At 69.1% G+C, this 54,961-nt stretch carries 56 protein-coding genes and 1 tRNA gene; 25 read left to right on the top strand and 32 right to left on the bottom strand.

Annotation, left to right across the window (positions count from 1 at the left end; genetic code table 11):
* Positions 1 to 72 precede the first annotated feature (72 nt).
* Positions 73 to 2,040 carry a potassium transporter Kup gene (locus J2851_RS21925; protein WP_246500840.1) on the top strand — a complete coding sequence of 656 codons (1,968 nt, stop codon included), beginning with the start codon at positions 73 to 75 and terminating at the stop codon, positions 2,038 to 2,040.
* Positions 2,041 to 2,168: 128 nt separating this feature from the next.
* Positions 2,169 to 3,074: an ATP-binding response regulator gene (locus J2851_RS21920; protein WP_209768891.1), complete on the top strand. Its 906-nt coding sequence runs from the start codon at positions 2,169 to 2,171 to the stop codon at positions 3,072 to 3,074.
* On the opposite strand, the gene J2851_RS21915 is transcribed toward J2851_RS21920, so the two are convergent.
* From J2851_RS21915 to J2851_RS21895, 5 genes are all read right to left on the bottom strand, one after another.
* Positions 3,066 to 4,313: a PP2C family protein-serine/threonine phosphatase gene (locus J2851_RS21915; RefSeq protein ID WP_209768889.1), complete on the bottom strand. Its 1,248-nt coding sequence runs from the start codon at positions 4,311 to 4,313 to the stop codon at positions 3,066 to 3,068. The two genes, J2851_RS21920 and J2851_RS21915, sit on opposite strands and share 9 nt — an antisense overlap.
* 22 nt (positions 4,314 to 4,335) lie before the next feature.
* Positions 4,336 to 4,641, bottom strand: coding sequence for an STAS domain-containing protein (locus J2851_RS21910; protein WP_209768887.1), 306 nt, complete (start codon positions 4,639 to 4,641; stop codon positions 4,336 to 4,338).
* 94 nt (positions 4,642 to 4,735) lie between these two features.
* Positions 4,736 to 6,418, bottom strand: a complete 1,683-nt coding sequence (locus J2851_RS21905; protein ID WP_209768885.1) for a methyl-accepting chemotaxis protein — start codon at positions 6,416 to 6,418, stop codon at positions 4,736 to 4,738.
* Between the two features lie 170 nt (positions 6,419 to 6,588).
* Positions 6,589 to 7,896 (bottom strand): methyl-accepting chemotaxis protein, encoded by a 1,308-nt coding sequence (locus tag J2851_RS21900; RefSeq protein ID WP_209768884.1) that lies wholly within the window; start codon positions 7,894 to 7,896, stop codon positions 6,589 to 6,591.
* Entirely contained in the window at positions 7,871 to 8,395 is a 525-nt protein-coding gene (locus J2851_RS21895; protein WP_209768882.1) for a PAS domain-containing protein, read from the bottom strand. Before J2851_RS21895 ends, J2851_RS21900 begins: the two co-directional genes overlap by 26 nt.
* Positions 8,396 to 8,677: 282 nt before the next feature.
* On the opposite strand from J2851_RS21895, the gene J2851_RS21890 reads away from it, so the two are divergent.
* The 8 genes from J2851_RS21890 (at position 8,678) to J2851_RS21855 (ending at position 17,174) form a co-directional block, all read left to right on the top strand.
* Positions 8,678 to 9,796 carry an NAD-dependent epimerase/dehydratase family protein gene (locus tag J2851_RS21890; protein ID WP_209768880.1) on the top strand — a complete coding sequence of 373 codons (1,119 nt, stop codon included), beginning with the start codon at positions 8,678 to 8,680 and terminating at the stop codon, positions 9,794 to 9,796.
* The gene (locus J2851_RS21885) at positions 9,793 to 10,881 is read left to right on the top strand and encodes an SDR family NAD(P)-dependent oxidoreductase (RefSeq protein ID WP_209768878.1); all 1,089 of its coding nucleotides are present in this window, start codon (positions 9,793 to 9,795) and stop codon (positions 10,879 to 10,881) included. Before J2851_RS21890 ends, J2851_RS21885 begins: the two co-directional genes overlap by 4 nt.
* 10 nt (positions 10,882 to 10,891) lie before the next feature.
* Positions 10,892 to 12,214 (top strand): TIGR04295 family B12-binding domain-containing radical SAM protein, encoded by a 1,323-nt coding sequence (locus J2851_RS21880; RefSeq protein ID WP_209768877.1) that lies wholly within the window; start codon positions 10,892 to 10,894, stop codon positions 12,212 to 12,214.
* Positions 12,215 to 12,218: 4 nt separating this feature from the next.
* Entirely contained in the window at positions 12,219 to 13,349 is a 1,131-nt protein-coding gene (locus J2851_RS21875; RefSeq protein WP_209768876.1) for a glycosyltransferase family 4 protein, read from the top strand.
* A 216-nt stretch (positions 13,350 to 13,565) separates the two neighbouring features.
* On the top strand, positions 13,566 to 14,711 hold the full coding sequence (locus tag J2851_RS21870) for a CgeB family protein (protein WP_209768875.1): 1,146 nt from the start codon (positions 13,566 to 13,568) through the stop codon (positions 14,709 to 14,711).
* Positions 14,711 to 15,808, top strand: coding sequence for a CgeB family protein (locus J2851_RS21865; protein ID WP_209768874.1), 1,098 nt, complete (start codon positions 14,711 to 14,713; stop codon positions 15,806 to 15,808). Before J2851_RS21870 ends, J2851_RS21865 begins: the two co-directional genes overlap by 1 nt.
* Complete coding sequence (locus tag J2851_RS21860; protein WP_209768873.1) at positions 15,808 to 16,905, top strand: CgeB family protein; 1,098 nt, start codon at positions 15,808 to 15,810, stop codon at positions 16,903 to 16,905. Before J2851_RS21865 ends, J2851_RS21860 begins: the two co-directional genes overlap by 1 nt.
* A 62-nt stretch (positions 16,906 to 16,967) precedes the next feature.
* Complete coding sequence (locus tag J2851_RS21855) at positions 16,968 to 17,174, top strand: DUF2795 domain-containing protein (protein WP_209768872.1); 207 nt, start codon at positions 16,968 to 16,970, stop codon at positions 17,172 to 17,174.
* A gap of 277 nt (positions 17,175 to 17,451) precedes the next feature.
* Here J2851_RS21855 and J2851_RS21850 read toward each other — a convergent pair whose 3' ends face one another.
* Both J2851_RS21850 and J2851_RS21845 read right to left on the bottom strand, forming a co-directional pair.
* Positions 17,452 to 20,826, bottom strand: a complete 3,375-nt coding sequence (locus J2851_RS21850) for a PAS domain S-box protein (protein WP_209768871.1) — start codon at positions 20,824 to 20,826, stop codon at positions 17,452 to 17,454.
* 79 nt (positions 20,827 to 20,905) lie between these two features.
* Entirely contained in the window at positions 20,906 to 21,193 is a 288-nt protein-coding gene (locus J2851_RS21845) for a hypothetical protein (RefSeq protein WP_209768870.1), read from the bottom strand.
* A 239-nt stretch (positions 21,194 to 21,432) separates the two neighbouring features.
* Here J2851_RS21845 and J2851_RS21840 point away from each other — a divergent pair, with 239 nt between their 5' ends.
* The 3 genes from J2851_RS21840 to J2851_RS21830 all read left to right on the top strand — a co-directional run bounded on the left by J2851_RS21840 (position 21,433) and on the right by J2851_RS21830 (position 24,610).
* Positions 21,433 to 22,917: an FAD/NAD(P)-binding protein gene (locus J2851_RS21840; RefSeq protein ID WP_209768869.1), complete on the top strand. Its 1,485-nt coding sequence runs from the start codon at positions 21,433 to 21,435 to the stop codon at positions 22,915 to 22,917.
* Between the two features lie 65 nt (positions 22,918 to 22,982).
* On the top strand, positions 22,983 to 23,453 hold the full coding sequence (locus tag J2851_RS21835) for a MerR family transcriptional regulator (RefSeq protein WP_209768868.1): 471 nt from the start codon (positions 22,983 to 22,985) through the stop codon (positions 23,451 to 23,453).
* Between the two features lie 161 nt (positions 23,454 to 23,614).
* The gene (locus tag J2851_RS21830) at positions 23,615 to 24,610 is read left to right on the top strand and encodes a cation diffusion facilitator family transporter (protein WP_209768867.1); all 996 of its coding nucleotides are present in this window, start codon (positions 23,615 to 23,617) and stop codon (positions 24,608 to 24,610) included.
* Positions 24,611 to 24,630: 20 nt separating this feature from the next.
* Here J2851_RS21830 and J2851_RS21825 read toward each other — a convergent pair whose 3' ends face one another.
* Entirely contained in the window at positions 24,631 to 26,349 is a 1,719-nt protein-coding gene (locus J2851_RS21825; RefSeq protein ID WP_209768866.1) for a methyl-accepting chemotaxis protein, read from the bottom strand.
* Positions 26,350 to 26,572: 223 nt separating this feature from the next.
* Between J2851_RS21825 and J2851_RS21820 the strand changes: the two genes are divergently transcribed.
* The 3 genes from J2851_RS21820 to rclC all read left to right on the top strand — a co-directional run bounded on the left by J2851_RS21820 (position 26,573) and on the right by rclC (position 28,915).
* Entirely contained in the window at positions 26,573 to 27,736 is a 1,164-nt protein-coding gene (locus J2851_RS21820; RefSeq protein ID WP_246500839.1) for a PQQ-dependent sugar dehydrogenase, read from the top strand.
* Between the two features lie 160 nt (positions 27,737 to 27,896).
* Entirely contained in the window at positions 27,897 to 28,247 is a 351-nt protein-coding gene (locus J2851_RS21815; RefSeq protein WP_425514317.1) for a carboxymuconolactone decarboxylase family protein, read from the top strand.
* Positions 28,248 to 28,279: 32 nt separating this feature from the next.
* Positions 28,280 to 28,915, top strand: coding sequence for a reactive chlorine resistance membrane protein RclC (rclC, locus tag J2851_RS21810; protein WP_209768865.1), 636 nt, complete (start codon positions 28,280 to 28,282; stop codon positions 28,913 to 28,915).
* 92 nt (positions 28,916 to 29,007) lie between these two features.
* On the opposite strand, the gene J2851_RS21805 is transcribed toward rclC, so the two are convergent.
* The 8 genes from J2851_RS21805 to J2851_RS21770 form a co-directional block, all read right to left on the bottom strand.
* Positions 29,008 to 29,084, bottom strand: a tRNA-Pro gene (locus J2851_RS21805).
* Positions 29,085 to 29,178: 94 nt separating this feature from the next.
* Positions 29,179 to 29,682, bottom strand: coding sequence for a MerR family transcriptional regulator (locus J2851_RS21800; RefSeq protein WP_209768864.1), 504 nt, complete (start codon positions 29,680 to 29,682; stop codon positions 29,179 to 29,181).
* 29 nt (positions 29,683 to 29,711) lie between these two features.
* On the bottom strand, positions 29,712 to 30,044 hold the full coding sequence (locus J2851_RS21795; protein WP_209768862.1) for an integration host factor subunit alpha: 333 nt from the start codon (positions 30,042 to 30,044) through the stop codon (positions 29,712 to 29,714).
* Between the two features lie 108 nt (positions 30,045 to 30,152).
* Positions 30,153 to 31,124 (bottom strand): beta-ketoacyl-ACP synthase III, encoded by a 972-nt coding sequence (locus J2851_RS21790; protein ID WP_209768860.1) that lies wholly within the window; start codon positions 31,122 to 31,124, stop codon positions 30,153 to 30,155.
* Positions 31,125 to 31,127: 3 nt separating this feature from the next.
* Positions 31,128 to 32,180 carry a phosphate acyltransferase PlsX gene (gene plsX, locus J2851_RS21785; protein ID WP_209768858.1) on the bottom strand — a complete coding sequence of 351 codons (1,053 nt, stop codon included), beginning with the start codon at positions 32,178 to 32,180 and terminating at the stop codon, positions 31,128 to 31,130.
* A gap of 49 nt (positions 32,181 to 32,229) precedes the next feature.
* Positions 32,230 to 32,415, bottom strand: coding sequence for a 50S ribosomal protein L32 (gene rpmF, locus J2851_RS21780; protein WP_209768857.1), 186 nt, complete (start codon positions 32,413 to 32,415; stop codon positions 32,230 to 32,232).
* Positions 32,416 to 32,520: 105 nt separating this feature from the next.
* On the bottom strand, positions 32,521 to 33,123 hold the full coding sequence (locus tag J2851_RS21775) for a YceD family protein (protein WP_209768855.1): 603 nt from the start codon (positions 33,121 to 33,123) through the stop codon (positions 32,521 to 32,523).
* Positions 33,124 to 33,274: 151 nt separating this feature from the next.
* The gene (locus J2851_RS21770; protein ID WP_307420122.1) at positions 33,275 to 33,844 is read right to left on the bottom strand and encodes a ubiquinol-cytochrome C chaperone family protein; all 570 of its coding nucleotides are present in this window, start codon (positions 33,842 to 33,844) and stop codon (positions 33,275 to 33,277) included.
* A gap of 128 nt (positions 33,845 to 33,972) precedes the next feature.
* On the opposite strand from J2851_RS21770, the gene J2851_RS21765 reads away from it, so the two are divergent.
* Positions 33,973 to 34,440 carry an outer membrane protein assembly factor BamE gene (locus tag J2851_RS21765; RefSeq protein ID WP_209768851.1) on the top strand — a complete coding sequence of 156 codons (468 nt, stop codon included), beginning with the start codon at positions 33,973 to 33,975 and terminating at the stop codon, positions 34,438 to 34,440.
* A gap of 208 nt (positions 34,441 to 34,648) precedes the next feature.
* On the opposite strand, the gene J2851_RS21760 is transcribed toward J2851_RS21765, so the two are convergent.
* The 11 genes from J2851_RS21760 to rpiB all read right to left on the bottom strand — a co-directional run bounded on the left by J2851_RS21760 (position 34,649) and on the right by rpiB (position 45,054).
* Positions 34,649 to 36,751, bottom strand: a complete 2,103-nt coding sequence (locus J2851_RS21760; RefSeq protein WP_209768849.1) for a sodium-translocating pyrophosphatase — start codon at positions 36,749 to 36,751, stop codon at positions 34,649 to 34,651.
* Between the two features lie 209 nt (positions 36,752 to 36,960).
* A complete protein-coding gene (locus J2851_RS21755) occupies positions 36,961 to 37,419 on the bottom strand; it encodes a hypothetical protein (RefSeq protein WP_209768847.1) in 459 nt (152 codons plus the stop codon).
* A 92-nt stretch (positions 37,420 to 37,511) separates the two neighbouring features.
* Positions 37,512 to 38,546 carry a thiamine-phosphate kinase gene (thiL, locus tag J2851_RS21750; RefSeq protein WP_307420125.1) on the bottom strand — a complete coding sequence of 345 codons (1,035 nt, stop codon included), beginning with the start codon at positions 38,544 to 38,546 and terminating at the stop codon, positions 37,512 to 37,514.
* The gene (nusB, locus tag J2851_RS21745; protein ID WP_209768844.1) at positions 38,524 to 39,096 is read right to left on the bottom strand and encodes a transcription antitermination factor NusB; all 573 of its coding nucleotides are present in this window, start codon (positions 39,094 to 39,096) and stop codon (positions 38,524 to 38,526) included. The genes thiL and nusB overlap by 23 nt, the downstream gene beginning before the upstream one ends.
* 44 nt (positions 39,097 to 39,140) lie before the next feature.
* Positions 39,141 to 39,605 carry a 6,7-dimethyl-8-ribityllumazine synthase gene (locus J2851_RS21740; RefSeq protein WP_209768842.1) on the bottom strand — a complete coding sequence of 155 codons (465 nt, stop codon included), beginning with the start codon at positions 39,603 to 39,605 and terminating at the stop codon, positions 39,141 to 39,143.
* 36 nt (positions 39,606 to 39,641) lie between these two features.
* A complete protein-coding gene (gene ribB / locus J2851_RS21735; RefSeq protein ID WP_209768840.1) occupies positions 39,642 to 40,766 on the bottom strand; it encodes a 3,4-dihydroxy-2-butanone-4-phosphate synthase in 1,125 nt (374 codons plus the stop codon).
* Positions 40,763 to 41,350 carry a riboflavin synthase gene (locus J2851_RS21730; RefSeq protein ID WP_209768838.1) on the bottom strand — a complete coding sequence of 196 codons (588 nt, stop codon included), beginning with the start codon at positions 41,348 to 41,350 and terminating at the stop codon, positions 40,763 to 40,765. The genes ribB and J2851_RS21730 overlap by 4 nt, the downstream gene beginning before the upstream one ends.
* Before the next feature lie 123 nt (positions 41,351 to 41,473).
* Positions 41,474 to 42,553: a bifunctional diaminohydroxyphosphoribosylaminopyrimidine deaminase/5-amino-6-(5-phosphoribosylamino)uracil reductase RibD gene (ribD, locus tag J2851_RS21725; protein ID WP_209769064.1), complete on the bottom strand. Its 1,080-nt coding sequence runs from the start codon at positions 42,551 to 42,553 to the stop codon at positions 41,474 to 41,476.
* Between the two features lie 158 nt (positions 42,554 to 42,711).
* Positions 42,712 to 43,176: a transcriptional regulator NrdR gene (gene nrdR, locus J2851_RS21720; protein ID WP_209768836.1), complete on the bottom strand. Its 465-nt coding sequence runs from the start codon at positions 43,174 to 43,176 to the stop codon at positions 42,712 to 42,714.
* Between the two features lie 30 nt (positions 43,177 to 43,206).
* Entirely contained in the window at positions 43,207 to 44,517 is a 1,311-nt protein-coding gene (gene glyA / locus J2851_RS21715; protein WP_209768834.1) for a serine hydroxymethyltransferase, read from the bottom strand.
* Between the two features lie 99 nt (positions 44,518 to 44,616).
* Positions 44,617 to 45,054: a ribose 5-phosphate isomerase B gene (gene rpiB, locus J2851_RS21710; RefSeq protein ID WP_209768833.1), complete on the bottom strand. Its 438-nt coding sequence runs from the start codon at positions 45,052 to 45,054 to the stop codon at positions 44,617 to 44,619.
* A 548-nt stretch (positions 45,055 to 45,602) separates the two neighbouring features.
* Here rpiB and J2851_RS21705 point away from each other — a divergent pair.
* Positions 45,603 to 46,046 (top strand): Ros/MucR family transcriptional regulator, encoded by a 444-nt coding sequence (locus J2851_RS21705; protein WP_209768832.1) that lies wholly within the window; start codon positions 45,603 to 45,605, stop codon positions 46,044 to 46,046.
* 109 nt (positions 46,047 to 46,155) lie between these two features.
* On the opposite strand, the gene J2851_RS21700 is transcribed toward J2851_RS21705, so the two are convergent.
* A complete protein-coding gene (locus J2851_RS21700) occupies positions 46,156 to 46,470 on the bottom strand; it encodes a hypothetical protein (RefSeq protein WP_209768831.1) in 315 nt (104 codons plus the stop codon).
* 318 nt (positions 46,471 to 46,788) lie between these two features.
* Complete coding sequence (locus J2851_RS21695) at positions 46,789 to 47,025, bottom strand: DUF6898 family protein (protein WP_209768830.1); 237 nt, start codon at positions 47,023 to 47,025, stop codon at positions 46,789 to 46,791.
* A gap of 84 nt (positions 47,026 to 47,109) precedes the next feature.
* On the opposite strand from J2851_RS21695, the gene J2851_RS21690 reads away from it, so the two are divergent.
* From J2851_RS21690 to J2851_RS21670, 5 genes are all read left to right on the top strand, one after another.
* Positions 47,110 to 47,622, top strand: a complete 513-nt coding sequence (locus J2851_RS21690) for a YciE/YciF ferroxidase family protein (protein ID WP_209768829.1) — start codon at positions 47,110 to 47,112, stop codon at positions 47,620 to 47,622.
* Between the two features lie 308 nt (positions 47,623 to 47,930).
* Positions 47,931 to 48,359 carry a hypothetical protein gene (locus J2851_RS21685; RefSeq protein ID WP_209768828.1) on the top strand — a complete coding sequence of 143 codons (429 nt, stop codon included), beginning with the start codon at positions 47,931 to 47,933 and terminating at the stop codon, positions 48,357 to 48,359.
* Positions 48,360 to 48,435: 76 nt separating this feature from the next.
* Entirely contained in the window at positions 48,436 to 48,876 is a 441-nt protein-coding gene (locus J2851_RS21680) for a hypothetical protein (RefSeq protein WP_209768826.1), read from the top strand.
* A complete protein-coding gene (locus J2851_RS21675) occupies positions 48,873 to 49,337 on the top strand; it encodes a DUF488 domain-containing protein (protein ID WP_209768825.1) in 465 nt (154 codons plus the stop codon). Before J2851_RS21680 ends, J2851_RS21675 begins: the two co-directional genes overlap by 4 nt.
* An 11-nt stretch (positions 49,338 to 49,348) precedes the next feature.
* Positions 49,349 to 49,801, top strand: a complete 453-nt coding sequence (locus tag J2851_RS21670; protein WP_209768824.1) for a GNAT family N-acetyltransferase — start codon at positions 49,349 to 49,351, stop codon at positions 49,799 to 49,801.
* Positions 49,802 to 49,884: 83 nt separating this feature from the next.
* Here the strand turns inward: J2851_RS21670 and J2851_RS21665 are convergent, their stop codons facing one another.
* The 3 genes from J2851_RS21665 to J2851_RS21655 all read right to left on the bottom strand — a co-directional run bounded on the left by J2851_RS21665 (position 49,885) and on the right by J2851_RS21655 (position 53,007).
* Positions 49,885 to 51,462, bottom strand: coding sequence for a cisplatin damage response ATP-dependent DNA ligase (locus J2851_RS21665; RefSeq protein ID WP_209768823.1), 1,578 nt, complete (start codon positions 51,460 to 51,462; stop codon positions 49,885 to 49,887).
* Between the two features lie 142 nt (positions 51,463 to 51,604).
* The gene (locus J2851_RS21660) at positions 51,605 to 52,591 is read right to left on the bottom strand and encodes a ligase-associated DNA damage response exonuclease (protein ID WP_246500838.1); all 987 of its coding nucleotides are present in this window, start codon (positions 52,589 to 52,591) and stop codon (positions 51,605 to 51,607) included.
* A gap of 200 nt (positions 52,592 to 52,791) precedes the next feature.
* On the bottom strand, positions 52,792 to 53,007 hold the full coding sequence (locus J2851_RS21655) for a hypothetical protein (RefSeq protein WP_209768821.1): 216 nt from the start codon (positions 53,005 to 53,007) through the stop codon (positions 52,792 to 52,794).
* 406 nt (positions 53,008 to 53,413) lie between these two features.
* On the opposite strand from J2851_RS21655, the gene J2851_RS21650 reads away from it, so the two are divergent.
* Positions 53,414 to 54,355 carry a pseudouridine-5'-phosphate glycosidase gene (locus J2851_RS21650; protein WP_209768820.1) on the top strand — a complete coding sequence of 314 codons (942 nt, stop codon included), beginning with the start codon at positions 53,414 to 53,416 and terminating at the stop codon, positions 54,353 to 54,355.
* A 100-nt stretch (positions 54,356 to 54,455) separates the two neighbouring features.
* Entirely contained in the window at positions 54,456 to 54,869 is a 414-nt protein-coding gene (locus J2851_RS21645) for a hypothetical protein (protein WP_209768818.1), read from the top strand.
* Positions 54,870 to 54,961: the final 92 nt, after the last annotated feature.

The following is a 54,961-nucleotide window of genomic DNA, read 5'->3' as shown; positions in this document are numbered from 1 at the left end:
AGCGTTCGCCGACAGGGGGGCGCCTTCCGCCGCGGCCGCTTCGATGAACGGTATCGCGGAACGTCCCAGGGAATGAACGGAAAGCAGATGGAAAGCGCCAACCAGCAGACCGGCACGGGAAGCACGGAGACGCCCGGCATGGGCCCCGGCAACGGACCGGCCTGCGACGTCGAGCCGCCGCATTCGTCGCACCGCATGCCGGCTCTGGTGCTCGGCGCGCTCGGCGTGGTGTACGGGGACATCGGCACCAGCCCGCTGTACACCATGCGCGAGGCCTTCACCCACACCGGCCTGCCGCTCGACGAGCCGACGATCCTCGGCATCCTGTCTCTGGCCTTCTGGGCGCTGGTGATCGTCGTGACGCTGAAATACGTCATGCTGGTGATGCGCGCGGACAACCGCGGCGAAGGCGGCGTGATGGCGCTGGGCACGCTGGCCCACCGTGGGCTCGGCTCCGTCCTCGGGGGTCGGGCGATCGTCGCCCTGGCCATCCTCGGCATGGCCCTGTTCTATGGCGACAGCCTGATCACGCCGGCCATTTCCGTGCTCAGCGCGGTCGAGGGGCTGAAGGTGGTGACCCCGGCTTTGGAAGCCTTCGTGGTGCCCATCACGCTGGCGGTCCTGATCGTGCTGTTCGTGTTCCAGCGGCAGGGGACCGGGCGGGTCGGCATCTTCTTCGGCCCGGTCATGGCCGTGTGGTTCGCGACGCTCGGGGTGCTCGGCGCCATCCAGCTGGTCCAGGCGCCGGACGTGCTGCGCGCGCTCAACCCGCTGTTCGGGTTCGAGCTGTTCTTCCTGCACGGCTGGGTGGCCTTCGTCACGCTGGGCGCGGTCGTGCTGGCGGTCACCGGGGCGGAGGCGCTGTACGCCGACATGGGGCATTTCGGGCGCGCGCCGATTCGGCTCGCCTGGCTCTATTTCGTGCTGCCGGCCCTGCTGCTGAATTACTTCGGGCAGGGCGCCATGCTGCTGCACCATCCGGAGACGCTGGAGAACCCCTTCTTCCACCTGGCTCCGGACTGGGCCCAGCTGCCGCTGGTCGTGCTGTCCACCGCCGCGACCGTGATCGCCAGCCAGGCGGTGATATCCGGCGCCTTCTCCCTGACGCGGCAGGCAGTGCAGCTGGGCTACCTGCCCCGCCGCGAGATCCGCCACACGTCGGAGCACGAGGTCGGGCAGGTCTACATCCCGCGCAACAACTGGCTGCTGCTGGTCGGCGTGGTGATCCTGGTGGTCGGCTTCGGGTCGAGCAGCAACCTCGCCGCAGCCTACGGCGTGTCGGTGACCGGGGCGATGGCGATCGACACGATCCTCGCCGCGGTGGTGGCGTGGCGCCTGTGGCGCTGGAACCCGGTGGTGGTGATCGTGGCCTTCGCCGCCTTCCTCGTCATCGACCTGGCGCTGTTCGGGGCGACCCTTCTGAAGGTGCCGGAGGGCGGCTGGTTCCCGCTGGTCATCGCCGCCGCCGTCTATCTGCTGATGACGACGTGGCGCCGCGGCCGCGCCATCCTCGCCGACCGGCTCTACGCCGACGCCCTTCCCATGGACCTGTTCCTGCAACGGGTCTCGCCGCAGTCGCCGCAGCGGGTCGCCGGCACCGCCGTCTTCATGACCGGCAACCCCGACGTCGTCCCCCACGCGCTGCTGCACAACATCAAGCACAACAAGGTGCTGCACGAGCGCGTGGTGGTCCTGACCGTGATCATCGAGGAACTGCCGCGCGTCAGCCCGCAGAAGGCCGTGTATGTGGAGAAGCTGGGCAAGGGCTTCTTCCGGGTCGTCCTGCGCTACGGCTACCTGGAGCAGCCGCACATCCCCCGCGCGCTGGAGCTGTGCCGGCGCTATGGGCTGCACCTGGACATGATGGAGACGTCCTTCTTCCTCGGCCGCGAGACCCTGATCCAGTCCAAGACCGCCGGCCTGCCCTCCTGGCGGGAGCCCTTCTTCATCCTGCTGTCGAAAACCGCGCTGTCGGCGACGGAGTTCTTCTGCATCCCGCCGGGCCGCGTGGTCGAGCTGGGCACTCAGGTGGAGATCTGAACCACGCCCTCCGCGGGAGCAGGTCGGCCATCCGTTAACCCCCGATTGACGAATGGCGGCATAGAACCCGTTCTGCGTTCGCGCTACACTGAAAGACACCTGCAAGCCTTGGGGGAGGGCGAGCGCCCATGTCCGATCCCATCACCGCCCTGGTCGTCGACGACGAGGAACTGAGCCGGGCCATCGTGGCCGGATACCTGTCGCGCATGGGCTACCGGACGCTGGGCGTCGGCACGGCGGAGGAGGCTTGGCGGCTCCTCGCCGACCTGCGGGAGGTGGTCCATGTCGTGCTCCTCGACCGGCAGCTGCCGGGCATGGGCGGGATGGACCTGTTCGCGCGAATGAAGGCCGATCCGGACCTGTCCGCGATCCCGGTCATCATGCAGACCATCTCCGACCGCAGCGCGGAGATCGCGGAGGCCATCCAGGCCGGCGTCTTCTACTACCTCGTGAAGCCCTACTCCGGGGAGCTGCTGCAATCGGTCGCCGCCGCCGCCGTGGACCAGCTGACCCGGCTGAAGCGGCTCCAGGGCGACGTGCGGTCCCGCACCGACGCCATGGCGCTGATGCGCGAGGGAACCTTCCGCTTCCGCACGCCGCAGGAGGCCCACAACCTTGCCATCGCCGTCGCCTCCATCGTGCCGAACGCGCGCGGCCTCGCCTTCGGGCTGGTCGAGCTTCTGCTGAACGCGGTCGAGCACGGCAATCTCGGGATCGGCTATGCCGCCAAGGGCGAGCTCAAGCTGGGCAACATGCTCGCCCGCGAGATCGAGGAGCGGCTGGCCCGCGCCGAGCACGCCGACAAGACCGCCACCCTGCGCGTGGAGCGGAACGAGCGAAAGGCCGTCTTCACCGTATCCGACGAGGGCCAGGGGTTCGACTGGTCCCGTTACCTCGCCATGGACGCCTTCCAGTCGACGGCGACGCACGGACGCGGAATCGCGCTCGCGCGCATGGTCGGCTTCCACGAGTTGTCCTACGTCGGCTGTGGGAACACCGTGGTCGCCACGGTCGACCTCGCGCGGCTACCCTGACCGCGGCACCGTTCGGGTCAGCCACAGGGCGGTGAGGTCATCGGCCAGCGGCCGCGGCATGACGGCGAAATAGCGGTCCAGCAGATCCGCGAGGCCACCCTCCCCCCCCACCGCCGGCGCACCGCCCTGCGGACCGCACAGCCGGACGAGGTCCAGGATTCCGGGATAGCCGAACGGGCGGCCCTCCCAGTCGCGCGCTTCGAACAGGGCGTCGCTGAACAGGAACAGGAAGGCGCCCGGCGGAAACTCGACGCTGCGGTTCCGGTAGCTGGCTTTCATGGAGACGCCGAGCGGAAGCCCGACGCTCTCCCCCACCCGCAGCGGGCAATCGGGCACGCCGATGATGGGCTTCGGCGCGCCCGCCGTGGCGTAGGTCAGCCGGTCGGCGGCCGTGTCCACCACGGCGTAGAGCATGGCCGCGAACTGCGATTCCGGCAGCAGGCCGACGAGCAGCCGGTTGATGGCGCCCAGCATCTCGGCCGGGTTGTCGCCGGGCAGGTCGATCTTCTCCAGAAGCGCGTGCAGGCGGAAGGTGTTCAGCGCCGCTGCGACCCCGTGCCCGGTGAAGTCGCAGAGGAACACCGCGAACCGGTCGTCGTCGAGCGGCCGCGCGCCCCAGATGTCGCCGCCCAGCTCCGAGCTGGATTCGAAATGGCTGTCGAGGCGCACGCCGTAGCGCCGCTCGATCCCCGTCCGCAGCGCCTCGTCGGGCAGCAGGTCGAGCTGCATGTCGCGGGCGAGCTGCATGCGCTGCACCGCCCCGGTGTGGAAGGTCTGGAGGCTGCGGATCACCTCCTGCAGGGAGCGGTTGAGCAGGCGGTTTTCCAAATGGCCGCGCAGCCGCGCTGCCAGTTCGGCGCCGGTCAGCGGACGGGCGATCAGGTCCGTGGCGCCGGCCGCCATCACCGCGCGCCGTTCCGCCAGCGACGCGAAGCGCCCCAGGATGAGGATCGGAAGCTCGCCCCGCCCGATCACCGCCCGCAAGGTCTCGATCAGCGATTCGTCCCCGCGCAGCAGGGCGCGGTCGATGATCACAAGGTCCGGCGGCTCCGCTTCCACGGCGGCCAGCAGGCCGCCCGCGTCCGCCGCGACGTCCACATAACGCACGCCCATCCCCGTCAGGACGCGGCGCACCGCCGCCGCGATCCCGCGGCGCGGATGCCCGACCAGAACGCGCTGCCCACCGCCCGGCCGCGACGCGGCCGGCGCGGCCGGCAGGGGGTGGACCGACGAGTCCATCGTGCCTTCCGCCACCGGGCGATCAGAAGTCGCAGGGGATGATCGTGTGGAACTCCGAAATCTCGATCATCTCCCGGACCTGGCCGCGCGGGTGCTTCAGCGTCAGCCGCACGTTGGCGCGGTTGGCCGTGTTGTTGGCGAGGACCAGGAGCCCCAGCCCCGCCGAGTCGATGAAGTCCAGACTGTCCAGGCCCAGCACGCAGGCGGTGATGCCGTCCTTCTCGATGCCGTCGATGATCTTGCGGAAATCGTCGTTGGCTTCGAAGGTCAGCTGCCCCCGCAGCTCGATCTCCCGGACGCCGCCCAGGTTGCGGACGGTGTAGTTCATGTCCCACCCATCGGTTTGGCTCTCGCCGTTGCAGATGATTCCGATTGCGCCGCCCCGGCGGGCGGTTCTCGTCCTTGGCGGTCAGGCGGACCGGTCAGGCGGACCGCACGCCGTTCAGCAGGGCGTCCACCTCGGCGCGCAGCGCCTGCGCCGGCTCCCGCAGGTCCTTGGCCGCCCACAGCACCTGGAAGGCGGAGCCGTAGGAGGCCGCGCTGGCCTGCGTCAGGGAGACGACGCTGCGCGCCGCGGTCGTCGTGTCCTCGCTGACCGAGCTGGCGTTGCGCGAGATCTCCTCCGTCGCGGCGCGCTGCTGCTCCACAGCGGTGGCGATGGTGCCGGACACGGCGCGCATGCGCTCGATGATGCCGCCGATCGATTCGATGACGCTGACGGCCGAACCGGTGGCGCCCTGGACGGCGCCGATCTGCTCGACGATGTCCTCCGTCGCCTTGGCGGTCTGGCTGGCCAGGTTCTTCACCTCGTTGGCCACCACCGCGAACCCCTTCCCCGCCTCGCCCGCCCGTGCCGCCTCGATGGTGGCGTTCAGCGCCAGCAGGTTGGTCTGGCTGGCGATGGCGGTGATCAGCTTCACCACCTCCCCGATCCGATCCGCGGCGCTGGCGAGCCCCTGCACCATGCCGTTGGCGCGCTGCGCCTCGCTCACCGCCTCCGCCGCGATGGAGGAGGAGCTGACCACCTGCTCCCCGATCTCGCGGATCGAGCTGGACAGCTGCTGCGCCGCCGTGGCGACCTGCTGGATGTTGTTGCGGGACCGCTCCGACGAATGGGCGACCTCCAGCGTCCGGCGGGATGTGCGGTTGACGCCCTTGCCCATGTCCTCCGCCGTGTTCTGGATCTTGTCGGCGCCGGCCATCACGGCGGCCAGCGTCTGCTCCGCCGTGCTCTCGAAGGACTGAAGCAGCGCCTCGATCCGCCGGGCGCGTTCGATCTGGGCGTGGGTGGCCGCTTCCTGCTCCGCCTTCAGGCGGGCGGACTGCTGGAGGCTGTCCTTGAAGGCGACGACGGCACGCGCGATGGAGCCGATCTCGTCGGCCCGGCCGGTGGCCGGCACCTCCACCGCGTAGTCGTTCTCCGCAAGCCGGCCGAGCACGCCGTTCAGACGGGCCAACGGCGACAGCAGCCGCCGCACGAGCAGGATGGAGGCCAGGCAGACCAGCAGGGCCACGCCGCCCGCGGTCACCGCGATGGCGCCGACCAGCGGGTTCACCATGGCGAAGAAATCGCTTTTCTTCAGCCCGACGACGAGGACGCCGATGATCTCTCCCTTGGCGTTGCGGATCGGGTCGTAGGCGGTGAAGTAGGGCTCCCCCAGCACCTCGTTCTCGCCGCGGTAGGGCTTGCCGTCGCGCAGGACCGAGTCGAAGACCGGCCCGGGCCCCAGCCGGCTGCCGACGGCGCGGCTGCCGTCCGCCTTCCGGACGTTCGTCGCGACGCGCGTGTCGCCCATCAGGATGGAGGCCACGCCCCCGCCGCCGATCCGCGCGATGGTGTCCACCGGCGCGAAATTGTCGTTCAGGACGGTGGAGCCGGCGTACAGCTTGCCGTCCTGGACGCGGAAGTCGGTCCCCAGATGGCCCAGCACCTCCCAGGCGACGGCCATGTTGGCCTCCTGCCGCCTGGACGCCTGATCGACCATCTCGGACTGGATGAGGTGGAGCGACACGACGACGGTGCAGCCGGCCAGCAGCAGAAGCCCGCCGAGGCTGAGCGCGACCACCTTGGCCGAAATCGACATGCGGGCAATCAGGCCGTTCATTCGTGTACTCCACTATACCGCTGGCCAGCAGTCTACCAGAGCGCACGAAATGTGATCAATTATACACGCATCCGGACATATAGCCGCAGGCCCCGAGTCATAATCGACCAAGTCACAAACGACCAAGTCATGGCCCGGTCCGCGTCAATGAAGACCGCGCTTGCTGCCCGTCACTGCTTTGTGCCGCACACGCGCGCCACGAAGTTGTCGATGTCGCCGTTGAGCGTCACGGCCCGCCGCGCCAGTTCCCCGGCCGAGGCCAGGACCTGGCTGGCCGCTGCGCTGGCGTCCTGCGCGCCGGTCGACACGTGGGTGACCGCGCCGGCCACGGTGCGCACGCCCGCCGACGCCTCGCGGATGGCGCGGCTGATCTCGCCGATGGCGGCGCTCTGCTCCTCGGCGGCGCCGGCGATTCCCACCGCGATCTCGTCGATGTCGTGGATCATGCCGCCGACATGCTGGATCACGTCGGCGGTGTCGCGCGTGACCGACTGCACCTGGGTGATCTGGGCGGTGATCTCCTCCGTCGCGCGCGCCGTCTGGCTGGCGAGGTTCTTCACCTCGGTGGCGACCACGGCGAAACCCTTGCCGGCCTCGCCGGCGCGGGCGGCCTCGATGGTGGCGTTCAGCGCCAGCAGGTTGGTCTGGCTGGCGATCTCCGTGATCAGCTTGACCACGGCGCCGATCTGGTCCGCCGCGGCGAGAAGGGAGCGGATCGTCGCGTCGGCCTCCTTCACCTTCTCCACGGAGTTGCGCGCCAGCTCCGCGGTGCGGGCGACGCCCTGGGCGACCTCGCCGATGGCTCCGGAGACCTCCCCGGTGGCGGCCGCCACGCCGTCGACGTTGGACGACACCTGCCCGGCGGCCGACGCAGCGGAGAAGGACTGCTCGCTGGTCGCCGCCGCGACGTCGGTCATGGAGGTGGACGCGGCCTCCAGCTCGGCGGCGCTGGCGGACAGGCTCTGCGCCACCTCCTTGATGTTGGCGCCGATGCGCGTCGCGCTTTCCATGAACTCCCGGCTCTTCCGGTCCATGGCCTCCAGGCCGTCGTTGATCTGGCGGGAGTAGGCGCCGAATTCCCCGACCATCCCGGTCATGACGATGCGCCGGTAGTACTGCCCCTCCGCCGCGTGCTGCATCGCGGCGTTCGCCTCCTTGCCGAAGGATTCCACCCGGTCGAGCAGGCGGTTGATCGTCCGCAGCATGTCGGCGACCGGGCTCTGCCCGTAGATGTGGAGGATGCGCGGCTGCAGGTCGCCGCGCTCCGCCGCGGCCAGCACGGCGCAGGCCTTGGCGATCGACCGGTTCGTCAGGGTGAGCCAGCGGAACGCCGCCGCGCAGAGGACCAGCCCCAGCAGGCCCATGACGGCCGGGGCCGCACCGCCCGAGACGATGCCTGCGAGAGCCTGCCCCGCGGACAGCAGCGCGACCAGGGCGACGGCGATCCGCGCCTTAGAGACTGAGGACAAATTCGTCATAGGTCGTGCCTTTGTCGCGCAGGATGGAGCCCAGCAGGGAGGACGCGGCCGCCATGCCCGCGTTGCGGTCGGCGTGCTTGGCCTCCTCCGTCCGCAGCAGGCCGTACAGGCCTTCGGCCGCCTGCACCGCCGACCGCGGGGGAAGGCGCCGGCTGGAATGGAAACCCGCGATGTTGCGGCTGGCGTCGAACACCGGCGTCACATGCGCGAAGACCCAGTAATGGTCGCCGTTCTTCGCCCGGTTGACGACGTAGGCGAAGATTTCCCCGCCGCCCTGGATGCGGTCCCACAGCAGCTTGTAGACGCAGCGCGGCATGTCCGGGTGGCGCACGATGTTGTGCGGCCGGCCCAGCAGTTCGGCCTCCGCATAGCCGCTGACCCGGAGAAACACGTCGTTGGCGTAGGTAATGATGCCCTTCAGGTCGGTCTTGGAGACGATAATCTCGTCCTGGTGGAACATCCGTTCCTGACCGCTCAACGAAACCCCGGGATACGCCATCACCGCCTGCCTTTCCGGAACCGAGGATGTGGCATGGCGCGCCATGCGCTTGGTACTACCTCTCGCTCCGTACACACATAGCGTAGGTCGTAGACTAATTGTCTCGAATTCAGACGATTTGCCTCTGCGACAAAGTGTTCCACACGTTTCACGCGTGCGACGCACATGCGCTTCGGCCGCTGGGCTTACAACGTAAGATTCAAACGTTCACGATTTTTTAAGGAACTTGACGGGTTCCCCACCCGTTCTGCCGCTGAACAAAGAAGCGGTGGAGGTCGTCCGATGACACACAGAGTGCTGATTACCGGGGGTGCGGGCTTCATCGGGTCCCATCTGGCCGATGAGCTGCTGGCCCTGGGGCACCGTGTCCGTGTGTTGGATTCCCTTGAAGAACAGGTCCATGGCGAGCAGGGGCGCCGTCCAGACTACCTCTCCCCCGACGTCGAGCTGATGGTCGGCGATGTGCGCGACCCCGACGCGGTCGCCGGCGCCCTGAAGGGCGTGGACTCCGTGGTGCATCTGGCGGCGCGCGTCGGCGTCGGGCAGAGCATGTACCAGGTCGGCGACTATGTCGGCGTGAACGACCTGGGCACGGCCATCCTGCTCCAGGCACTGATCGAGAAGCCGGTCGAACGCCTCGTCGTCGCCTCCAGCATGAGCATCTACGGCGAAGGCCTGTACCTGGACGAGCAGGGACGCCCGGTGGACGTCAGCGCGCGTTCGGTGGAGCAGCTGAAGGCCGGTCGGTGGGAACCGGACGCCCCGAACGGCGGCGCCCTGACCCCGGTCGCGACGCCGGAGACGCACCGGCCCGGCCTCGCCTCCGTGTACGCGCTGAACAAGTACATGCAGGAACGCCTCTGCCTGATCATCGGCGAGGCGTACAACATCCCGTCCACCGCGCTGCGCTTCTGGAACGCCTACGGCACGCGGCAGGCGCTGTCCAACCCCTACACCGGGGTCCTGGCGATCTTCGCGTCGCGCCTGCTGAACGGCAAGGCGCCGATGATCTTCGAGGACGGCCTGCAACGCCGCGACTTCGTCCATGTGGACGACGTGGTGCAGTCCATCCGCCTCGGCCTCTCGCACGAGAAGGCGCCGGGCAAGGTCTTCAACGTCGGCAGCGGCATCAGCCGGTCGGTGCAGGACGTGGCGGCGGCGCTGGCCGTCGCGGTCGGCCGTCCGGACATCCAGCCGGAGATCACCGGCCGCTGCCGCGTCGGCGACATCCGCCACTGCTTCCCCGACATCTCCCTGATCCGCGAGACGCTGGGCTTCGAACCGCGCGTCGAGCTTGCCGACGGCCTCGCCGAACTGGCGGAGTGGCTGAGCCGACAGGTCGCCGAGGACCGCGTGGAGCAGGCGAGCCGCGAGCTGGCCTGCCGGGGGCTGTCGGCATGACGGCGGTACTCAGGTCGAAGCGGGGCGCGCCGAAGGGCGACAGCGTCCTGATCACCGGCGGCGCCGGCTTCATCGGCTGCAACCTCGCCCACCGGCTGGCGTCGGACGGGCACAAGGTGCTGATCCTCGACAACCTGTCGCGGGCGGGGGTGGAGCAGAACCTCGCTTGGCTTCAGGCCACGCACGGCGACCGGATCGAGGCGATCATCGCCGACATCTGCCACAAGGAGACGGTGGAGACGGCCGTGGCCCGCGCCCGGCAGGTCTACCACCTCGCCGCCCAGGTCGCGGTGACCACCAGCTTGGTCGAGCCGGTCCACGACTTCACGGTCAACGCCGCCGGCACCTTAAACCTGCTGGAGGCCGTCCGGGCGCAGGCGGAGCCGCCGTCGCTGGTCTTCACCTCCACCAACAAGGTCTACGGCAAGCTGGCCGGCGTGAACTTCGCCGCCCAGGGCGACCGCTACGGCCCGAAGGAGGCGCTGCTCGCCGGCCGCGGCGTCGGGGAGGAGCAGCCGCTGGACTTCGCCAGCCCTTACGGCTGCTCCAAGGGCGCGGCGGACCAGTATGTGCTGGACTACGCCCGCACCTTCGGCCTGCCCATGGCCGTGTTCCGGATGAGCTGCATCTACGGCCCGCACCAGTTCGGGACGGAGGACCAGGGCTGGGTCGCGCACTTCATCAAGCGCGCGCTGGCGGGCGAGACGATCACGCTCTACGGCGACGGGCGGCAGGTCCGCGACATCCTATTCGTGGACGACTTGGTGGACGCGCTGATGCTGGCGCAGGACCGCATCGGGTCCTTGCAGGGCGACGCCTTCAACATCGGCGGCGGCACGGAAAACACGGTCAGCCTGTTGGAGCTTCTGGACCGCTTCCCCTCGCTGGTCGGGGTGAAGGCGGACGTCCAGTTCGACGACTGGCGGCCGGGCGACCAGCCCTGGTACGTGTCCAACACCGGGCGCTATTTCGCGCGCACCGGCTGGCGGCCGCGGGTCGGCGTCGATGAAGGCCTGATGCGGTTGGCCCGTTGGCTCAGCAATGCCCGCGCGGTTCCGGCGGACCGCCAGCGCGTGGCGTCGTGAGGAGCCGCCGATGACCCCAGCTCGCAAGAAAGTCGCCCTGGTCAATCCGCCTTGGAGCTTCGACGGCAGCGTCTACTTCGGCTGCCGCGAACCCCACCTGCCGCTGGAACTTGGCTACGCCAAGGCCCTGCTGGAGCGCGCCGGGCACGAGGCGGAGATCATCGACGGGCAGCTGTTCGGGCTGACCCTGGAGGAGGTGCGGGAGCAGGTCGGGGCCTTCGCCCCCGACCTGACCGTCGTCACCACCGCGCCCAGCTACCTGTTCTGGCGCTGCGCCCCGCCGGAGCTGCGCGTGCCCATGCAGACCGTCGCGGCCCTGAAGGACGTCGGCGGGCGGATGGTCGGCGTCGGCCCGCACGGCTCCACCACGCCCAAGGCGGCTCTGCGCAAGCTGGGCACCGAGGCGGTCGTGATGGGCGAGTGCGAGGAGGTCCTGGTCCGCCTCGCCGACGCCGAGGACTGGAGCGGCGTCCAGCACGTCGCGCTCTGGGACGGTGGGGACATCCGAGTCAACGGCGGCCCCGCGGCGGCGACCTTCACCGACCTGCCGGCGCTGGAGTGGCCCGAGGAGTGGGTCAAGCGCCACCACCACCACCATCACCGCTTCGACGGCGCCCCGACCGGGCCGGGCGCGGAGATGGAGACCTCGCGCGGCTGCCCCTACTCCTGCACCTTCTGCGCGAAGGAGAATTTCCGCGACGGCTACCGCAAGCGCCCCGTCCCGGTGGTGATGGAGGAGCTGGACCGGCTGATCGCCCAGGGCGTCGAATACGTCTACTTCATCGACGAGATCTTCCTGCCGAACCAGCCGTTGCTGGAGTCGCTGGCCGAGCGGCCGATCACGTTCGGCATCCAGACCCGGCTCGACCTGTGGAAGCCGCCGATGATCGAGCTGCTGGGCCGCGCCGGCTGCGTGTCGATCGAGGCCGGCGTGGAGAGCCTGACGGTGGAAGGGCGCGCAGCCCTCGACAAGAAATGCCGCATGGGCACGGACGAGCTGTCGGAGCGCCTGATCCTCGCCAAGAAGGTCGTGCCCTTCGTGCAGGCGAACCTGATTCTGTCCGAAGGCGACGACCCGGCGATGATCGCGGAATGGCGCGACCACATGCGGGCCAACGGCGTGTGGGCCAACGACCCGGTGCCGCTGTTCCCCTACCCCGGCTCCCCCGACTACCGGCTGCGCTGGGGTCTGCCCGACGACCAGGCGTGGGAACGGGCGGTGGACTTCTACCTGACCCACCACGGCCGCTTCTGCGACATCCAGGACCAGACGCCGAAGCGCCTGCCGGAGCTGGAGCGCATCGAACCGCTTCCCCTGAAGGCGGCGGAGTAGCGCCATGGGCTACGGGTCCCTTCCGGTCCGGCCGTCCCGGGTGCTGATGACCGCCGACGCGGTTGGCGGGGTCTGGGACTATGCGCTGGAACTGGCGCGCGGCTTCGCCCGCCTGGGCATCGCCACCGACCTCGCCGTCATGGGGCCGGCCCCGGACGAGGGGCGGACGGCGGCGGCGGCGCGCATCCCGACCCTGACCCTGCACCACCAGCCCTTCAAGCTGGAGTGGATGGCGGAGCCGGAGGAGGATCTGCACAAGGCCGGCGACTGGCTGCTGGCGCTCGAAAAGCGGCTGTCGCCCGACGTCGTGCACGTCAACGGCTTTGCCGCGGCCAGCCTGCCCTTCCGCGCGCCGGTGCTGTGCGTCGGCCATTCCTGCGTGCTGTCCTGGTGGCGCGCGGTGCACCGCGAGGACGCGCCGCCGGACTGGCTCGGCTACGCCGGGCGGGTGGCCGACGGGCTGCGGCTGGCCGACATGGTGGCCGCCCCGACCCAGGCCATGCTGGACGCCCTGCGCTGGCACTACGGCCCGCTGCCCCGCGCCCGCGTTATTCCCAACGGGCGCGATCCGCAGCACTACCGCCCCCTGCCGAAGCGGCCGATCATCCTCGCCGCCGGGCGGGTCTGGGACAAGGCCAAGAACATCGCCATGCTCGACACCGTGGCCGGGCGCCTGCCCTGGTCGGTGTTCGTCGCCGGCAGCACCGACGGGCCGGACGGGCAGCCCAAGCCGTTGCAGCACGCGCGCGCGCTCGGCCAGCTGCCCGCCGACCAGCTGGCGCGCTGGTTCGGCCGCGCCGCCGTCTTCGCCCACCCCGCGCGCTACGAGCCCTTCGGCCTGGCCCCGCTGGAGGCCGGCCTGTCCGGCTGCGCGCTCGTGCTGGGCGACATCCCAACCCTGCGGGAGCTGTGGGACGGTGCCGCCCTGTTCGTGGATCCCGACAACCGCACCGCGCTGGCGCGCGCGCTGACGACGCTGGCCGACAACCCGGCGCGGGTGAAGGCGCTGGGCGCCGCGGCGCGGAAGCGGGCGCACGAGTTCACCGCCGTGCGCATGGTGCGCGGCACGCTGGACGCCTACGCGGAGCTGCTGAGCAAGGCGGCCTTGAAGGCGGCCGCGAGCGCCGTTCCGTGACCAAGATAACAAGCTGAGGGGAATAGGACGACGACAGCCGGACTAGGACATCCTACCCACAGTGCGTTCCCCATCGCCAAGGATGTAGGCGCGCAAGAGTACTGCTTTTCCGGGACTTCGCAGCCGCGTCAAAGGCGGGAAAAGTGTCCGGCCGCGGCGCACCCCGCCGCCAAGAAACACACGCCGACACCCAAGAACAGCCGATAGCGGGAGCCGATGCGCTTCGTCATCTTCTGCCATTCCCTCGTGTCCTGTTGGAACCATGGCAACGCGCATTTCCTGCGCGGCGTCGTGCGCGAGCTTCAGGCGCAACACCACGACGTCCGGGTGCTGGAGCCCGCCGACGGGTGGAGCCGCGCGAACCTGCTCGCCGAACCGACGGGGCCGGACACGCTCGCCGCCTTTCCCCGGACCTTCCCCGGCCTGACGTCGCAGCTCTACGACCCCGCGACGCTCGACCTGGACGAGGCGCTGGACGGGGCCGACGTGGTGCTGGTGCATGAATGGACCGACCCGTCGCTGGTTGCCGCCATCGGCGCGAAGCGCGCGGCCGGCGGGCGTTTCCGCCTGCTGTTCCACGACACCCACCACCGCGTCGTGTCCAAGCCGGAGGAGATGGGGGCGCTGGACCTCTCCGCCTACGACGGCGTGCTGGCCTTCGGCGAGGTGCTGCGGGAACGCTACCTGGAGTTGGGCTGGGCCGGCCGCGCCTGGACCTGGCACGAGGCGGCGGACACGGCGCTGTTCCACCCCATGCCGGGCCAGCCGACCGACGGCGACCTGGTGTGGGTCGGCAACTGGGGCGACGACGAGCGCACCGCCGAACTGCACGAATTCCTGCTGGAGCCGGTCCGCCGGCTCGGCCTGAAGGGGCTGATCCACGGCGTCCGCTACCCGGACACGGCTCTGTCCGCCCTGTCGGACGCCGGCATCGCCTATCGCGGCTGGCTGCCCAACCACAAGGCGCCGGCGCTGTTCGCCCGGCACCGCGTGACCGTCCACGTGCCGCGCCGGCCCTACGTGAAGGCCCTGCCCGGCATCCCGACCATCCGCGTGTTCGAGGCGCTGGCGAGCGGCATCCCGCTGATCTGCGCGCCCTGGCACGACGCGGAGGGGCTGTTCCGCCCCGGCGCCGACTATCTGGTCGCCCGCGACGGCGAGGCCATGGAGAAGCTGCTGCGCGTCGTGCTGAACGACCGCGACATCGCCGCCAGCCTCGTCCGCAGCGGCCTGGACACCATCCGCCGCCGGCACACCTGCGCCCACCGCGTGGACGAGCTTCTGGCCGTCTGTCAGGCGATCGGCGCGCCAGCGCTGGACGGCGTTCCAATGAGAGAGACCGCAAAGGAGGGCATCGCCTGATGGCCGGCCTCGACATCGCGTTCTATGGATCGAGTCTCGTTTCCGCCTACTGGAACGGGGCGGCCACCTACTACCGCGGCATCATCCGGGCCCTGGCCGCGCGGGGCCATCGCGTCACCTTCTATGAGCCCGACGCCTACGACCGGCAGAAGCACCGCGACATCGCCGACCCGCCCTGGGCCAAGGTCGTCGTCTACCCGGCCACGCCGGACGGGCTGCACCGCGCGCTGGAGTCCGGCCGCGGCGCCGACGTGGTGGTGAAGGCCAGCGGCGTCGGCGTCTTCGACGACGAGCTTGCCGAGGGCGTACTGTCGATCCGCCGCCCGGACGGGCTGGCGATCTACTGGGACGTCGACGCCCCCGCCACGCTGGCGGAGCTGAAGGCCAAGCCGGAGGCGGTGCTGAACCGGCTGGTGCCGGACTATGACATGGTGCTGACCTACGGCGGCGGCCCGCCGGTGATCGCGGCCTTCGCGGCGCTGGGCGCGCGGCGCTGCGTGCCGGTCTACAACGCGTTGGATCCGGACACGCACCACCCCGTGCCCTATGACGCGCGCTTCGACACCGACCTGACCTTCCTCGGCAATCGCCTGCCCGACCGCGAGGCGCGGGTGGAGCAGTTCTTCCTGGACGCCGCGGCGCGGCTGCCGGACCGCCGCTTCCTGCTGGCCGGCAACGGCTGGCACGACAAGCCGGTGCCGCCGAACGTTCGGGCGATCGGCCACGTCTACACCGCCGATCACAACGCCCTGAACTGCTCCGGCCTCGCCGTGCTGAACATCAGCCGGCAGAGCATGGCGGAGATGGGCTATTCCCCGGCCACCCGCGTGTTCGAGGCCGCCGGCGCCGCCGCCTGCCTGATCACCGACGCCTGGGTCGGCATCGAGGAGTTCCTGGAGCCGGGCACCGAGGTCCTGGTCGCCCGCGACGGGGCGGAGGTGGCGGAGCATGTGGCCGCGCTGACCAAGGACCGCGCGCGGGCCATAGGGCAGGCGGCGCTGCGCCGCGTGCTGGCGGACCACACCTACGACAACCGCGCGGTCCTCGTGGAGCAACTGCTGACCGGTGCGGAGACCGGCGTTCGGGAGGGTGTGTGATGGGCCGCAAGCTCAACGTCGTCGTTCTGGGCCTGACCATCACCTCCTCCTGGGGCAACGGCCACGCCACAACCTTCCGCGCCCTGCTGAAGGGCATGGCGGCGCGCGGGCACCGCGTGCTGTTCCTGGAGCGCGACAAGCCCTGGTACGCCAGCAACCGCGACATGCCGTCGCCGGACTTCTGCACGGTGGCGCTCTACGACAGCGTGGACGAGCTGTCGGAGCGGCACGCGGCGGCGGTGCGCGACGCCGACCTCGTGGTGGTCGGGTCCTACGTGCCGGAGGGCGTGGCCGTGTCCCGCTGGGTGCAGGAAACGGCCGAGGGCGTCACCGCCTTCTACGACATCGACACGCCGGTCACCGTGGCCCGGCTGGAGCGCGGCGATACGGAGTATGTGTCCGCCGAGGTCATTCCCGGCTTCGACCTCTACCTGTCCTTCACCGGCGGGCCGATGCTCGACCGGCTGGAGCGGGAGTTCGGGGCGCAGCGGGCGCGGGCGCTCTACTGCTCGGTCGACCCGGACCTCTATTATCCGGAGCTGGGGCCGGTGCGCTGGGACCTCGGCTATCTCGGCACCTACAGCGACGACCGGCAGCCGACGTTGAACCGCCTGCTGGTCGAACCGGCGCGGGCGTGGGAGCGCGGATCCTTCATCGTCGCCGGCCCGCAGTACCCGGACGACACGATCGGCTGGCCCGCCAACGTCGCCCGCATCGACCACCTGCCGCCGTCGGAGCATCGGCGCTTCTACAACGCCCAGCGCTTCACCCTGAACGTCACGCGCGCCGACATGGTCGCCGCGGGCTGGTCGCCGTCGGTGCGCCTGTTCGAGGCGGCGGCCTGCGGCACGCCGATCATCAGCGACCCCTGGCCCGGCCTGGACACCCTGTTCAAGCCGGACGAGGAAATCCTGATCGCCAACAACAGCGAGCAGGTCATGCGCTGGCTGCGCGACACGCCCAGCGACAAGGCCCGCCGCCTGGGACGCGCCGCCCGCCGCCGGGTGCTCGCCTCCCACACCGGCATCCGCCGCGCCGCGGAGCTGGAGAACTACGTCGCGGAGGTCAACGCGACCCCGATGGTCCGGGCGCTGTAGGGGAACCCAGCCACGCGCTCCCTGTTGGCCGGAGTCCATTCCGATCAACAGGGAGCGTTTCCATGACTCGCGGTATGGGCGGCCAATCCCCGACCAACGTCGCCCACTGTCTGAAGGGCATCGACTTCCCGGCCAACAAGCAGGACCTCGTCAAGCACGCCCAAAGCCACAAGGCCGACGATGAGGTCCTCGACACGCTGAAGAAGATGCCGGACCAGGAATACGGCAATATGGCCGACGTCATGAAGGGCTACGGCCAAGCGCACTGACGGACCGGCCGCCGCCCTTTGCTGGCCTTGGAAAGGGCAGCAAACACTGCTTTCACCAAGTTTCATGAGTTTGCGAAACACTGAAAGCCCTTCTCCCCTTGTGGGAGAAGGGTTGGGATGAGGGGTAGGCGGCGAAGCCGCACGGGCATCTCGGCTTCTGTTTCCGGGCTAGTGCCCGCAATCCGACCCCTCACCCCAACCCCTCTCCCACAAGGGGAGAGGGGCTTTCCCCAACTGCTCTTCCATCATCGAACGACTAGGCTGGCAGAGAAGTATTCTACACCGCCACCGGCCGCACGCTGCGGTCCACGGCGGCGCCGAGTTCGCGTGGGGTGACCGGTTTGTGGATCACCGTCAGGCCGTGCTCCGTGGCGTCGCGGATGCAGTCGGGGCCGGTTTCGCCGGTCAGGATCACGCCGGGCACGCCGGCCCCATACCGCTCGCGCACGCGCAGGATCACCTCGGTGCCGACCCGGCCCTCGCGCAGGCGGTAATCGGCGATCACGATGTCCGGAGTGCGGGTCTGCTGCCCCAGACGCTCCATCGCCTGGTCGGCGCTGCCCGCCGACAGGACCTCGTAGCCCCATTCGGTCAGGATCATCTGCAGGCCCATCAGCACGATGGCGTCGTCGTCCACCAGCACCGCCATACGGCCGCCCCCCTTGGACGTCGCGGCGCCGGCCAGCGCCGCCGGTTCCTCCGCCGCGGGCTCGGCGAGCGGCACCAGCACGCGGAAGGCGGAGCCCCGCCCCTCCACCGAGCGCACCTCCACCGGATGGTCGAGCAGCCGCGACAGGCGGCGCACGATGGCCAGCCCGAGGCCGAGGCCCTGGGTGCGGTCGCGCTCCGGGTTGCCGACTTGGTGGAACTCCTCGAAGATGCGCTCCAGATGGTCGGCGGGGATGCCGATGCCGGTGTCCTGCACGACGATGGCGACCTGCCGCCCCTCCACCCGGCACTGCACCCGGACCAGCCCGCTCTCCGTGTAGCGCAGCGCGTTCTCGACGAGGTTGCGCAGCATTCGGCTGAGCAGCGTGCGGTCGCTGCGGATCCGGGCCGGGACCACCTCCACCCGCCAGTCGAGCTTCTTCTGCGCGGCGAGCGGCGCGTAGGCGGTGCGCACGGACTCCAGCACCTCCGCGACGTCGAAGTCCTCCAGCTCCGGCGTCACCACGCCGGCGTCCAGGCGGGAGACGTCGAGCAGGCTGTCCAGCAACCCCTTCAGCGCGTCGAGCCCCTGCTCCAGGTGGCGCAGGACGTTGACGCCCGCGCTGTTCTCCACATAGCCGCCCAGCGCCGCGGTGAAGAAGAACAGTGATTGCAGCGGCTGGCGCAGGTCGTGGCTGGCCGCGGCCAGGAACTTCGACTTGGCGAGGTTGGCGCGCTCCGCCTCGTCGCGGGTGCGGCGAAGCTGCTCCTCGATGGCCTTGCGCTCGGTGATGTCCTCCACGATGCAGATGCGGTAGGCCATCTCCATCCCGGTGATGCGGGCCAGCGAGGAGGTCACGCGCACCCAGACCGTCCCGCCGTCCTTGCGCCGGTACCGCTTCTCGATGGCATAGCTGGGGATGTCTCCGCCCAGCAGCCGGTCGAGCAGGGCGTCCTCGGCCGGCAGGTCCTCCGGTTCGGTCACGTCGCGGAAGCTGCGGTCCAGCAGTTCCTCGCGCCGGTAGCCGAGGATGGAGCAGGTCTTGGCGTTCACGTCCAGGAAGCGCCCTTCCAGCGACACGCGCTCGATCCCCACCGCGGCCAGTTCGAAGACGGAGCGGAAGCGCTCCTCGCTCTGGTGGCGGGCGGCCTCGGCCCAGCGCAGGTCGGTCACCTCCATGACCACGATGCCGACGGCGGCCACGTCGGGCCCGTTGTGGACCGGGAAGTAGGCGGTCAGCCAGTGGCGGCGCACGCCGAACCGGGCCGGCGTTTCCCCGACGATCTCCTGGTAGGGGATCGCCTCCCCCGTCCGGAAGACGCGGTCGATCATCGGGGCGACGCTGGTCGCGGTCGCCGGCAGCATCTCCGTCAGGGTCCGGCCGATGTGGCTGTCGGCGGGCAAGCCGTTGATCTCGGCCAGCCGGTCGTTGATGCGCAGATAGCGGTGCCCGCGGTCGAAGAACGCAAAGCCGAGCGGCGCGTTCTCCAGCAGGCTGTCGAGTTGGGCAAGCAGGGCGCTTTTCTCCCGGTTGGCGAAGGCCAGCGCCTCCTCCCCGCGCTTGCGGGCGGTGATGTCCTGGAAAAAGATGGCGAGCCCATCGCGGGATGGAAAGGCGCGGACCGAATACCAGGCGTCGAGCGGCGGGTAGAGCCCTTCGAATTCCACCGGCTCTTCCTCGTCCATGGCGCGCCGGTAATGCTCGTTGAAGATGCTGCCGACCGCCTGGGGAAAGGCGTCCCACAGGCAGCGCCCGACGAGGTCCCGCCCGTTGGCGAGCAGCACCCGCGCACGGCCGTTCATGTAGGTGATGGTCCAGTCGCGGTCGACCTCGAACACCCCGTCGGTGGTGCTGGACAGCACGGCGGCCATCTTGTGGGCCAGCGTGTTGGCCTCCTCCCGCGCGAGGTGGCGCCGCTCCAACTCCTCCGCCATGCCGTCGAAGGCCCGCGCCAGCGTCCCGATCTCCGACCGGTCGGCGGCGATTCCGCTGCGGGCGTGCAGCGCGCCCCCGCTCCAGCTCCGGGCGGCGGCGACCAGGGCGGCCGTGGGCCGGCGCAGGAAGCGGTTGCCACCCCACCAGGCCGCGAGCAGGCTGACGGCCAGCACCGCCGCGAAGCCGCCCAGCCCGCGCCGCATGGCGTCGTCGATGGGGCCGAGCATCGTCTCCTTGTCCAGCGCGACGATCACGCCGAGCCCGTCCAGCCCCAGCGTGATCGGGCGGAAGGCGATGATCCGGGGCCGCCCGTCGATGCCGGGCATCTCCGCGACCTGCGGCTTGTCCCCCGTCATCAGGCTGGAAAACCGCTCCGGCAGGGGGTTGCCGACCCGCCCCGGCAGCGGCGGAACCTGGCCGATGATGCGCGACCGGCGATCGACCAGGGTGAGGCGCGCGTTCGGCGGCAGCGGCTTGTCGTCCAGGAATTCCTTCAGCCACGCCGTGTCGATCAGCGCAGCGACCGTGCCGGCGACGCGCCCGTAGTCGTCCCGGAACGATAACGCGACCGGCAGGGCCAGCCGGTCCTGCGCCCAGGGCAGCACCTGCGCGCCGAGCATCGCTTCGCCGGCCTTGTCGGATTGGCCCCCGTAGCCTTGCGCGGCAATTCCTTCCGCTGTGGTCCCTGGCTCGATGGCCCCTTCCCTCAAGGACGGGTGCCCGACCGCGTTCGGGTCGGTGGCGCAGCGGACCGTGCCGTCGCGGTCGGTCACCAGCAGGTGCAGATAGGCGGGATAGCTGGCCCGCAGCGAGTCCATCAGCGCTTGGCAGGCCGGGCTGTCCGGCGCGCGCACGGCGTCCGTTTGCACCAGCGCCTGCAACAGCCGGCGCAGGCCTTCCACCATGCGGTCCTGCTCCGCCTCGAACAGCGCGGCCAGACGCAAGGCGCCCTGGCGCACCTCGGCCTCGCGCGCCTCGCGCAGGGAGACCTGGTTCTTCACCTCGATCACCGCGGCCGGTACGAGCGCCAGCAAAACCAGCAGCAGCAATCGGTGAAGCAGACTCATGACGGGCGGCCTTCGGCAGGGGGAGCGACCATTAAACTGGAAAGACCCTCGCGTCGAGGGCTGACCGTCACCAGGGGCGTCACCGCTGGCGCGTCGCCTTCCACAGGCCGGAGCGCTCGGCCCCGGCCGCGATCCGGCGGTCCGCGATTTCAGCTTCGTCCACTTCGGCGATCCCGGCATGCTTCAGCGCCCGCAGAAGGACGCTGCGCACGGTGGTGCCCTCCTCCTCGGCCTTGCGCCGGACGGCGCGCTTGACGCTCTGCGGCACCATGGCGGCAAGCTGGACGTCGGGCTCCCGCCGGACGGAGGACGCGTTGGCACCGTTCGTCGGCACGGCGTGGATGGGGAAAAGTCGGTCGTCGCGCATGAATCCGCCGTTCTTATGATTCGAACGTCCGAGTCCTCGCACGTTATAGTTAATTTCCGATTAACCATGATTCTCGGGGGTGGCGGCCGGTTCCAGACCTTGGTCCTGACACCCGCTACGCCGGAAGAGAGATTGACCTTCCACCCGCCGGACCATTTGCATGCTTCGGATGTGTCCCGCTGCCCGGACGCCATCGGGTGGATCATCGGCGGGCCGGTCATTGGAAGGGAGCGTCGAACTTGGCATCACGTCCATCGAAGCGCCGCATCGCCATCATCGGGGCCGGCTTCACCGGCAGCGTCCTTGCCGCCCACCTTCTGCGGACCGCCGAGGAGCCGACCAGCGTCCACCTGATCGAGCGCGCCCCCAGCGTCGGGACGGGGCTCGCCTACTCCACGCCGAACAGCGCCCACGTGCTGAACGTGCGCGCCTACAACATGAGCGCCTTCCCCGACGACCCGCGCCATTTCCTGCGCTGGCTGTGGGCGCAGGATGATGGTGGCGTGGATGGCGGTCTGGTTCCGCCGAGCGGGCATGCCTTCGTGTCGCGGGCGCGCTACGGCGCCTACATCCAGGACGTGCTGCGCGACGCGCAGGCCTCGGCACCGCCCCACGTCTCCCTGACCGTGACCCGGGCGGAGGTGGTGGACCTCGCCCAGGATACCGATGGCGCGGATGGCCCAGGGAATGGCGGAATCCGCCTGCGGCTCGGCACCGGGCCCAGCCTGAACGTCGATCTGGCGGCGCTCTGCGTCGGCAACTTCTCGCCCTCCCCGCCCGCCGTGACGGAGCCGGAGGTGCTGGCGTCCGACCGCTTCGTCGCCGCCCCCTGGGATTGGCAGGCGCTGGCCGCCATCGACGCCGACGCGCCCGTGCTGATCCTGGGCACCGGCCTGACCATGGTGGACACAGTGCTCGCGCTGGAGGACCAGGGCCACCGCGGCCCGGTCCTGGCGCTGTCGCGGCGCGGCCTGCTGCCCGTCGTGCATGAGGAGACCCGCCCCTTCAAGAGCTTCGTCCACCCGCAGGTGATGCCGCACACCGTGCTGGACGTGCTGATCGCGCTGAAGGCCGACGTGCGGCGCGCCCGCGCGGCGGGGCTGGACTGGCGCTCCGCCTTCGACGCACTGCGGCCCTACCACCACCTTCTCTGGAAGAACCTGCCAATGGAGGAGCGGCGGCGCTTCCTGCGCCACGCCCGGCCCTATTGGGAGATCCTGCGCCACCGCATGGCGCCGGAGGTTGCGGCCAGGATCGCCTCCCTGATCGCGAACGGCCGGCTGACCATCCGGGCGGGCCGGCTGCGCGAGTTGCGGCTGCTCCCCGACGGGGTCGAGGCGACGGTGCGGGCGCGCGGTGCGGAGGGCAACGTCTGGACCCGCCGCGTCGGCGCGGTGATCAACGCCACCGGCACCGAATGCGACTTCGGCCGGATCGACCACCCGCTGGTGCGCTCGCTTCTGGAACGCGGGCTGGCCCGGCCGGACCCGCTGCGCCTCGGCCTCGACGTCACGGAGGACGGCGCTCTGATCGGCGAGGACGGGGCGGTCTCGCGCCGCCTGTTCGCGCTCGGCCCGGTCAGCCGGCCGCCCTTCTGGGAGATGACCGCCGTGCCCGAGCTGCGCAACCAATGCGCCGCCGCCGCCCGCCACCTGATCGGCCTGCCGCTGGGGATTCCCCAGGTCCCGTCCCTGCGGGCGCCGCGCACCCGCGTCAGCCAGTAGCGCGGCCCCGGCCGGCTGGTGGTAGGCTCCGCGGCGTTGGTACGATCGCGAGGACCCGTTCGACGATGCCCAGGACGACGCCCAGTACGACGCCCAGTACGACACCCAGTACGACACAGAGACTGACCATCGGCGCGCTCGCCGCGCAAACCGGGGTGAAGGTCCCGACCATCCGCTATTACGAGAGCATCGGCCTGCTGCCGGAGCCGCCGCGCACCGACAGCAACCGCCGCACCTACGACGATACTGCGGCGCGGCGGCTGCGCTTCATCCGGCACGCCCGCGAACTGGGCTTCGAGGTGGACGCCATCCGCCAGCTCCTGTCGCTGGCCGACGATCCGGGCCAGCCCTGCGCCCAGGCCGACTCCCTGGCGCGCACCCACCTCGCCGACATCGAATCGAAGATCGCCCGGCTGGAGGCGCTGCGCGCCGAGGTTCGGCAGATGGTGGAGCAATGCGCCCACGGGCAGGTCCGGACCTGCCACGTGATCGAGGTCCTGGCCGACCACGCCCACTGCCTGCATGAGCATCACTGATTGGCGCCATCACTGATTAGCGCCATCGCTGATCGGTGCCGACGATCGCGGGATCGCGCTGTTTCCCTCTTGATCCTCCAGTGGCTGGAGGATCTACGCTGCTTCGGACCGGAGGCGGCCTGCGTGGCCGCCGGCTTTCGACAACGCGAGGGACGGCAATCGTGCCGCATGACCATTCACACGGCCACTGCCAGGGCCACTCCCATGAACACGGCCATGCGCACGGGCATGGCCATTCACACGGGCACGGCCATTCACACGGGCTGGGCGGCCATCACCACGCGCCGGCCCATTACGACCGTGCCTTCGCCATCGGCACCGCGCTGAACCTCGGCTTCGTCGCCGTGGAGGCCGTCTATGGGGTCCTCGCCAACTCCGTGGCGCTGCTGGCCGACGCCGGCCACAACCTGTCCGACGTGCTGGGGCTTCTGCTGGCCTGGGGGGCGGCCTGGATGACCCGGCGCCGGCCGACGACCCGCCACACCTACGGCTTCGGCAGCTCCAGCATCCTGGCGTCGCTGCTGAACGCGGTGGTGCTGCTGATCGCCGTGGGCGCCATCGCCTGGGAGGCGTTCGGGCGGCTGATTCATCCGCAGCCGGTGGAGGGCGGAACGGTGATGTGGGTCGCCGCCGTCGGGATCGCGATCAACGCCGGCACGGCCTGGCTGTTCATGGGCGGCAAGGACACCGACCTGAACATCCGCGGCGCCTACCTGCACATGGCCGCCGACGCCGCCGTGTCGCTGGGCGTCGTGATCGCGGCTCTGCTGATCGGCTGGACCGGCTGGCTGTGGCTCGACCCGCTGGTCAGCCTGGGCATCGTCGTGGTCATCGTGATCGGCACCTGGGGGCTGCTGCGGGAGTCGGCCAACCTCGCCATGAACGCCGTGCCGGAGGGGATCGACCGCGCCGCCGTCGAAGGCTACCTCGCAGCATTGCCCGGCGTCACCGCCGTGCACGACCTGCACATCTGGGGCCTGAGCACGACCGACACGGCGCTGACCGCGCACATCGTCCGCCCCGGCTGCGGGACGGACGACGATCTGCTGAAGCGCGTGGCGCAGGAGCTGAAGGACCGCTTCGGCATCGGCCACGCGACGATCCAGGTGGAGCACGACGGCCAGGACTGCGGCCTCGCCCCCGCGGACGTGGTGTGACCGCAGCCCCGTAAGGACCGTCAGGCGGCCGGGCGCATCTCCCCACTGCCGTGCCCGCCGTGCTGGGTCGCGTCGCGCACCACGCGCACCAGCAGATGGCGCAGCTCGTCGATGCTGCTCGCGACGTCCTTGGACAGCAGGCTGACGCGGGACGCCTGCTCGCCGGTGGTCTCGGCCTCCTGCGACACCTCGGCGATGCGGGACGACACGTCCTGCGCCGCTTCCGAGGTCTGGGTGACGTTCTGCGCGATCATGCCGGTGGCGGTGCCCTGCCCTTCGATCGCGTTCCCGATCAGGGAGGAGACGCCCTCCACCTTGCGGATGGAGTCCGCGATGGCGCGCACCGCGGACACGGCGCTGTTGGTGGTGCTCTGGATCCGGCCGATCTGGGCGCCGATCTCCTCGGTAGCCTTGGCCGTCTGGCTGGCGAGGTTCTTCACCTCGCTCGCCACCACGGCGAAGCCCTTCCCGGCCTCCCCGGCCCGCGCCGCCTCGATGGTGGCGTTGAGCGCCAGGAGGTTGGTCTGTCCGGCGATGCTGTTGATCAGCTGACTGACCTCCCCGATGCGGTTGACCGCGTCGGACAGGTGCAGGATCGTCTCCTCCGCGTGGGAGGAGGCGCGGACCGCATCGCCCGTCACCTCGACCGAGGCCCGGACCTGGGTGGTGATCTCGCGGATGGAGGCGCTCAGCTCCTCCGACGCGGCGGCCACCGTCTGCGCGTTGGAGAGCGCCTGGGAGGCCGCGACGGCGACGCCCTGGCTGTCCTGGCTGACCGACACCGCCGAATTCGCCATGCGCGCCGCGCTTTCCGACATCAGGCTTGTCTGGGCGGCGATGCTGTCCACCGCCTTCTGCGTCTCGCGCTCCACCGTCTCGGCCATGCGCAGCAGGGCCTCCTGCTTGTCGCGGTCGGCGCGCTCGCGCGCTTCCTCGCCCTGCCGCCGCAGCCGCTGGGTTTCCCGCGCGTTGTCGCGGAAGACGGCCAGCGAGCGCGCCATGGCCCCGACTTCGTCACGGCGCTGGGCGCCCGGTATGGCAACCTCCAGGTTGCCACCGGACAGTTCCGTCATGGCGTCGGTCATGCGGACGACCGGGCGGATCACGCCCCGGATCATCGCGACGATTCCCAGCACGATCAGGCCCAGGACGCCGGCCGCGACGCTCCAGGCGATGGCCGTGAACTGCGACTCGCGCGCGGTGGCATAATCCTCGGTCTGGCTGTTCAGCACGGTCGCCTTGGCGACCACGTCGTCGATGTAGGCGCGGTGCGCGTTGTAGGCGGTGGCGATGACTGTGTAGGCCTTGCGCGCGCGCTCCGTGTCGCCGGCCGCCAGCGCGGGCAGCAGCCCCTTGTCGATGGCGTCCCAGACCTTCATCGCCTCGTCGTGCGCGCCGCGCAGGAAGGCGTCGCGGATCGAAGGGTCGAGGGTCTGCTCCAGCCAGAAGGCATGGCGATCGTCGTAGTCCTTGCGCAGTGCCGCCAGCCGTTCGCGCCGCTGCGCCAGGGACGGCGGGTCGTTGTAGACCAGGGTCGCTTCCAGATACGCCTCGATCACGTATTCCGGAGGCGGCAGGATGTCGGCGATCAAGTCCTTACCCAGAACAACCTTTTGGTAGATCGGCCCGTTAACCTTCAACTCACGGATGGCAATTGCCCCGGTGGCGGCGACGGTGATGAAACCGAGCGTGACCAGGACGCCAAACCAATTTGTCAGGTTTGTAATCTTCGCGTTCATTTCATCCCTCCACGACCGAGTGCACGCCCTTCCCTATATCAGTAAACCAATTTACCCGTCATTCGGAATAATCGGATGAACGGACTGTCGAAAAGTCGCAGTGATGAGACCCATATCCCCCCAAGCGGCCGCCGCACCTCCACGGAGGTAGGGCGACCGGCCTTGTTGGGTGCCGCGGCGCCCCCACCTACGCGTCGACCGCGATGATATGGGGAGAACAGACATGCGCTTGGCCAGAACCGCCGCCCTGACGACCGCCTTCGCGCTGACCGCATGCCTGGGCGTCACCGACGCGGGCGCGGTCGACAAGACCTATGGGACGGAGAAGGCCAGGGTCACGGTGAAGACCGTCGCCAGCGGGCTCAACCACCCCTGGGGGCTGGCCTTCCTGCCGGACGGTCGCATGCTGGTGACCGAGAAGGAGGGCAACCTGCGGATCGTCTCCGCCGACGGGCGGCTCTCCCCGCCGCTGAAGGGCGTGCCGGAGGTCGACGACCGCGACCAGGGCGGGCTGCTGGACGTGGCGCTCGACCCAAACTTCGCGCAGAACCGCCTCGTCTACCTCAGCTTCTCCGAACCTGGGCCGAACGGCACCACCTCCACCGCGGTGGCGCGCGGGACCTTGAGCGCCGACGGCGCGGCGCTGACCGGCACGCGCGTGATCTTCTCCCAGAAGCCGAAGGTGCAGAGCCGCAAGCACTACGGCTCGCGTCTGGTGTTCGACCGGCAGGGCCAGTTGTACGTGACGCTGGGCGAGCGGTCGGAGGAACAGTTCCGGACGCAGGCGCAGGATCTCGACTCGCACCTGGGCAAGGTCGTGCGCATCAACCCGGACGGCTCGGTCCCCGCGGACAACCCCTATGCGAACAAGCAGGGCGCGTTGCCGGAGATCTGGTCCTACGGCCACCGCAACATCCAGGGCGCGGCCCTGCACCCGCAGACCGGCGCGTTGTGGATCAACGAGCATGGCCCGCGCGGCGGCGACGAGATCAACGTGCCGCAGCCGGGGAAGAACTACGGCTGGCCGGTGGTGTCCTACGGCGTGAACTACAACGGCACGCCGGTCGGCACCGGCAAGTCGAGCGCGCCGGGCATGGAGGAGCCGATTTACCACTGGACCCCGGTCATCGGCGCCTCCGGCATGACCTTCTACACGGCGGACGCCATCCCGGGCTGGAAGGGAAGCCTGTTCAACGGCGGGCTCACCACGCGGGAGGTGGTGCGGCTCGAACTGGACGGCACGAAGGTCACCCACGAGGAGCGCATGTTCCGCGACCTCGGCAAGCGCATCCGCCAAGTGAGCCAGGGGCCGGACGGCGCGCTCTACCTGCTGACCGACGCGGGCGACGGCGAAATCCTGCGCGTCGCCCCGGCGGCGAACCGCTGACGCGACGATTGCCTCCCCCTTCGTCGCTTTGATCCGGCCGGTCAGGTGATCGATCCGGCCGGTCATTCAGCGGCGGGCGCTTCCATGACACCTTCTGTCCATCGAACGGGCCGGCAAACACAACGACCGCCGGCCCCAACCAAGCGATGGAGAGCGTGTCATGATGATGGACTGGAACGCCTACCGGCAGCAGGTCTTCGCCGGCGTCGGCCAGATCGGCAAGCTAAGCCCCGACACGATCAAGGGCTATGTCGCGCTGAGCACCGCCGGCGAGAAGACCGGGCAACTGGACGCCAAGACCCGCGAGCTGATCGCGCTGGCGGTTGCCGTTTCCCTGCGCTGCGACGGCTGTATCACGGTGCACACCGACGCCGCCGTCAAGCACGGCGCCACCCGTGAGGAGATCGCCGAGGCGCTGGGCGTCGCGGTGGCGATCAACGCCGGTGCCGCGATCGTCTACTCGACCCGTGTGCTCGACGCCCACGCCAACCATCCGCAGGTCGCGGCCTAGCTGATGCCCCGCAGTATTCCGGAGTCTTTGCCATGAACATCCTGCTTCGGTCCGTCCTGGGCGGTGTCTCGGGACCGACCTCCAACCGCATCGGCCTGCACGCCACGCGCATCGCCATCGCGATCATCTTCCTCTGGATCGGCGCCCTGAAGTTCGTTCCCTACGAGGCCGACAGCATCACCCCCTTCGTCGCCAACAGCCCGGTGATGTCCTTCTTCTACGCCCATCCGGACGAGTACCGCCCGCACCTGACGCACGAAGGCGAGTTGAAGCCGGCCGAACGCGCCTGGCAGACCGACAACCACACCTACGCCTTCTCCACCGGCCTCGGCGTGGTCGAACTGGCCATCGGCTTCCTGACCCTGCTGGGCCTCGTGTCCCGCCGCCTCGGCCTGATCGGAGCGATCCTCGCCTTCCTGACGCCCGTCGTGACCCTGTCCTTCCTGATCACGACGCCGGAGGCCTGGGTGCCCGCCCTGGGCGACGCGCAGCACGGCTTCCCTTATCTCTCCGGCGCCGGCCGCCTGGTTCTGAAGGATGTGGCGCTTTGGGCCGGTGCATGGCTCGTGCTCGCCGACAGCGCCCGCGCCGTTCTTGAGCACGCCGACACGACGCAGCCCGCGCCAGCCACAAGCACCATCCACCTGGGCACCGCCGCGCGGAACTGACGCCCTGGTCCCTTCCTCTTGATCCTGCCGAACGGCCAAAGAAAAAGCCCCGACGTCCAAGGACGCCGAGGCTTTTCTCCGTTTCCGGAACTTGGTCGGAGCGACAGGATTTGAACCTGCGACCCCCAGACCCCCAGTCTGATGCGCTACCAGGCTGCGCTACGCTCCGTCAAGCGGACCGCCCTTCGTTCCGGAAGGGAGCGGGACTATAGCCGCGCCCTGCGGCCAAGGCAACCGTTACTGTTCACTTTTTTTCGCAAAAATCACTCCGCCGAATCTGCCGCTTTCGCGAGCATGGAACGCAGGATTTTCAACTCTTCCAGGACGTCCTCGATCTCCCGGCGGGCCGCTTCGGGAAGCGTTGGGGACGGCGGCGCCTCCGCGCCAGCGGCGGCGCTGGGCAGTTCGATATCCGGAGCGTCGGTTGGCTCGATTGCTTGCTCGGCAGGCTCGTCCGCCTCATCGATTCCCGAGGTCTCAACCGTGTCCAGCGGCTCGCCGGAGTCCGTGAGCCCTTCCTTCAGAAGGCGCTGGACGCCCTTGATCGTGTAGCCCTCAAGGTAGAGCAGGCTCTGGATCCGCCGAAGCAGCTCCACATCCTCCGGCCGGTAATAGCGCCTTCCCCCGCCGCGCTTCAGCGGGCGGAGTTGCGGAAAGCGCGATTCCCAGAACCGCAGCACGTGCTGAGGCACGTCCAGCTCGGTCGAAACCTCGCTGATGGTGCGGAACGCCGTCGCCGATTTCGCGGCGGAGCGATGCGTTCTCATGTCGGGGATGCCTTATGACGGGCGGCGGATTACGAGGCCGCCTTGACGCGGGACGCTTCGGCGTCGGCGTCCGCGTCGTTGATCCGGTTCTTCAGGACGTGGCTGGCGCGGAAGACGAGCACGCGCCGCGGCAGGATCGGCACTTCCTCGCCGGTCTTGGGATTGCGGCCGACGCGCTGCCCCTTCTGCCGGATCTGGAAGCTGCCGAAGGACGAGATCTTCACCATCTCGCCACGGGCCAGCGCGTCGGAGATTTCCTCCAGCACGCTTTCGACGAGATCGGCCGATTCGTTGCGCGACAGCCCGACTTCCTGATAGACGGCTTCGCTGAGCTGAGCGCGCGTGACGGTGTTCTGGGTCATGGTTCGCCTTCCCCCCGCAACCATTGGGGAAAACCGTAATCCGGCGAAAGAACCCCGTCAATTCAAAAGCTTGGAACGGCGCGTTGAACTGGAGGCGCCCGGTTCAGCCTACCAGCGAACCAGCGCCGCGCCCCAGCTGAGCCCGCCGCCGATGGCTTCCATCAGGACGACGTCGCCGCGCTTGATGCGGCCGTCGTGCACCGCCTCGGCAAGCGCCAGCGGGATCGACGCCGCCGAAGTGTTGCCGTGGCGGTCGACGGTCAGCACCACCTTGTCGGTGGACAGCTTCAGCTTGCGGGCGATGCCGTCGATGATTCGCTGGTTGGCCTGGTGCGGCACCAGCCAGTCCACGGTCGACGGCTCCATCCCGTTGGCAGCCAGCGCCTCTTCCACCACCGACGACAGCTTGCTGACGGCGTGGCGGAACACGTCCTGGCCGTTCATGCGGACATGGCCGGTCGTGCCGGTGGTGGACGGCCCGCCGTCCACGTAGAGCAGGCCGTAGGTCGAGCCGTCGGAATGCAGGTGCGTGGACAGCACGCCGCGGTCGGCCGACGTGCCGGGGGCGTCGTAGCCCTCCAGCACCACGGCCCCGGCTCCGTCGCCGAACAGCACGCAGGTTGTGCGGTCCTTCCAGTCCAGCAGGCGGGAGAAGGTCTCCGCCCCGATGACCAAGGCGCGGGTCGCCTGGCCGGCGCGGATGAAGTTGTCGGCGATCGACAGGGCGTAGACGAACCCGGCGCACACCGCCTGGATGTCCAGCGCGAAACCCTTGGTGCCCAGCGCCGCCTGCACCTTGGTCGCGGTGGCCGGAAAGGTGTTGTCCGGCGTGGTGGTGGCGAGCACGATGCAGTCGATGCTGCCCGCGTCCACGCCCGCATGTTCCAGCGCGCGGGTCGCCGCGGCGACGGCGAGGTCGGAGGTCAGTTCCCCCTCGGCCGCGATGTGGCGCGCCTTGATGCCGGTGCGCTGGACGATCCACTCGTCGGTGGTGTCCACGCGCGACTCCAGGTCGCGATTCGTCACGACGTTGGCCGGCAGGTACGAACCGCAGCCGAGAATCCGGGAACGCTTGACCATGTTTTAAACCGCCGCCGCCTTGGTGTCGGGAAGAGGGTTGGAGCCGCCGAGCCGCTGCATCTCTTCCTTGATCCGGTCGTTGAAACCGTTTGCCGCGAGGTTGTAGGCCACGCCGATGGCGTTGGCAAAGCCGATCGCGTCGGTCCCGCCGTGACTTTTGACGCACACCCCGCGCAGCCCCAGGAACATGGCGCCGTTGTAGCGGCGCGGGTCGATGCGCTGCTTCAGCCGCTTGAAGGCGCCGCGCGCCAGCAGGTAGCCGAGCTGTGCTGCCCAGGAGGACTGGAAGGACCGGCGCAGGAATTCGGCGAACAGCTTGGCCGTGCCTTCCGCGGTCTTCAGGGCGATGTTGCCGGTGAAGCCGTCGGTGACGATCACGTCCACGGCGCCGCCGGGGATGTCGTTGCCCTCCACGAATCCGTGGAAGCGCCCAGGCAGAGGCATCTCGCGCAGGCGTGCCGCGGCGGCGCGGACCACCTCGTTCCCCTTCACCTCTTCCGACCCGATGTTCAGCACACCGATGGTCGGCTCGCTCAGCGCCAGCACGGTGCGCGCGAAGACGGCGCCCATGACGGCGAACTGCACGAGGTTCTCGGGCTGGCATTCGGTGTTGGCGCCGAGGTCGAGCATGATGCTCTCCCCGCGCAAGGTCGGGAAGAAGGACGCGATCGCCGGACGGTCGATGCCCGGCAGCGTCTTCAGCACGAACTTGGCCATGGCCATCAGCGCGCCGGTGTTGCCGGCGGAGACCACGCAGGCCGCCTCCCCCGCCGCGACCGAATCGATGGCGAGCCGCATGCTGGACTGGCGTCCGGCGCGCAGCGCGATCGACGGCTTGGCGTCGCCGGCCACCGAGTCCGGTGTGTGGCGCACCTCGACCAACGCCTTCAAGGCCGGCCGCTGGGCCAGCAACGGCTCGATGCGGGCGGCGTCCCCGAACAGCAGGTAATGCACGTTCGGATGGCGCTCGCGGGCGATGTCCGCCCCGGCAACCACCATGTCTGGAGCATGGTCGCCGCCCATGGCATCAAGGGCAATCGTCAGGCGCTGGCTCACCGCGGGTAGGCTCCCTCACTGGGGCAGGTAGCGGCCAACCGGACCGACATCAGGCCGCCGGAGCGCTCTGAACCACTTCGCGCTGGTCGTAATGACCGCAGGAACCGCAGACGTGGTGCGGGCGCTTCAGCTCGCCGCAGTTCGGGCACTCGTTGTAGGCCGCGGTCGGCAGGGCGTGGTGCGAGCGACGCATGTTGCGGCGCGACTTGGAGGTCTTCTTCTTCGGAACAGCCATGGCCGTAAACTCTCTTCATTGGAAAAGGCGGCCCGTAGGGGGGCCGCCTGACGCGAGCGGCATTCAATACGGCAATTGCCTTCGGAGGGCAAGCCCGTTCCACCGCTAATTCCGACGCTTCAACCGTTCCAGCGCGGCAAAAGGGTTCGGCTTGTCCGGGTCGGCCGCCGGCAACGCGTTTTCCGCGTCTTTGCTGGCCTCCTCCTCGTCTTCCTCGCCATCGCCGTAGCCTTCGAAGGCAATGCCTTCGGCCCGCGGGTAGGGATCGAGCGCCAGCGACAGATGCTGCGCGGCCAGTTCGCCGAGGTCGATCTTTCCGTTCTGCATCGCCTCCGGAATGTCCTCCTCGGCAACGCTGGGGTCGATGAAGATCTCGTCGTCCTCCTTCGGCACCATCGATTCCGGCGCGAACAGCGCGCCGAAGCGGTCGGACACGTGGGCCGGCACCGGCTCCAGCGTCACGACGCAGGTCTGCACGACATCGGCCTCCAGGTCGCCGGAGACGCGCACCATCTGGCCGCCGCGCACGGAGCGCAGGCGCAGCGTGGCGGTCAGGCGGTCGATGGCCTCCAGTTCGAATCGCTCCGCGAGCGCGCGGCGCTCGGCCTCGGTCGCCTCGATGGTCTGAACCACCTCCCCGTCGCGGTGGACGGCGTCGGCCCGGACGATTCGCGAGAATTCCGGGGCGGGTTCGGCGGCGTGCTGCATGTTGGGCTGTTCCTCGTCGCGGCGCCCGCCCGCCGGCCGCTGTTCGCGGGAGGGTGCGGGCGGTGGGCGCTACTCTCTATCATAGTGTCAGATGCAACCGTGGACGCCGAAAGGCAAGCCCGCCGGCGCCCCATGTTAATAAGGAGTGACGCTACTCCATCCGAGCGTCCGGCGCGCCGCGGACATGAATCGGGCCGAAGTGGACTTGGCCGGCGAGCAGCGACTCCAGCGGCTGTTCGGCCAGCCCGGCGACCGCGCGGCGGACATAGGCGGTCATGGCGGCGAGATGCGCCCGGTCGGTGTCCGGCGCGGTGCCGTAGACGTTGTTGTCCAGCGCCACCTCAAGCAGAGCCTCGTCGGCACCGGGGGCGAGCGCGCGGTCGTAGGCCTGGATGCGCCCGGCCATGCCGCGGACCATGGTCTTGACGCGGCGGCTGATGCCGCTGTCGCCGACGCCCTGCTCCATCAGCGACTTCTCGAAATTGTCGATCATCGTCTCGTAGAGCTGTCGGGACCAGTCGGTCGCCGTGGCACCCTGCCCCTTCAGCCGGTGCATCACCAGGAACACATGCAGCACGACCATGTCGAAACGGCCGTCCAGCGTGTCGGGGACGCCGAGGTCGCGGTAGAAGGCCGGGTCACGGGCTTGTCCCACGATCTTCACGAAGAATTCGGTGGCGGCGCGGGTGTCGCGGCGGCGCCGGAACAGGCGGTCGAACACGGTTTCTCTCTCGCTCGGAGTTTCGTTGACAGGACAAACCGCCCGGTGCGATTGTCCCGGCATTGTGGGCTGAGCGCGGCTTTGGCAAAACCTCCGCCGCCTGCCCGTGCCATCATAGCCTGAGCACCATGACGAGATCGATTCCTTCGGCGCTGTGCGCCTTCGCCTTTCTGGGCCTCGCCGTTTCCGCGTGCTCGCCCACCGTGGCGACCCGCGGCAACCTGACGGATCCCGATCGCCTTGCGGAAATCAAGGCCGGCCAGTCCCGGCGGGAGGACGTCGCCGGCGTTCTCGGCACCCCGACCTCGGCCGGGACCTTCGACCCGAACGTCTGGTACTACATCGGCCAGAAGACGGAGAAGGTCGCCTTCTTCCGGCCCGAGGTGGTGGAGCGCCGCGTGGTGATCGTCCATTTCGACGACGCCGGCGTGGTGCAGGAGATCAAGCAGCTCGACGCCAACGACGGCCAGGACATCGAGATGGTGGACCGCACCACCCCGACCGCCGGCCGCGAACTGGGCTTCCTGGAACAGATGCTCGGCAACGTCGGCCGCTTCTCCGCCAAGGACGGCAAGAACCGCGGCCCCGGCCGCTGATGGCGACACGCCTTCGACACGCAAAAGCCCCGCTCGCGCGGGGCTTTTTTGTTTGCGGGTGAAGTGGTCCCGTTGGGCCCCCACCCTAACCCTCCCCCACCTTCGGCGAGGGAGGGAACTCCGCCGCGCGTCCCTGAAGCCCTCCCCCGCGAAGTGGGGGAGGGTTGGGTGGGGGCCCAGCTCAAGCACTTACCAGCCGACCATATCCTCAGCTCAGCTGCGCCAGGATGGCCAGCAGCAGAATCGCCACGATGTTGGTGATCTTGATCATCGGGTTTACCGCCGGGCCGGCGGTGTCCTTGTACGGGTCGCCGACGGTGTCGCCGGTCACCGCCGCCTTGTGCGCGTCGGAGCCCTTGCCGCCATGGTTGCCCTCCTCGATGTACTTCTTGGCGTTGTCCCAGGCGCCGCCGCCCGACGTCATGGAAATGGCGACGAAGATGCCCGTGACGATGGTGCCCAGCAGCATGGCGCCCAGCGCGGCGAAGGCCTGGGCCTGGCCGGCGATGGCGGCGATGATCACGTACAGCACCACCGGCGCCAGCACCGGCAGCAGCGAGGGGATGACCATCTCCTTGATGGCGGCGCGGGTCAGCATGTCCACCGCGCGGCCATAGTCCGGCTTGGCGGTGCCCTCCATGATGCCGGCGATCTCGCGGAACTGGCGGCGCACCTCCACCACCACCGACCCGGCGGCGCGGCCGACCGCCGTCATGCCCATCGCCCCGAACAGGTAGGGCAGCAGGCCGCCGATCAGCAGCCCGACCACCACATAGGGATCGTCCAGCTTGAACTCGACGGTGACGTTCGGGAAATAGTGCTTCAGGTCCTGGACATAAGCCGCGAACAGCACCAGCGCCGCGAGGCCGGCGGAGCCGATGGCGTAGCCCTTGGTCACCGCCTTGGTCGTGTTGCCCACGGCGTCCAGCGCGTCGGTCGTGACGCGGATGTCCTTGGGCATCTCCGACATCTCGGCGATGCCGCCGGCGTTGTCCGTCACCGGGCCGTAGGCGTCGAGCGCCACCACCATGCCGGCCAGCGCCAGCATCGTCGTGGCGGCGATGCCGATGCCGAACACGCCGGCCTGCCCGTAGGCGATGATGATGCCGATGCAGATCACCAGAACCGGCAGCGCCGTCGCCTCCATCGAGACGGCGAGGCCCTGGATGACGTTGGTGCCGTGCCCGGTTTCCGACGCGCGGGCGACGCTGCGCACCGGACGGAAGGCGGTGGAGGTGTAGTATTCGGTGATCCACACCAGGAACCCGGTCACGCCGAGCCCGACCAGCGAGGACACGAACAGGTTCAGGCCCGTGACATAGCCGCCGCTGTTCAGCGTGATCGGGCGGGAGAAGCCGAACATGATCGCCGTGACGATCAGGATCAGGACCAGCGATATGCCGGCCGTCGCGGCGAGCCCCTTGTACAGGGCGTTCATGATGTTGTTGTCGGAACCGAGCTTCACGAAGAAAGTGCCGGCGACAGAGGCCGCGATGCACACGGCGCCGATGACCAGGGGGTAGACGAGCAGCAGCCGGATGATCTCGCCCGAAAAGAAAATCGCCGCCAGCAGCATGGTGGCGACGATCGTGACGGCGTAGGTCTCGAAAAGGTCGGCGGCCATCCCGGCGCAGTCGCCGACATTGTCGCCGACATTGTCGGCGATGACCGCGGGGTTGCGGGGATCGTCCTCCGGAATGCCGGCCTCCACCTTGCCGACGAGGTCGGCGCCGACGTCCGCGCCCTTGGTGAAGATGCCGCCGCCGAGTCGCGCGAAGATGGAGATCAGCGAGGCGCCGAAGCTCAGCGCCACCAGCGCTTCCAGCACGGAGCGGACCTCCACCGGATCGGTGACGCGGTAGATCATCGTCAGGATGCCGTAGTAGACGCCGACGCCCAGCAGGCCCAGCCCGACCACCAGCATGCCCGTGATCGCCCCCGCCTTGAAGGCGATGTCGAGCGCCGGGGCCAGCCCGTGGGTCGCCGCCTGGGCGGTGCGCACGTTGGCGCGCACCGACACGTTCATGCCGACATAACCGGCCGCCCCCGACAGCACCGCGCCGATCAGGAAGCCGAAGGCCACATGCAGGCCGAGGAACGCACCGAGGATGATCAGAAGCACCACGCCCGCGATGGCGATGGTCGTGTACTGGCGGTTGAGGTAGGCACGGGCGCCCTCCTGGACGGCCGCAGCGATCTCCTGCATGCGGTCGGAGCCGGCGGAGGCCGCCATGACTTGTCTGCCGGCATAGTAACCGTACGCCAGCGCCAAAAGCCCGCTGGCTATGATGATGACGAACGCTGCTGCCATCGGTTCCCCCAAGTTTATGTTATTGGGTCCCGAGTACCGCTCTACGCGCCGTAACGCCCTCTCGCGCAAAAAAGCGGATGACGGGCAATTTGTTCGTGAAAAGGATGCCGAAGGGACAGCAGCAATGCAACAGCCGCCTCGCCCGGCCGGGCGCGGCGAAATGGCCAGGGAGTTCTCCGCCTTTCGGGGTAAGGTCGATGACGAAGGTGTTAAAGGTTGCGCTGCGTCACGACCTGGATGAGGACATCCTGCACCACACCGTCACCGACGACCTTGGCCGCCGCCTTGGTCAGTTTTTCTTTTACGGCAGGGATATTGACCAAGTTCCCGGTCAGGACCGACTTGTCGTCGACGGCGCCGTACAGCGTGGTCAGCAGCGTGTCGAACACCTTGGGCTGGAAGGCCTGGACCACCGTGATCTTGTCGGCCACCACCTCCAGCGTCACCACCACGGTGACGAACTGCTCCACCCGCTGCGACCCGATGGCCGGCACCATCAGCGGGGCCATGCGGACGAAAGCGGTGGGCGGCTTGGGCGGCGGCTCCTCCTTCTTCGGGGCCTCGCCCTCGTGCGGCACGAAATAGATGTTGTAGAGCATCCAGCCGCCATAACCGGCGCCGCCCAGCAACGCGATGCCCACGACAAGCAGCAGGACGGCCTTGATCACGCGCGCGGTATCCTTGGATGGCGGATCCCCGAAAGGGGCGGCGCGCAGCCTAGGCCCGGCCTGCTTTCCATAGGGTTAAGCGCGAGCGATGCTCAGAAATGCTCCCAACCGCGCGCCGGCAGGGCAAGGGGAGTCCCATCCGCGCCGACGACGCGGACATCGCCGGCGCTCCCTTCCTCCAGCCGGCCGATCGCCGTGATCGGCACGCCCGTGCCCGCCGCAAGCGCCGCGAGCGCCGGCCGCGCCTCGTCCGGGGCGGTGAACAGAAGCTCGTAATCGTCGCCGCCGGTCAGCGCCAGGGCGAGCCGCGCCGGATCGGACCCGACCACCGCGCGGGCAGCAATCGACAGGGGAACGGCGGCCGAGTCCAGCACCGCCGCGCAGCCGGACTCCTCGCACAGGTGCCCCAGGTCGGCGACCAGACCGTCCGACACGTCCAGGCATGCGGTCGCCAGCCCGACCAGCCGCGGCCCGACCGTGGTGCGCGGGTCCGGCCGGCGCAGCCGCGCCAGCAGGCGGCCGCGCGCCGCCTCGTCCGCCACCGCGATCTTCCCGAAGGCGACCTGGAGCCCCAGCGCGGCGTCGCCGACGCAGCCGGTGACGAAGACGCTGTCGCCCGGCCGGCCGCCCCAGCGGGGCAGCGCCCTGCCCTTCGGCACCAGCCCGAAGGCGGTGACCGACAGGGTGATCGGCCCGCTGGTGGACACCGAGTCGCCGCCCGCCAGCCCGATGCCGAAGCGCGCCTGGTCCTCGCCCAGCCCGGCCGCGAAGGCGGCGAGCCAGTCCTCCCCCACCGTCCGGGGCAGCGCCGTCACCAGCGTGTAGGCATAGGGAACCGCCCCCATCGCCGCGAGGTCGGACAGGTTGGTGCGCAGCAGCTTGGCGGCGATGTCGCCGGGGGCGTCGTCGGGAAAGAAATGGACGCCGGCCACCATGGCGTCCGTGGTCACGACCAGTTCCTGGTCGGGCGGCACGCCGAACACGGCCGCGTCGTCGGCCAGGCCGCGGGCGCCGGGAAACCCGGTCGCCAGCGGCTTGAAGTAGCGGTCGATCCGGCCGAACTCCCCCAACTTATCGACTGGGCTCGGGCGGGAGTTGCCCGGATCAGGACTCTCTGGGCTGCTCACGGCTCGGGTCCGGCTTGGCCAGTTCGTCCGGCCGCAGGGCGCGGGCCACATGGTCCAGCACGCCGTTCACCATGCCCGGCTCGCGCCCGGCGAAGAAGGCGTGGGCCACGTCCACATACTCGCTGATGAGGATGCGCGGGTGCGTGTCGTTGTGGACGAACAGCTCGTAGGCGCCGGCGCGCAGGATGGCGCGGAGCAGCAGCTCCAGCCGGTCCAGCGAGAATCGCGGCTCCAGCGCGGAGGACAGCATGCCGTCCACCTCCGCCCGGCGGTGCGCCGCGCCGCGCACGATGTCGGCGAACAGCTGCGGGTCGGCGGCGACGAACTTGGCGCCGTCGATCTCCTCGCCCAGCCGGTGGTTGACGAACTCGCCCACCACGGATTCCACGGCGACGCCGGTCGGTTCGATCTGGTTCAGGTCGATCTGGTAGAGGGCCTGCACGGCGGCCAGGCGGGCCGCCTTGCGCCGGGCCTTGGCCGACCCGCCGCCGGTCCGGTTCCGGGATCCGCGCTTCTGTTTCGCGCGGCCCGCCGCGTCGTCGTTGCTCATGATGCTCATACTGTCAGGACGTAGAACGGGACTATGCCGCGGGGTTACCGCGGATAGAGGCGGAATTGGCGTTTCAGTTCGATCATGTCAAGGCAGGCGCGGGCGGCGAACCCGCCCTTGTTCTTGGCAGCGACGGAGGCGCGCGCCCAGGCCTGCTCGCGGTTCTCCACCGTCAGCACGCCGTTGCCGACGGCCAGCGCGTAGCGCAGGGCGAGATCCTGCAGGCCGCGGGCGCTCTCGTTGCAGACGATGTCGTAGTGCGTCGTCTCGCCGCGGATCACGCAGCCCAGCGCCACATAGCCGTCGAAGCGCTTGCGCGCCGTGAAGAAATCCATGGAGCGCAGGGCGTAGAGGATCGCAGCGGGGATTTCCAGGCAGCCGGGGACGGCGACGCGCTGGTACGTGGCGCCGTCCTTCTCGATCTCCGCGATGGCGCCGCGGGCCAGCTCGTCGGCGATGTCCTCGTAGAAGCGGGCTTCCACGATCATCAGATGGGGCTTCTCGGTCATCTCTCGCTGCTCGGCCGGACCATCACTGCCGGACCATCACTGATCGTGAAGCGGAATCGGGCGGTGGCCGACGACGGTCAGCCCGTAGCCTTCCAACCCGATGATGGACTTCTTGCGGTTCGACAGCAGAACCATGTTCCGCACGCCCAGGTCCAGCAGGATCTGCGCGCCCACGCCGTAATCGCGCAGGGTCGGCGTCGGGTTCTCGTGCCCTTCCAGGCGCGCCTTCAGCGTCGCGGTCAGCCCGTTCGCCATCGGCTCGCGCAGCAGGACGATCACCCCGCGCCCCTCCTCGGCGATCATCTCCATGGAGGCCTGAAGCTCGCCGTCGCGCGCGGCGCTCTTGTCGCCCAGCACGTCGTCCAGCACGGACAGCGCGTGCATGCGCACCAGCACCGGCTCCTCGCCGGAAATGTCGCCGCGGACCAGCGCGATGTGCTCCGCGTAGGCCACCTTGTTGACGTAGACGTACATCTGGAAGCGTCCGCCGAAGCGGCTGTCCAGCGCGCCGGCCAGCCTCTGCTCGACGATCGTCTCGGTGCGGCGGCGGTAGGCGATCAGGTCGGCGATGGTGCCCACCTTCAGCCCGTGGAACTGCGCGAACTTCACCAGATCCGGCAGGCGGGCCATGGTGCCGTCGTCGTTCATGATCTCGCAGATCACGCCGGCCGGGGTCATGCCGGCCATGCGGGCGATGTCCACCGACGCCTCGGTGTGACCGGCGCGGACCAGCACGCCGCCGTCGCGGGCGAGCAGCGGGAAGACGTGGCCCGGCGTGACGATGTCGTCCGGGCTCGCCGTCGGGTCGATGGCGACCTGGATGGTGCGGGCGCGGTCGGCGGCAGAGATTCCGGTGGTGACGCCCTCGCGCGCCTCGATGGAGACGGTGAAGGCGGTCTGGTGGCGGGTGCCATTCTGCTGGGCCATCAGCGGCAGGCGCAGCCGCTCGATGTGGTTCTGGTCCATGGCGAGGCAGATCAGGCCGCGCCCGTGCTTCGCCATGAAGTTGACGGCTTCCGGCGTCGCGCACTGCGCGGGGATGACGAGGTCGCCCTCGTTCTCCCGGTCCTCGTCGTCGACCAGGATGAACATCCGGCCCTGGCGCGCCTCCTCAAGGATTTCCTCGGGGCGCGACAGATAGGCGTGGAACTCCGACGTCATTCCTGACCTGCCAGCCGCGCCACGTACCGCGCGAGCATGTCGATTTCCAGATTGACCCGGTCGCCGGCCTTCAGGGTGCCGAAGGTGGTCGCGTCCTGGGTGTGCGGGATGATGTTGACGCCGAAACGCGCGCCGTCGACCTCGTTGACCGTCAGCGACACGCCGTCCAGCGCCACCGAGCCCTTGGAGGCGATGTACTTGGCCAAGCCCGCCGGAACCTCGAAGGTGAAGCGCTTGGACTCGCCGTCCGCGCGCACGTCCGCCACAGTGGCGACGCCGTCCACATGGCCGGACACGATGTGCCCGCCCAGTTCGTCGCCGACCTTCAGCGCGCGCTCCAGGTTGACGCGCGTGCCCTCGGCCCAGCCGCCGAGCGTCGTCTTCGACAGCGTCTCGGCCGAGGCCTGGACGGCGAACCAGCCCGGCCCCTTTTCCACGACAGTCAGGCAGACGCCGTTGTTGGCGATGGACGCGCCGATGGGAACCGTCTCCATATCGAAGGCGGTCTCGACGGTGAACCGGGTGTCGCCCTGCCGCTCCACGGCCCGAACGCGCCCCACATCGGTGATGATTCCAGTGAACATGGGCCGGCAATCTAGCAGGTTTTCACCGGCGCGAAAGGTTCATCCGTATGGCGTAGGACGCAACGGTCTGTTGCGTGGGAAGAGGCATGGCGGGATGCCGCAGCAGACCGCGGTTCCAGGCCGTTATCCCCGCCGGACGTAGCTCTCCTCCAGGTCGTCGCCCGCCCGGCGCACGGCCACGCGGCGGAACAGCGCCATCCGGTCCAGCGAGTCCACGCCGAAGCCGTGCACCGCTGGCAGGCCGTCGCCGCCCATGACCGACGCGGCGCGGAACCACTCCAGCCGGTCGACGAGGCCCGCGCGCAGGAGCGAGGCGCTGAGCGTCGCCCCACCCTCCACCAGAACGCGGGTCAGGCCGCGCCCAGCCAACGCCGCGCTCGCCTTGACCAGATCCGGCAGGCCGGCGGAATCGGCCGGGACGCGAATCACTGACAGGCCGCAGTCATCGAAGGCCGCGAGCCGCGGCCCGTCGACGTCCTCCCGCGCGATCACCCAGGTCGGCACGGCCCGCGCGCTGGCGGCGAGCTTGCCCGTGAGCGGCAGGCGCAGCCGGCTGTCCACGACGATCCGCACGGGGGAGCGGTGGGTCAGGCCCGGCAGGCGGCAGGTCAGTTCCGGGTCGTCGGCCAGCGCGGTGCGGATGCCGACCATGATCGCGTCGTGCGTCGCGCGCAGCCGGTGCCCCCAGGCCCGCGCCGTCGGGCCGGTGATCCATTGGGAAACGCCGTTGTGGGTGGCGATCCGCCCGTCCAGCGTCGTCGCGGCCTTCAGCGTGTAGAGCGGCCGGTCGTCCTGGATGCGCCGGAAGAAGCCTTCGTTGAGCGCCCAGGCCTCGTCCTCCAGCACGCCGGTGGTCACAGCGATGCCGGCGGCGCGCAGCCGCTCCAGCCCGCCGCCGGCCACCCGCGGATCGGGATCGCCGCAGGCGACCACCACCCGGGCGACTCCGGCCTCGACCAATGCCAAAGCGCAGGGCGGCGTCTTGCCGTAATGGTTGCAGGGTTCCAGCGTGACGTAGGCCGTGGCGCCACGCGCCGCCTCGCCCGCGCGGGCGAGCGCCTCCGTCTCCGCGTGCGGCCGTCCGCCGGGCTGGGTCCAGCCCCGCCCGACCACCACCCCGTCGCGCACGATGACGCAGCCCACCGCCGGATTCGGCCAAGTGTTCCCCAGCCCACGGGAGGCCAGCGCCAACGCGGCGCGCATGTGGCGAAGGTCGTCGGGATGGCTCGACACGGCTCTTCCTCCGCCCGGAATTCTGGACTTCGTAGGTTGGGTGGAGCGCCAGCGGAACCCAACAGCCTCGGCATGGCAGCGTGTGTTGGGTTTCGCTGACGCTCCACCCAACCTACGTGCCCCCTCCGTCACCCGTTCTGGGGCTCGGGGGCGAGTTGCTCGACGAACTCGTTGAAGTCCGACGCCTCGCGGAAGTCCTTGTAGACCGACGCGTAGCGGATGTAGGCGACCGGGTCGAGCGCCTGGAGCGCCGCCATGATCATCTCGCCGATCTGCTTCGACGGGATCTCGCTCTCGCCCGAGGATTCGAGCTGGCGCACCAGGCTGTTCACCACGCGGTCGATGCGGTCCGCGTCGATCGGTCGCTTGCGCAGCGCGATGCGCATGGAGCGCAGCAGCTTCTCGCGGTCGAAGGGCTCGCGCTGCCCCCCGCTCTTCACCACCGTCAGCTCGCGCAGCTGCACGCGCTCGAAGGTGGTGAAGCGCGCCCCGCAGCCCGGGCAGAAGCGCCGCCGGCGGATCGCCGAGTTGTCCTCGGTCGGCCGCGAGTCCTTGACCTGGGTGTCCTCGTGTCCGCAGAACGGGCAGCGCATGTCCGGCCTTTCCCCTTGCTAAAGGTGCTTTTACAGAGTCGGGTAGATCGGGAAGCGGCGGCACAGCTCGCGCACCTCTTCCCGGACCTTCGCCTCGACCGCGGTGTTGTCGCCGGAGTTGCTGGCGGCCAGCCCGTCCAGCGTCTCCACGATCAGGCGGCCGACCTGCTCGAACTCGGCGACGCCGAAGCCGCGGGTCGTGGCCGCCGGGCTGCCCAGGCGGACGCCGGAGGTGACCATCGGCTTCTGCGGGTCGAACGGCACGCCGTTCTTGTTGCAGGTCATGCCGGCGTGCTCCAGGCTCGCCTCGGCGGCCTTGCCGGTCAGGTTCTTCGGCCGCAGGTCGACCAGGACGATGTGGCTGTCCGTGCCGCCCGACACGATGTCGAGGCCGCCTTCGATCAGCACCTTCGACAGGGCGCGGGCGTTGTCCAGCACGGCCTGGGCGTAGGTCTTGAACTCGGGGCGCAGCGCCTCGGCGAAGGCCACCGCCTTGGCGGCGATGACGTGCATCAGCGGGCCGCCCTGCAGGCCGGGGAACACCGCCGAGTTGATCTTCTTGGCGATCTCCTCGCTGTTGGTCAGCACCATGCCGCCGCGCGGGCCGCGCAGCGTCTTGTGGGTGGTGGTGGTGACCACGTCGGCGTAGGGGAACGGGTTCGGGTAGACGCCGCCGGCGATCAGGCCGGCGTAGTGGGCGATGTCCACCATGAAGTAGGCGCCGACCTCGTCCGCGATGGCGCGGAAGCGCTGGTAGTCGATGACGCGCGGGTAGGCGGAGCCGCCGGCGATGATCAGCTTCGGCTTGTGCTCGCGGGCCAGCGCCTCGACCTGGTCGAAGTCGATCAGGTGGTCATCCTTGCGCACGCCGTACTGCACGGCCTTGAACCACTTGCCGGACAGGTTGGGGGCGGCGCCGTGGGTCAGGTGGCCGCCGGCGGCCAGCGACATGCCGAGAATGCAGTCGCCCGGCTGCAGCAGCGCCAGGTTCACCGCCTGGTTGGCCTGCGAGCCGGAGTTCGGCTGGACGTTGGCGAAGTTGCAGCCGAACAGCTTGCAGGCGCGCTCGATCGCCAGCGTCTCGGCGACGTCCACATACTCGCAGCCGCCGTAGTAGCGCTTGCCCGGATAGCCTTCCGCGTACTTGTTGGTCATGACCGAGCCCTGCGCCTCCAGCACCGCCTGGGAGACGATGTTCTCGGACGCGATCAGCTCGATCTGCTCCTGCTGGCGGACCAGTTCGTCGCGCACCGCACGGGCGAGTTCGGGATCCGTCTCGGCGAGCGAGGCGGCGAAGAAGCGGCCGATCTCGGCGCGGGGGTCAGCGTTGGTCACGGTCATGGCAGGGCAGGTCCTTGGTTCTTGGTGGCGGTCTCGGTCCGCCGTCGTGCGCGGAAGGTTGGCGGCAGGAAAACGGGCGGAAAAACGAAAAGACTACGGTCAACCCATCTTCGCGATGCGGCGGCTGTGCCGCTCGCCGCCTTCGAATGCGGTCTTCAGGAACACGTCGACGCAGTCCTTGGCGATCTCCGGCCCGATGATGCGGGCGCCCAGCGCCACCACGTTGGCGTCGTTGTGCTCGCGCGACAGGCGCGCGGTGGTCGCGTCGTGCACCAGCGCGGCGCGGATGCCCGGGTGGCGGTTCGCCGCGATGCTGATGCCGATGCCGCTGCCGCAGATCAGCACGCCCCGCTCCGCCCGCCCGTCGGCGATGGCGCGGGCCACGGCGGCCGCGAAGTCGGGATAGTCGACCGACTGCGGGCCGTCGCAGCCGAGGTCGATCACCTCGTAGCCGGCGTCGCGAAGCCAGGAGCCGATCTGGGCCTTCAGCTCGAAGCCGGCGTGGTCGGACGCGATAGCGATGTTGCGGGCGGTCATGGAACTGGAACTCCGTGCACGAAGACAGGCGGCGCCACCCGGAGCGGGAGGCCGGCGCGGGTCGCACGCTACCAGATGTCGATGCGATTCGCCAGATGGACACAAAGCACGGGGCCAACGCCCCGGGCAAGGGCGCCCTGCGTGGAACACAGGGGCATGATGCTGCGAATCATTATCGACTTTCACTGCGAATCGTTATCATCTCCCATTGCCGCAAGCCGCCGCGAAACAATCTTCCTCTACTTGGCACCGGCGCGGGGTGTTGGCGGAGTAAGCAGCCGGCCCGATGCGTGACGGACGCACGAATCGGCCAATTGCTGCGTCCAAGTCGCGTGGTTTCGCGCAGCTTCGCGCTACTAGACGCCGCCTAAAGGCCGGGCACAGGGACCGGAGCCTCGCGGTTTTCAGCGTTAACTGATTTAACGGCCGCTCTTAACTTCTCGACGTCATAAACAACTTAATTCGCGCTTGCCGAAATTATATTGACACCAAAATCACGGTATGCAACTTGGTGTTAGGGACCAAATGAAAATTCAGGACAACAGGCAATGAGTGACCAGCTTCGCGCCGACGCGCCCGACAATGCGCTGCTGCGCATGACGGCGGAGATCGTTTCCGCGTATGTCAGCAAGAACGTTCTGCCGGCGCAGCAGATTCCCGAGGTCATCAACACGGTCTATTCGTCGCTGACCGGATTGAACGCGCAGCCGCGCGAGTTGCCGACGGAACCGCTCAAGCCCGCGGTTCCGATTCGCAAGTCGGTCACGCCCGAATACATCGTTTGTCTCGAGGACGGCAAAAAGCTGAAGATGCTGAAGCGGCACCTTCGCTCGACCTACAACATGTCGCCCGACGAATACCGCGCCCGTTGGGGCCTTCCGCCGGATTACCCGATGGTCGCGCCGAACTACGCCGCCCAGCGGTCGGAGTTCGCCAAGCGAATCGGCCTTGGCCGCAGCTCCGGGCGCCAGACGCGCCGCCGCGCCGGCTGATTGCGCGCTCCGTCCTGAAAGAAAAGGCCGGCCCTGGTCATGGGGCCGGCCCTTTCTTTTTTAATCCGACGCGATTCTTGGTTGAACTGGCGCTTGGTTGATACAGCGCTCAGCCGCAAGTCTTTCCGCCGGCCAGGCGGCAGTTGAAGCGCTCCACGTTCCGGGTCAGCTCCTGCCCGGTGTTGGTGTTCTCCTCGTTGAGGCACTTCAGGTAATCCATGGTCCGGTCCACATAGTCCTTCACCTCGAACTGGCAGGCCGACATCTTGTCGGCGCTGACGAAGGTCGTGGTGTCGTCCATGCAGACGGGAACGCCGGGCTTGGTGCAGCCGTTGACGGTTGCGGCCAGGGCCTGGGGCAGGGACGCCCCGGTCAATGTCACGGCCATCGCGGCCGCTCCCAGCACGAACTTGGCGCAACGCATGTATTCGTCTCCCTCCGGACTTGTGCTCACGGCGTCTGTTCTGACCGAAGCTCCACCATTCGCTGGCTGAATTCAAGCGCGCGAAGCGTCGGCCCATTCGTTCGTCGAAGCGGCTTCTACAGGCGTTACGACCGATGCACCAGTGCCGACGGGCATGCATAGGACTAGAGTTGTGTCCGAGCAGTTCGCCCCAGAACCGGCCCCGCAGGTCCGGCTCCGGGATGTCAGTGCTCACCATCAGCAGAAGCCAAGACTAGAACCGCGCCCCCCGAATCATTCGGGTGGGCGCGTTCCTTATGCAGGGCCGCAAGCGAACGGTCAGCGCCCCGGCCCCTTGGCCGCCGCGCCCCGGTTCAGCACGAACTGCAGCTTGCTGAGCGCGGTGCGTTTCAGCAATTCCGTGCTGCCGGTGGCCGGTCCGGCGACCGACACCTCGGTTCCGGTGGTCGGGTCGATGGCCACGACCTTCATGTAGCTGCCGACGCGCTGGAACTCGAACAGCACCTCGCCGCCGCCCTTGTTCCCGGATTGGCCGTTCCCTGCCCTGCCCGTCATCGTCCTCTCCTTCGCGTCGGAACCCCGGCCACCATGCCCTGTTGTTGGCGCACACACATCCCCACAACGTGAGGTACTTGCGCCATGGCAACCAAGACCATGCAGGATCTGCTGATCGAGGATCTGCGCGACATCTATCACGCCGAGAAGCAGATCACCAAGGCGCTGCCGAAGCTGGCCAAGGCCGCCCATTCCGAACAACTGCGCCAAGCGTTCGAGCTGCACCTCGAACAGACCCGCGGCCAGATCGAACGCCTGGAGCAGGTGTTCGAGGAGCTGGATACCCGCAGCCGCGGCAAGCATTGCGAAGCCATGGAAGGGCTGATCAACGAGGCGCGCGAGATTCTGGAAATGGGCCTCGCGCCGGAGGTGCAGGACGCCGCCCTGATCGCCGCCGCCCAAAAGGTGGAGCATTACGAGATCGCCAGCTACGGCACCGTCCACGCCTACGCCACGGCCTGCGGCCTGACCAAGGTCGCGCAGCTGCTGGAGCAGACGCTGAACGAGGAGAAGGACACCGACCAGAAGCTGAACACCCTGGCGATCAACGACGTCAACAAGAAGGCCATCCAGGCCAGCGGCAAGAAGGCCGCCTAAACCAGCGCTAAAGCGAATTTGCATTCGCTTTAGATTCATATGGCCTCATTCGCCGGCCGGGCTTCGGCCGCACATGCGGCCGGGACCGCGGTCGCGGTCCAAAGCGGATTGCAATCCGCTTTAAGTCTTCCAGCGCCGGTTGGGCGACGTCCCTTATTCCCGGACGTCCATTCACTGTTGTCCACGCGGGCCCCGCATGGGAGCCCGCGTGTTTTGTCCCACCCCTTGCACCCCCGGCGGCGTTGAAGGGGGTACCCCGCCGCGCTACACTCCACGCCGCCCCGAACGACAGAACCGGTGCCGGCGCCATGCGCAGGGTCCTTGCCTTCCTTCGATCCGGCCTGCTGTGCGCCGCCCTGCTGGGGCTTGGCCCGCAGCCCGCTGCGCTGGCCGCGGAAGGCCCGGCCGCCCTGCCGCCATCGGTGCGCATCAAGCCCGTGATGGTCCCGGTCGTCACCCGCGGGCAGGTGGAACGCTACACGCAGATCGAGGTGATGCTGGAGGTGGCGAACGCCACCAGGCTGGGCGACGTCCAGTTGGCCATCCCCCGCCTGCACGACGCGACCCTGCGCGCCGTCTACAAGGGCATCGAGGAAGGCTGGATCGTCCGCGGCAACATCGCGAACATGCCGGCGCTCCGCCGCACCATCAACGACGAGAGCGTGCGCCTGTTCGGCAAGGACGTGATCAGCCGCATCCTGATCACCCCGCTGTCCCGGCAATCGAGCTTCCCATAAGAAGGCCGTTTTCCCCGGTTGCCACGCCCCGCCCGTCGCGGCAGCATGGCCCCGATATCCGGGAGGAACAGAAACCATGGCCGTGGTCTATGTGGCGCGCAGCGCCGCGCTGACGAAATGGGCGTCCGACGTCGGACAGGGCAAGCACATCTTCAAGCTGGGCGTGGCCGCGGACAAGGACGCGGCGAAGGCCGCGGTCGAGGCCGGCTGGGCCGGCGAAACCGACTGGCGCGTGGTGCACAGCCAGGAGGTCGCCCAGGAGATCGCTGACATCGAAGAAGACCAAGTCCTGGAACGCCTGATGCGCAAGGAAAAGGTCATCGACCCGAACTACTACCCCAAATTGAAGGGTACGGCCGGAGTGTTCCGCATTACGCTCACCAACGTGCAGAACAGCCTGCTGGTCGCCAAGGCGATGTCCGCCGACGAGCCGCTCACCGAAATCAAGGTGAAGCCCAAGGACATCGCCGACTACATGATCCGCAACGCCCTTCCCGCGGCCTCCTCGGCGTCATGACGGACGGCCCCACCCTCTTCACCATCGGCTACGAGCGCGCGTCCCAGGGCGACCTGCTGGCGACGTTGAAGGCGCGCGGCGTCGGCGTGCTGCTGGACGTGCGCGACCTGCCGCTGTCGCGCCGCGCCGGCTTTTCCAAGCGGCCGCTCTCCGCCGGGCTGGAGGAGGTCGGCATCGGCTACGTCCACCTGAAGGGGCTGGGCACGCCGAAGGAAGGGCGCGTCGCCGCCCACCAGGGCGACATGGACCGCTTCTGGTCCATCGTCGAAGAAAAAATGCAAACGCCGGAGGCGGAGCACGACCTGTCCCGCGCCGCCGCCCTGGCGCAGGAGCGCCCGGCCTGCCTGCTCTGCTTCGAAGCCTCGCCCCACGTCTGTCACCGCCGCCGCGTGGCGGAGCTGCTGCACGACCGCTTCGGCTTCACGGTCGAACACCTGTCCGCCACGGACCCGTCCTTCTAGGAACCCCGCCCATGCAGTCCCGCTGGTCCCGCTTCGACGAGCTTCCGCTTGCCGACTTCTACGCCATGCTGCACCTGCGCCAGAGCGTGCTGATCGTGGAGCAGGCCTCCCCCTACCCCGACCTCGACGGCCGCGACCCGGAAGCCTGGCACCTCGGCCTGTACGACGGTGAGACTGTCGCACCCGTCGGCTACGCGCGCATCTTCGGGCCGGATCCGGCCACCGGCACCACCTCCTTCGGCCGACTCGCCGTGGCGCCGGCGTGGCGCGGCAAGGCGCTGGGCCGCCGCCTGGTCTCTGAATGCCTGGACCGCCTCGCCCGCGAGTGGCCGGAGCACGACGTGCTCATCAGCGCCCAACTCTACCTGGAAAATTTCTACGGCAGCTTCGGCCTGCGCCGTGTCAGCGACATCTACGACGACGTGGGCATCGACCACATCGACATGCGGCTGACGCGCGGATGATGATTCACCACAGAGACACGGAGACACAGAGAAACCACCCCCTCCGTGCCTCTGTGTCTCTGTGGTGAATGAATATCCTCTCCCTACGCCACCACCATCCTCTGCAAGGTTTCCAGCCGATCGGCCTCACCCGCCGGCTTGTCCCAGCGGATGCGGTGGACGCGGGGGAAGCGCATGGCCAAACCGCTCTTGTGCCGGTTCGACGGGTGCACGCTGTCAAAGGCGACCTCCAGCACGAGGCCGGGTTCGACCTCCCGCACCGGGCCGTATTTGCGCACCGTCCTGTTGCGCACCCAGCGGTCCAGCTCCACCAGCTCCGCGTCGGTGAAGCCGAAATAGGCCTTGCCCACCGGCACCAGCTCGTCGCCCCGCCAAACGCCGAAGGTGAAGTCGGAGTAATAGCTCGACCGCTTGCCGTGCCCGCGTTGCGCGTACATCAGCACGGTGTCCAGAGTCAGCGCGCCGCGCTTCCACTTGAACCAAGGGCCCTTCGGCCGCCCGGCGGTGTAGGCGCTGTCGCGCCGCTTCAGCATCAGCCCTTCGATGCTGTTCTCCCGCGCGTTCTCGCGCAGCGCCTCCAGCTCCGCCCAGCCGGCGAAGGGCACCAGCGGCGACAGGTCCATCCGCCGCGGCTGCACCGCGCCGTACCAGCGCTCCAGCCGCGCGCGCCGCTCCAGGAAGGTCAGGCCGCGCAGGTCCTCGTCGCCGTCGAACAGGATGTCGTAGAGCCGGACCCAGGCCGGAAACTCCTGCAACATCTTCGCCGTGACCGCCTTGCGGTTCAGCCGCTGCTGCAGGTCGTTGAAGGACGCCACCTCGCCCTCGCCGCGCGCCACCAGAAGCTCCCCGTCCAGGACCGCGTCGAAGCTCATGTGATCCACGATGTCGGGGAAGGCGCCGGACACGTCGTCGCCGGTGCGGCTGTAGACGCGCCGCTCCCCACCCTTGGCGACCAGCTGCACGCGGATGCCGTCCCACTTCCATTCCGCGCTGTAGTCGGCCGGGTTCAGGCCGGCCCGGTCCTCCTCCTCCAGCGGGTGCGACAGCATCAGCGGGCGGAAGCCGGCGCCATGCCCCGCCGCCGGCCGCTCCGACCGACCCTCCAGCCAAGCGAACAGGTCCAGGTAGGGCGGGGTCAGCCCGTGCCAGCACTCCTCCAGCTCGCCGACATCGACCTTGCCCCACTCCGCCAGCGCCGTCTTGGCGAGCCGGGCCGAGACGCCCACCCGCAGGCTGCCGGTGATCAGCTTCAGCAGCGCGAAGCGGCCGGAGCTGTCCAGCGTGTCCAGCCAGCCCTCCACCAGATCCATCACTTGGGCGCGCTTGGCCGCACGCAGCGTGTCCACCACCTCCGGCAGGGAGGGCGGCAGGCTGTTGGCGCGGTCGTGCCGCTCCGGCCAGATCAGCGCCACGGTCTCTGCAAGGTCGCCGACGTAATCGTAGGACAGCGCGAACAGCTCCGGATCCACCCGCGCGGCGACCAGCTGGCGGATGGCCGCCGGCTTGGCCTCGTTGAAGGTCAGCGCCTCGGTCAGCGCGGCCAGCGCCCAGCCGCGGTCGGGATCGGGCGTCGTGGAGAAGAAGTCCGCCAGCAGCCGGATCTTCCCATTGCGCGAGGGCATGAAGACCAGCGCGTCGATGAGCGTGGCGAAGCGGTTCATGCGCGCACGAGCCCCCACCCTCCCGCTTCGCGGGTCCCTCCCTCCCCCGCTGGGCAGGGGAGGGGTTGTTTGCGATGCGGCGGAGTTCCCTCCCCCGCCCAGCGGGGGAGGGTTAGGGTGGGGGTAAACACAGGCAGGATCATCACGCCCCCTCCTCCTCGAACCCCACCAGCGCCAGCGCCCGCGCGCGAATCCCCCGCTGGGTCGCGTGGTGCACCAGCGCCTCCTCCCGCCCGTGGGTCACCCAGACCTCCGGCGCGCCGACGTCCTCCAGGGTTTGCGTCAGCTCGTCCCAGTCCGCGTGGTCGGAGATGACCAGCGGCAGTTCCACGCCGCGCTGCCGCGCCCGCTGGCGCACGCGCATCCAGCCCGACGCCATCGCCACCACCGGATCGGTCAGCCGCCGCGCCCAGCGGTCGGCCACCGCACCCGGCGGGGCCATCACCAGGGCGCCCTTCAGCTCCTCCTTCACCGCAACCGTCGCCGGCCGCAGCTCCCCCAGCGCGATCCCGAACCCCTCGTAGAGTTTGCAGATCGGCTCCAGCGCGCCATGCAGATAGATCGGCCGGTCATAGCCCGCCGCGCGCAGCAGCGTGATCAGCCGCTGGCACTTGCCGAGCGCGTAGACGCCGACCACGTGGCTGCGCTCCGGGAAAATCTCCAGCGAATGGATCAGCTTGCGCACCTCGCCCAGGTCCGGCGGGTGGCGGAAGACCGGCAGGCCGAAGGTCGCCTCGGTGATGAAAACGTCGCAGGGCACCGGCTCGAAGGGCGCGCAGGTGCGGTCGAAGGTCCGCTTGTAGTCGCCGGAAACCACCACCCGGCTGCCGTTATACTCCAACACGACCTGGGCGCTGCCCAGCACATGGCCGGCCGGGGCCAGCCGCACCGTGACGTCGCCGATGCGGATCGCCTCGCCATACTCCAGCGCCTGCTGGGCTCCGCCCGCCCCCTCGCCCAGCCGCTGCCGCATGATGGCGAGCGTGCCGGATGTCGCGAGCACGTTGGCGTGGCCCGGTCGGGCGTGGTCGGAATGGCCGTGGGTGATCACCGCGCGCTCCACCGGGCGCACCGGATCGACGTAGAATCCCCCGGGCTCCACATAGAGCCCTTCGGGGCAGACTTTCATCCAGCGATCCGGGGAGGGGCGTTCGGGAAAGGGCGTGGCGGGCATAGCCCAAATATGGTGCGCCCTTCCCCGAACGGCAAAGCCTGCGGCCCCCGTCGGGCGGCCCGGCTCCGTTCACCCTCGATGCACAGCAAACGTCAAATCGGCGCGGGACCAGTTGCGGCGGCGAACCGGCCCCACGCGGCCCGGCAGGCGGCGGGTCACTGGGCTGCGGGACGGCATGGCGCGCTCCCCCGCTGGACGATCACGGCGGCATGGTGGACCAGCAGGCGGCGCGGTTGCGCGCGGCGGGCCGGCGGCGTGCGCGGCGGAATGCGGTCCGCCTCCTCGTCGATGCCCAGGGCGCGGCGCGCCCCGCTGTTCTCCGGCGAAGGCTCCGCGCTGTAGAAGGCGATGATGTCGGCAAGCGTCAACATGGTCATCCTCCCCAGAATATGAGAGCAGGCTTGGGTGTGGTTGCGCCCGCCCCGGCGCGGGCCGAGGCAGGCGTTCCGCCGCGGCTCCCCGCTACGCGGCCTCGTCCCCTAGGTGCACCGGGTAAGAGTCCACCGGCATTCCCGGCGGCAACCCTTGCGTGGCGGAAGCGGTCGTCGGCGTCGAGACCATGCAAGCCTCCCATGACGTGAGACTGCCCGCATATGGTCGCAACAAAAAGTCTTCCAATGTCTTTAAAGAAGATTTTTCGACCCGATATCTCCTCGGTATCGCAACATAATAACCTTATCATCAATGGGCTTTATTGACGGCGTCAATGGCTCCACCCTTGCTGCGGGACGGGTCCCCCGTCCGGAATCCCTGCCGCAACCGCTTGCCGAGATGGCCATGCACGACCGCCTTTCCCTGACGTCCGAGGTTGCCGACGCCCTGGCGCAGCGGCGCCCCGTGGTGGCGCTGGAATCCACCGTCATCGCCCACGGCATGCCCTACCCGAAGAACCTGGACACCGCCCGCTCGCTCGAAGCGCTGATCCGCGCCGAGGGGGCCGTGCCGGCGACCATCGCCGTGCTGGACGGCAAGATCCGCGTCGGCCTGGACGACGACGCCCTGGAACGGCTGGCATCGGGCGATAGGGCCGGCGGCAAGGCGGTGATGAAGCTCAGCCGCCGCGACCTGCCGGTGGCGCTGGCGACCGGGGCGCCGGGGGCGACCACCGTGGCCGCCACCATGATCGCGGCTCGGCTCGCCGGCATCGCCGTCTTCGCCACCGGGGGCTTGGGCGGCGTGCACCGCGGGGCGGAGACCAGCTTCGACGTGTCCGCCGACCTGGACGAACTGGCGCGCACCAGCGTCTGCGTGGTCTGCGCCGGGGCCAAGTCGATTCTCGACCTGCCCAAGACGCTGGAGGTTCTGGAGACGCGCGGAGTCCCGGTCCTCGGTCTCGGCACCGACGAGTTTCCGGCCTTCTACAGCCGCAACTCCGGCCTGCCCGTCTCGCATCGCTGTGACAACGTCACCGAGGTGGCGGCCATCCTGCGGGCCAAATGGGACCTCGGGCTGGAGGGCGGCGTGGTCCTGGCCAACCCCATCCCGGAGGCCGACGCCCTGGACGGTGCGGCCATGGAGGAGGCCATCGCCCAGGCGCTCGCCGACGCCGAAGCCCATGGAATCACGGGAAAATCCGTCACGCCCCACCTGCTGGCGGCGCTGGAGCGCATCACCGCCGGGCGCAGCCTGACGGCGAACATGGCGCTGATCCGCCACAACGCGGTTGTGGCCGCCCGGCTGGCCGTGGCCTTCGCCGCCCTTCCGGCTAGGACCAGCTAGGACTTTGCGCATAGGGGGTAAGCCCTCTGCGACCTACGGACTTAAGACCCCGTTAACCCCCGCTGGGCGAATCTGGGCTCGTTCTTCAGCGGAGGTTTCTATGCGTGCGCCCAGCCCGTCGAACCTGGTTTCCCGGATGATCGCCATGGCCGCCCAGCCGGACGAGGCCATCGGCGAAGCCGATGCCCGCCCCGCCGCGCGCGTGAAGCGGATCGTGTGGTCGTCCCAGGCGGCCAAGCTGCGCGGCTCTCTCTCCTCGCGCCTCGTGCACGAGATCGAATGCGCGGTGTCCGCCGACCTGGACGGCATGGAACTGCCGGAGGTGTTCTTCACCTCGGTCGAGTTCGCCGGCCGCGTCATCACCTGCGACCTGGACGCCTCGGGCACCGCCTCCATCTTCGGCCTGATCGACGTCAACGAGTATGACGAGCTGGTCGAGGAAGCCGGCGACGACGCCCTGTTCGGCGTCGATTGGGACGGCGTCTACGTCACCCCGGCGCGCACGCGACATTAGAGCATCGCGCCTGAAATCCGAATCGCGGGTTGCGCTTGGGCGGCTGGTGTGATTCACCGTAGTTGGAGGTGGATCATGGGTCGCAGCTATTC

The organism is Azospirillum rugosum (assembly GCF_017876155.1).
Taxonomy (GTDB): Bacteria; Pseudomonadota; Alphaproteobacteria; order Azospirillales; family Azospirillaceae; genus Azospirillum; species Azospirillum rugosum.
The sequence above is the reverse complement of the archived record's forward strand: the minus strand, read 5'-3'. Positions and strand labels throughout refer to the sequence as shown.

Bases quoted from the DNA above. Each gene is read 5' to 3' on its own strand.
- J2851_RS21925 (WP_246500840.1), top strand. From the start codon at position 73: ATGAACGGAAAGCAGATGGAAAGCGCCAACCAGCAGACCGGCACGGGA.
- J2851_RS21920 (WP_209768891.1), top strand. From the start codon at position 2,169: ATGTCCGATCCCATCACCGCCCTGGTCGTCGACGACGAGGAACTGAGC.
- J2851_RS21915 (WP_209768889.1), bottom strand. From the start codon at position 4,313: ATGGACTCGTCGGTCCACCCCCTGCCGGCCGCGCCGGCCGCGTCGCGG.
- J2851_RS21910 (WP_209768887.1), bottom strand. From the start codon at position 4,641: ATGAACTACACCGTCCGCAACCTGGGCGGCGTCCGGGAGATCGAGCTG.
- J2851_RS21905 (WP_209768885.1), bottom strand. From the start codon at position 6,418: ATGAACGGCCTGATTGCCCGCATGTCGATTTCGGCCAAGGTGGTCGCG.
- J2851_RS21900 (WP_209768884.1), bottom strand. From the start codon at position 7,896: ATGACGAATTTGTCCTCAGTCTCTAAGGCGCGGATCGCCGTCGCCCTG.
- J2851_RS21895 (WP_209768882.1), bottom strand. From the start codon at position 8,395: ATGGCGTATCCCGGGGTTTCGTTGAGCGGTCAGGAACGGATGTTCCAC.
- J2851_RS21890 (WP_209768880.1), top strand. From the start codon at position 8,678: ATGACACACAGAGTGCTGATTACCGGGGGTGCGGGCTTCATCGGGTCC.
- J2851_RS21885 (WP_209768878.1), top strand. From the start codon at position 9,793: ATGACGGCGGTACTCAGGTCGAAGCGGGGCGCGCCGAAGGGCGACAGC.
- J2851_RS21880 (WP_209768877.1), top strand. From the start codon at position 10,892: ATGACCCCAGCTCGCAAGAAAGTCGCCCTGGTCAATCCGCCTTGGAGC.
- J2851_RS21875 (WP_209768876.1), top strand. From the start codon at position 12,219: ATGGGCTACGGGTCCCTTCCGGTCCGGCCGTCCCGGGTGCTGATGACC.
- J2851_RS21870 (WP_209768875.1), top strand. From the start codon at position 13,566: ATGCGCTTCGTCATCTTCTGCCATTCCCTCGTGTCCTGTTGGAACCAT.
- J2851_RS21865 (WP_209768874.1), top strand. From the start codon at position 14,711: ATGGCCGGCCTCGACATCGCGTTCTATGGATCGAGTCTCGTTTCCGCC.
- J2851_RS21860 (WP_209768873.1), top strand. From the start codon at position 15,808: ATGGGCCGCAAGCTCAACGTCGTCGTTCTGGGCCTGACCATCACCTCC.
- J2851_RS21855 (WP_209768872.1), top strand. From the start codon at position 16,968: ATGACTCGCGGTATGGGCGGCCAATCCCCGACCAACGTCGCCCACTGT.
- J2851_RS21850 (WP_209768871.1), bottom strand. From the start codon at position 20,826: ATGAGTCTGCTTCACCGATTGCTGCTGCTGGTTTTGCTGGCGCTCGTA.
- J2851_RS21845 (WP_209768870.1), bottom strand. From the start codon at position 21,193: ATGCGCGACGACCGACTTTTCCCCATCCACGCCGTGCCGACGAACGGT.
- J2851_RS21835 (WP_209768868.1), top strand. From the start codon at position 22,983: ATGCCCAGGACGACGCCCAGTACGACGCCCAGTACGACACCCAGTACG.
- J2851_RS21825 (WP_209768866.1), bottom strand. From the start codon at position 26,349: ATGAACGCGAAGATTACAAACCTGACAAATTGGTTTGGCGTCCTGGTC.
- J2851_RS21820 (WP_246500839.1), top strand. From the start codon at position 26,573: ATGCGCTTGGCCAGAACCGCCGCCCTGACGACCGCCTTCGCGCTGACC.
- J2851_RS21815 (WP_425514317.1), top strand. From the start codon at position 27,897: ATGATGATGGACTGGAACGCCTACCGGCAGCAGGTCTTCGCCGGCGTC.
- rclC (WP_209768865.1), top strand. From the start codon at position 28,280: ATGAACATCCTGCTTCGGTCCGTCCTGGGCGGTGTCTCGGGACCGACC.
- J2851_RS21800 (WP_209768864.1), bottom strand. From the start codon at position 29,682: ATGAGAACGCATCGCTCCGCCGCGAAATCGGCGACGGCGTTCCGCACC.
- J2851_RS21795 (WP_209768862.1), bottom strand. From the start codon at position 30,044: ATGACCCAGAACACCGTCACGCGCGCTCAGCTCAGCGAAGCCGTCTAT.
- J2851_RS21790 (WP_209768860.1), bottom strand. From the start codon at position 31,124: ATGGTCAAGCGTTCCCGGATTCTCGGCTGCGGTTCGTACCTGCCGGCC.
- rpmF (WP_209768857.1), bottom strand. From the start codon at position 32,415: ATGGCTGTTCCGAAGAAGAAGACCTCCAAGTCGCGCCGCAACATGCGT.
- J2851_RS21775 (WP_209768855.1), bottom strand. From the start codon at position 33,123: ATGCAGCACGCCGCCGAACCCGCCCCGGAATTCTCGCGAATCGTCCGG.
- J2851_RS21765 (WP_209768851.1), top strand. From the start codon at position 33,973: ATGACGAGATCGATTCCTTCGGCGCTGTGCGCCTTCGCCTTTCTGGGC.
- J2851_RS21760 (WP_209768849.1), bottom strand. From the start codon at position 36,751: ATGGCAGCAGCGTTCGTCATCATCATAGCCAGCGGGCTTTTGGCGCTG.
- nusB (WP_209768844.1), bottom strand. From the start codon at position 39,096: ATGAGCAACGACGACGCGGCGGGCCGCGCGAAACAGAAGCGCGGATCC.
- J2851_RS21740 (WP_209768842.1), bottom strand. From the start codon at position 39,605: ATGACCGAGAAGCCCCATCTGATGATCGTGGAAGCCCGCTTCTACGAG.
- ribB (WP_209768840.1), bottom strand. From the start codon at position 40,766: ATGACGTCGGAGTTCCACGCCTATCTGTCGCGCCCCGAGGAAATCCTT.
- J2851_RS21730 (WP_209768838.1), bottom strand. From the start codon at position 41,350: ATGTTCACTGGAATCATCACCGATGTGGGGCGCGTTCGGGCCGTGGAG.
- ribD (WP_209769064.1), bottom strand. From the start codon at position 42,553: ATGCGCGCCGCGTTGGCGCTGGCCTCCCGTGGGCTGGGGAACACTTGG.
- nrdR (WP_209768836.1), bottom strand. From the start codon at position 43,176: ATGCGCTGCCCGTTCTGCGGACACGAGGACACCCAGGTCAAGGACTCG.
- glyA (WP_209768834.1), bottom strand. From the start codon at position 44,517: ATGACCGTGACCAACGCTGACCCCCGCGCCGAGATCGGCCGCTTCTTC.
- rpiB (WP_209768833.1), bottom strand. From the start codon at position 45,054: ATGACCGCCCGCAACATCGCTATCGCGTCCGACCACGCCGGCTTCGAG.
- J2851_RS21705 (WP_209768832.1), top strand. From the start codon at position 45,603: ATGAGTGACCAGCTTCGCGCCGACGCGCCCGACAATGCGCTGCTGCGC.
- J2851_RS21700 (WP_209768831.1), bottom strand. From the start codon at position 46,470: ATGCGTTGCGCCAAGTTCGTGCTGGGAGCGGCCGCGATGGCCGTGACA.
- J2851_RS21695 (WP_209768830.1), bottom strand. From the start codon at position 47,025: ATGACGGGCAGGGCAGGGAACGGCCAATCCGGGAACAAGGGCGGCGGC.
- J2851_RS21690 (WP_209768829.1), top strand. From the start codon at position 47,110: ATGGCAACCAAGACCATGCAGGATCTGCTGATCGAGGATCTGCGCGAC.
- J2851_RS21685 (WP_209768828.1), top strand. From the start codon at position 47,931: ATGCGCAGGGTCCTTGCCTTCCTTCGATCCGGCCTGCTGTGCGCCGCC.
- J2851_RS21680 (WP_209768826.1), top strand. From the start codon at position 48,436: ATGGCCGTGGTCTATGTGGCGCGCAGCGCCGCGCTGACGAAATGGGCG.
- J2851_RS21675 (WP_209768825.1), top strand. From the start codon at position 48,873: ATGACGGACGGCCCCACCCTCTTCACCATCGGCTACGAGCGCGCGTCC.
- J2851_RS21670 (WP_209768824.1), top strand. From the start codon at position 49,349: ATGCAGTCCCGCTGGTCCCGCTTCGACGAGCTTCCGCTTGCCGACTTC.
- J2851_RS21665 (WP_209768823.1), bottom strand. From the start codon at position 51,462: ATGAACCGCTTCGCCACGCTCATCGACGCGCTGGTCTTCATGCCCTCG.
- J2851_RS21660 (WP_246500838.1), bottom strand. From the start codon at position 52,591: ATGAAAGTCTGCCCCGAAGGGCTCTATGTGGAGCCCGGGGGATTCTAC.
- J2851_RS21655 (WP_209768821.1), bottom strand. From the start codon at position 53,007: ATGTTGACGCTTGCCGACATCATCGCCTTCTACAGCGCGGAGCCTTCG.
- J2851_RS21650 (WP_209768820.1), top strand. From the start codon at position 53,414: ATGCACGACCGCCTTTCCCTGACGTCCGAGGTTGCCGACGCCCTGGCG.
- J2851_RS21645 (WP_209768818.1), top strand. From the start codon at position 54,456: ATGCGTGCGCCCAGCCCGTCGAACCTGGTTTCCCGGATGATCGCCATG.